The following is a 57,671-nucleotide window of genomic DNA, read 5'->3' as shown; positions in this document are numbered from 1 at the left end:
AGCTCCGAGCCCGAGTTCGAGGCGGCCATCGGAGACGACGTCGAGCGTGGCGGCCATCTTCGCGACGAGCGCGGGATTCCGATAATCGTTACAGAGGACGAGTGATCCTATACGGATATCGTCAGTCATCCCGGCGATGGCACTCAGGAGCGTCCAGCACTCGTACTCCGCGTGATCACGGCCGAGCATGAGGTGATCGGGCGCCCAAACCGCATCGAAACCCAACGCTTCGGCTTTCAGAATTCCCTTTTTCGTCGCCTTCCAGTCCAACTCTTCGTACATCGGCGTGTCGCGGTGGACCGGGTCGTCACCCTCGTCAGGTGCGCCCGCGAACACCGGAACGTTGTACTCGAAGGAGATGTCGGACATGATTACTCGATGCTGAAGTGTTCAAGCGCTTCGCGGTTCAATTCGGAACTGGTTCCGGTGCCGTCCGGGAGGGGTATCGTTCCGTTCTCGGCGTTCGGCGGGTTCGCGTAAATCGCATCAGCGTACGTCGAATCACGGTCTTCGGCTTCCCGTTGGCGTTCTTTGTACCACTCCGGAATCGGGAAATACTCCGCCATCGGAGCGTTCGTCGACGCCGCGATGAAGTGAAGGTGCGGGTTCGTCCCGCTGTGGGGAATCACTGGAACATCGTGAGCGCTCGCCATACTGTCTATCTTCAGGAGCTCGGTGAGGCCACCACAGCGGTGTACGTCAGGCTGGAGGATGTCGACGGCTCCCCGTTCGAGGAGCTCCTTGTGACCCCAGCGAGTGAACTCGTGTTCGCCGCCGGAAATCGGCATCGGTGCGGACTCCCGAACCTCGGCGTAGCCGTCGATATCGTCGGGAATGACCGGTTCCTCGACCCACTCCATATCGTACGGTTCGAGGCGGTCGAGCATCTTTTTCGCGTACCGGACGGTCCATCCCATGTACGCGTCGCCAGCGATCGCGATCTCGTCTCCGACGGCATCGCGAACGGTTTTGATGATCGCTTCGTTCTCCTTCATACCGGATCGACCGGCTTCGGGACCGTAGCGGAAACGGAGCTTCATCGCTTCGAAGCCCTCCTCGGCGTACTGAATCGCTTCTTCGGCGAGTTTCTCGTGATCGACAGGGTGGAGATTGCTCGCGTACGCGGGAATTTCGTCCTTCGTCGGTCCTCCGAGCAGTTCGTAGACCGGCTTTTCTACCTCTTTACCAGCGATGTCCCAGAGTGCGAGGTCGACGGCACTGATCGCTTCGATGGCGGCCCCTTTTCGCCCGAACGGGATCGTCGCCCGATACATCATGTCCCAAAGGCGCTCGCGCTCCGTCGGATCCTCGCCGACGATGAGCTTCGCAAGCGTCTCTTCGACGATGGTCGAGATGGCCCCCGTCGCCCAATTGCCTGCGCCGACCCCGGTGATCCCGGCATCCGTTTCGATTTCGACGACGACGTCACCGACCGGACCCATCCATTTGCGGCGGGCCTGCGGGTTGTCCCCATCGGCATTGTTGTACTCGTCGAATTTACTCATCACGGTGACGAGCGGGAATTCGACGAACTCGCCCCACGAATCCGTGCTTACGTTCGTCGACCTGACACTAGTGATCTCCATTGGATACCTCCGTCTGCGTTATCGCTTTCTGTGCCATACCATCTCTAGGATGGTACAACATTGTCTTAAAGGTACCTAGGTAATCGATGGTTGGAACTTTACCCGGAAGTATAAGTATTATGCGGAATTAGCAATAGACAACGCCGTCGGCTGTAGTTTGTCGACAAGGTACCCAAAAATGCAAGCAATTGTTCAAACAGGAGCGGAAACTGTCGAAGTACAGGATCGTGAAAAACCGAGTCCGAATGCAGATGAAGTGCTTATCCGCGTTCATACCGCCGGTATCTGTGGAAGCGACGCCCATGCGTACAAGTACGATGGAGGGTACGAGTGGATTCCCATTCCCCGGATTATGGGTCACGAATACTCGGGCACCGTTGAGGCGGTCGGTGCTGACGTTACCTCGTTCTCACAGGGCGATAAGATAGTCGAGGAACCGATCCACCACTGTGGGAAGTGTTTTCAGTGCAAGAACGGACAGACGAACGTCTGTCAGGATTTCTCGATCACCGGGATGCACCGCGATGGCGCGTATAGAAATTACGTGACCGTCGAGCCACAACACCTCCACCGCGTTCCGGATGGCGTTCCGCTCGATGAAGCTGCGCTCACGGAGCCGACTAGTATCGCCGCGCGGGCGGTCCTCACACAGTCGGATCTCCGACCGGGGGAGTCAGTTCTCGTCCAAGGTCCCGGCCCAATCGGCGTGTTGACGGCGGCGGTTGCCGACTCGATCGGCGCGGATGTCGTCGTCTCCGGTCTCGACAAGGACACCCAGTATCGGCTGCCGTTGGTCGAAGAGCTCGGAATCGATACGGTCAATGCGCAGAATACTGACGTAGAGTCCCTCGTCGATGAACGAACGATCGGCGGCGGATTCGACGTGATCTTTGATGCGACAGGTCATCATTCCGGCGTCGAGACCGGAGTCGAACTCGTTCGGAAAGGTGGTCAAATCGTGATGGTCGGAATCCCGAACGGGCCGAGTACCGTCGCGTTTACCGATTCGGTCCGCGGTGAAGTCGACGTCAACACATCCTACGGTTCGACGTGGCGCAACTTCGAACAGGCGCTCCGCCTCATTGAGAACGGATCGGTGGATGCATCGACGATCATGGACACGTCGTTTTCCACGTCCGACCCGTCCCGTGCCTTCGAAGCCTTCCTCCACTCGGAAACCTGCAAGCCCGTCTTCTCTTTCGCCAACTGACCGTTTTTCGTTCGCGTTTCCGACCTGAGTCGTGAGGATATTTTCGTGGAAGGTGCGAAAGAGAGGGACATCCCGTATCCAATACTTACTCGGTTTGCTTCGATGCTACTGATAAACACCGGTCAGTCTATTCTACTCCTCTTCGCGGCGCGTCGATCTACTCTCGCACTCTCAACGGACAGTTAGAAAGCATGGGGGAGTGGCAAAACGGAAATATTCATCGACAATTTGTCCTTTTTCGGCATCGCCGGAAATGATGTTGTATTGCCGTTACATCAATAGTCATGTAATGGTGTTCTGGGAGGGGGTGTACGCCGTCAGACCGATTCCGCTACCGATTGAAGGCTGATCGGTACGTTGTATTCCTGTTTTGGGTTTCTCATGAGAGGGAGGATTCGATCGTTGCTATTCCGTACGGCGAGTTCAAGAAACAGAGAATTGATGCATCGAATTATCGGATATCGGTCGATACCCCGCCCCATTGGAGCGATTTCCGCTTATTCCGAATACTTCAAGTTCACCTCGATGACGTTCGCCGCGCTTTTCACGCGCTGTGGGAGGTCGTTTTCCATTCGATCACCCTGCATTCGACTCATCGGTCCGGAAACGCTCACAGCTGCGATGACTTCTCCACCGTCTCCGATGATTGGAACTGCCACGCACCGCATCCTGTCTACCCGCTCCCCATTGTCGGTGGCGTACCCTCGATCTCTGATCGTTTCCAACTCCTCGAACAGGGTTTCACGGTCGGTTATCGTGTTTTCGTTCACCTGGACGAGTCCATGTTCGTCGATGATCCGCTCGATTTCCCTTCTCGGTCGGTTCGCCATGATCACCTTTCCCATCGCAGTCGTGTGAAGGGGAACTCTCATTCCGGGATGCGTATCGATGGTAACGGCGTTTTCACCTTTCGCCTTGTAGAGGAAGACGGCTAACCCGTGCTCTTCGATCCCCAAATTGGCGTGTTCGCCGGTCTCAGTGGCTAGATTTTCGACGACTGGACGTGCCACTCGGTATACTCGCATGCTCTTGCGAGCGTATCCTCCGTATTCCAAGAATCGAGCACCGAGGCGATATCCGTCCGGTGTATCCACGATGAGTTGTAGCTTCGTGAGCGTCGTCAGGTGATCGTGAGCCGTGCTCTTGGGGACGCCAACGTGTTCGGCAATCCCGGAAAGTGTTGGTTCGTCCAATTCTTTGATCGCATCGACGATCTGAATCATCGTTCCAGCGGATTTGACGCGGAGATCTCGTTGCACCATGTCAATTGTATACATACAAGAGCTCAGTATTAATCGTTCGGTATTACCCAACGCTTCGTCCGGGAGTTCGACCAGTACCCGTCTCATTCACTCCTTGAATCCGGCTTCGTGGATAAAAGATAACCACAATACTTTTGTAACGTTAGAAAATTAGGTGAGGTATGGGATCATCCCTCACGGATAGTGGTGAACTTACTCGTGAACATTGGCGTTGGGTAATCCTCGCATCGATGGCGGATTATATCGATGCAGGGTCGATCGTTGCCGGGGCAGCGGCACTTTCGATTTGGGCCAACGCGTTTCACATGAACGATTCACTCGTCGGATTGTTAGGCGCGTTTAGTTCGAATGCCATCTCGGCCGGTGTCGGAGCATTGATCGGTGGACGGCTTGGCGATAAAGTCGGCCGAAAGAAGTTGTATCAGTACGACTTACTGGTGTACATCGTCGGCGCGGCGATACTCATGCTCGCGAACTCACAATGGGTTCTGATCCTCGGATACTTGATCCTAGGACTCGCCGTCGGTGCGGACATCCCGACCTCGTGGGCCTTGGTTTCGGAAATCTCGCCGTCGGGCTCGCGAGCGAAACTAATGGGTCTCGGGAACATATTCTGGTACATCGGTCCGCTCGTTACACTCGGTCTCGCGTTGTTAGTTAGCGACATGGGCATGCTGGGAGTACGGATCCTCTTCGCCCATCTCATCGTTGTCGCAGCCGTCACCTGGTATCTTCGCCGTGGTCTCGTCGAGTCGGAACGATGGAAAAAAGCCCATTCGGAAGAAGAGTCCTCGGGTTCGGATCGCGACGGGACGACTATGGGAACGAGTTCGAAGATCCACCAACTGTTTTCCGATGCCAATCTCCGCTCCTTGGTGTTCGTCACCAGCGTGTACGGCCTCTGGAATCTGGTTGCGGGAACGTACGGGTTCTTCCTCCCGTATATCCTCCACTCGGTCGGTGGGTCGAGCCCTGCCGAGGGTGACGCGCTTCAGGCGCTCTGGTTCATCTCCGCGATCATCTCGGTCGCATTCGTCTTCATGCGATACGGTGATCGACCGAACCGTAAACCGCTGTACATCGTGAGTGCGGGAATGCAGACGCTCGCTTTCGTTCTGTTCATCTTCTTCCCGGTGTCGAACACGATGGTAGCCATTGCGAACGTCGTTCTCTTTGGCTTCGGACAGGGAATCGCGGCGTGGCCGCTCTATCGACTCTGGTCGGTCGAACTCTTTCCCACCCTATTACGGGGCACTGCTCAGGGAGTTATCACCGGGATTCTACGTATCGGCCTCGGGTTTTGGAGCTTGTTCCTTCCGATACTCACGAGGAATACCGGTTTCAAGACGGTCGCGACGATAATGACCGCGTTTCTGCTATTTACATTGATAGTCGGAACGCTCTTCCTGCCGAATACGGGCGGGAAATCCTTGGAGGAGATTCAGCGCGAGCTTCAGTCCACTACTACGGTCTCGACCTCGACCGAAGTGACTGAAGACTAACGGGAAGATACGATTCGACAGACGACTCGTCGGCTTCTTTTTTCTTCACTCGCTAGTGACGCCCAACGATTTTGAGAAAAATCTTTACTGACTCCCAACGTACGAACTGAATATGGAGCGAGTAGCGTTTCATTTAAAGATAGTGCAAGGAAAACGGGATGCGTATCGTGAAGCCCATCAGAACGTCTCCGATGCTCTGGAGGAAGCGTACCTCACTTCGGGCGCGGGGATCGAATCCTACAGCGTTTTCGAAGGAGACGGGCACGTATTCGGGTATCTGGAGGTCGAAAATCCGGATACCATACGCCGCGTGATGGAGACGAGCGAAGCCCAATCGGAGTGGGACGAGATAATGGAACCGATTCTCGAAGACGACGACGAAGAAATCTGGCTGGATGAAGTGTATCGAATGAAATAGATGCAGTGAATAGCGAGGGTCGAGACCAAATATTCCAAAACTATTTACCCAAAATTGTGGCTACCTCTAACAATGGCCAATTTGGATAATATATGGCGAATATTATTCAGGATATATTCAATGATATGGGAATTATTTGCCAATCTCGCAGACTGTGGTTGTAACAGCGTACAAGCAGGGTATTCTATACGCGGACTGGGATGGTCCTCCCTCAAGGGTGTCTACAATCGGCTTCAGTGATTCGAGGAAGAGTGATTTTTGATCAGATAGTGGTACACCCGTCTCGATCGACGTTCACAACCCTCGTACGAATATAACCGGGATGAACAACCACCTTGGACGATCACCGTAAAATTTCGGATTCAATACGGATGAATGGGCCACTTCGATTTTACGGCGTCGATACCAGAGAAGTTTGACGTCGAATACTCCTGTACGAGTGCCTACCGTGTTTCCAAACTTCGTGTGTAACTATTTTTGGATTTATGTACGCGTTCTTCGTTTCTCGAATCGTATCCGTGACCGAGCGATCGATCGACAAAGAAACGAGTATCTCGAAACTCTCACTTGCTATCGTCTTCGAACACTCCCTGCCCAAAATAAGTAGATCTACCGTTGACCGTTTTTGGGGTTGTTAGCGGTTTGAACTCCACCGACAGATCCAGATTGGTGACTCCTAACTCGATCGGGGTGGCCAGTACACTCTCCGGACCGGCTGTGGTCTGTACTGTTACTCCGCGATCAACCCTATTCACCTGTTCGTAGCGTTATTGGACCGAATCTTCGGGGCCGACGACGTCCATGTCCTCGTAGAGCTTGTTGTATCCTTTCGCTTCATAGAGGTACGTACCACCTTCCACGAGTTCGCGCGTGTCTCCCTCGGCGGCGAATTTCTCACGGGCGGCTTCGAGCACCTCCTCCGCGTTTTCACCGGGAACAACAGTCACACCGTCATCGTCACCGACCAGGATATCGCCCGGATCGACCGCGACTTCGCCACACGTCACAGTGACGTTGATCGATCCAGGGCTCTGCTTCAGCGGACCCTGTGGGTGGATCCCCCGAGCGTATACGGGGAACTCCATCTCCTCGATATCTGCACTATCGCGGATCGCACCGTCGATGATGATGCCGGCGAGGTCGTTCGCCTTACAGGAGGCACACATGAGTTCGCCGAGGTGGGCAGTTTCGACGTAGCCATTTGCATCGATGACGAGCACGTCGCCCGGTTCGGCCATCGTGATCGCTTTGTGGATGATGAGGTTATCACCTGGCTCGGCTTTCACAGTCACCGCAGTTCCCACGAGGGTCGCTCCGTCGTATACCGGCTTGATCCCGGAGTCCATCGCGAAGCGCACATTTCCCGTCACATCCGACGCAACGGAACTGGGGATCCCTTCGAATCCTTCAACGACTGTACTATCAGGTCGTTCTATCTCTGGCTCTACAGTATGCACACTTCTCAAAATGTAATTACCGTACCTTAAACTATCGGTCCCGTAATCCATCATTCGTATCTTACCCTGCGGGGAGCGTCTCCTCGAATGCCCAGAAAGCCTTCGAGGCGTTGCTGAATGGGAAGTTGTGCGATGTCGTTTTCGATATCGCAGAAATCGAAGAAGCGAAACAAAACGATCAGTGATCAGTACCGATTATCGGAACGAGAACATGGGCTTGCAGGTTTGTCCGGCGAGGAAGTCCTCAAACGCTGACGTAGGATCGTCGCTATCGTATCGGGTATCGATGATCGTATCCACGTTGACAGCGCCGACTTCGAGCACGTTCACCGCCTGCTTGTAGTTCTCCCGCGTTGCCCCGTAGGAGGTTTTGACGTCGCGCTCACCGCGGACGATCGGTGAGAAGAACAGTTCACTCGCCTCACCGGGTAGGCCAACGACGATTACCTCACCGCCTTTTCGTACATACTCGACGGCTGTCTCAACGCCGCTTTTGTGACCGGTCGTGTCGAATACCGTGTCGACACCGATCCCATCGGTAACCTCCTCTACGTACTCGTTGAGATTCGTCTCGCTGATGTCGACGGTTTCTATCCCGAGTTCCTCGGCGAGCGGCAGACGGTACTCCGTGTCTTTTCCGAGTCCAGAGACGATGACGTGTGCGCCAAGTGAGTCGAGCAATGCGGCGATCAGCATACCGATCGGTCCCGGTCCTTGAACGAGGGCTGTATCTCCGGGGGTCACGTCTGCCCGCTCGTAGGACGCTCGTGCTGCAATCGCGAGCGGCTCCGTGACCGCAGCGTGGCGTGTCTCGATCTTATCGGGAATCACGATTAGCTGGTTCGCGTCGACAGTCGTGTACTCCGAGTAAGCACCGTCGGTCTCCATTCCCACGAGCGTCGTATTTTGACAGACGTTCTCCTCGCCGATTTCGCACTGGTGACACTCTCCACAGGGATGGATCGGGATTTCGACCACCGTCTCACCGACCGAGACACGGGAGACGTTCTCGCCGATTTCAACGACTGTGCCTACGTATTCGTGACCCATCACGCGTGGCATCTTTACCCATTCGAACCCATCCATTTGCAAGTATGCGTGGACGTCGCTGCCACAGACGCCAGCGTACTCGACTCGAACCAGAACCTCGTCGGCGCTTGGACTCGGCTGACTCACTTCCTGCACTTCGACTTCTTCACGACCAGTTTGAACGATGGCTTTCATCGTCTTGCCTACCGGTTTGTTGGATTGGCGCGCCATTTAGTTGGGGGTCTGAAGTGTGTTCGGCGGGCTGTCCCATTCGGATGCATCGTCCTGTGGTTCGTAGCCGAGGACAGCCTTCGCATGTTCAGTGTCGAACCAGCGGGCGGCGTTGTCACTGACTGCGTAGAACGCGTCGTACGTCACTGTGTCGTCCTGTAGGCAGCATTCGAGTAGGTGTGCGAAATCACGCTGCGAGGTCCAAGTCGCTTTCAGTCGCTTCACCATCCGCTCGTACTCCTCGCTCCCGCGCTCCCAAGAGCCAGTCTGAGACTGGTCCCAGACCTCGCCTTCCTCGACTGTATCCTCGTCACCGCGTTCGACACCGCGTTCGGCGTCCCCGTATGGATGGTCGTAAGCTTCTGTACGGACACTGGAAATCCGGAGTGCGTATACCTGTTCAGGTGCGCCGTCCCGACGGGCGTGAACCTGACAGATATGTTCGCCGAAGACCTTCGATGCACCGTAGTAACCGTCCGGCTTTGGGAGGGTTTCGTGGGTGAGTCGAAGTGGATCGTACTCGCTTGGATACTCCTCTTCGTAGAGTTCGGGTTCGTGTTCCTCTTCGTAGAGACCCATCGCACGCTGTGAAGAGGCGAAGACGAGTTTCGGGACGCCCGCTTCTTTCATCGCTCGCAAGACGTTGTAGGTGCCGACGATATTCGGTTCGATGATTCCTTCAAAGTCGGCGCCGGCGTCTGACTGGGCCGCAAGATGGATTACGGCATCTTGACCGTCGAACGCGGGTCGGATTGCTTCGTAGTCAGAGATGTCTGCGACGTGCGTCTCGTACTCAGGGTGGTCGTTCCGGTCGAGGAAGGTGAACTCGTAGTCCCCCTTCTCAAGGAGATGGTTCATGATCGCCTCTCCGGCCTCACCGTACGGTCCGGTGACCAGAACTCTTTGCTTGCTCATCGATAGGGAAATGCGCAACTATCGTTATATATCTTTTTGTCGACCTTCTAGAGCTGCGTCTCACAACCCGGGTATACTCGACGCTAACAGCCGATCCGCGTCTATTCGACAGATCCGATTCCTGAGATGGATCGATCTGGAGCTTCAATATTATTGAACCACGCTGTCGAGAGATCCTTACCGTGACAGTGATATCAGTGTAAAGACAAGGTCGGGCATCCATTACACTACTATGCTTGTAATTCAGATGGGTGGTGAGCTAATACTGCTTGAGTTTTAGCTCGATAATGTTCTTCTTATCGAACAGTTCGGGGGCAATCTCGTCTTCAATTCGCTCGTCGCTCATGCGGCTAATCGGCCCACTGAGGCTGATTGCACCGAGCACCGAGTGATTCTTCGACATTATTGGAACAGCGGCAGCACAGACGCCGCCGAAGTGCTCACCGCGATTGATGGAGTATCCTCGTTCGCGAATCGTTTCAAGGTCGCTCATCAACTCCTCGTAGTCGTCGATAGTACCCTCCGTTGACCGCGGGAGTCCACGACGTTCGAGAATATCTTCACACTTCTCCTTCGGGAGATGAGCAAGCATCGACTTACCCGTCGCCGTCGTGTGCATGTAGAAGTGATCACCGAGCGGAGCGTTGTCGTCGATCGACTCTGCGTTCTCGGACTTGTACAGTTGCACCATATATCCGTTCTCGATCGTCGCGAGGTTGGCGATTTCGCCGAGTTGCTCCTGGAGATCGTCAACTTCGTTTTTCGCCGCCCGGAAGAGGGGCATCTCATCGCGGAGTTCCCCTCCGGTCCGGAGAAAGAGGAGACTACAGTGGTACTCACCATCCGATTTCACCACATAACCGCTATCCACGAGGGTTGCTAAGTGAATGTGAGTCGTGCTCATCGGCATATCCAGCGCCTGCGCCACGGCCGAGAGCGTCGCCGGCCCATCCGTCCGCAGGTATTCGATCATATCGAAGGCCTGCTTGACGCTTTTTAGCGTCCGACGCCCGTCTTCGTTCTCCTGTGTCATAGTTTCTCAAAGGAATAAGGGCGTGATAAGACCTCCGAAAACTTCGACTATGTTGAAATCCAGTCTCGGCATCGATTGGATAGTTTCGTGTGCGCACTCGACCGCCTGGATAGGCGTTGTACCCCGTTTTTCGGTAGATTTATCCAATACGCTGCTCGACTATTCCACCGGAATGACTGCCGAAGAGGTAACAGACGGTATCTACAAGGTACAGTTCGAACATGTCCGAGTGTACATCCTTGAGGACGTCCCCGAGGGTAAGACGACTCTCATCGACACTGGGTTCGACGAGAATGGCGAGGAACTCGTCGAGACGATTCGTGAGGAGTTTGGAACGATAGATCGAGTGATCCTCACTCACGGTGACCACGGGCACCACGGTGGCCTCCCGTTCGTCATGGAGGCGTTCGAACCGGAGTTCCTCGCGGCCGATGACGAAACCAAACTCTACGAAGCAATCGACTACGAACCGGACCATCGTTTCACGGATGGCGATGTCCTCGACGGAAATATCGAGGTCATTCAAATACCTGGCCACACGAAGGCGACGTCTGCACTGCTCCTCCGCGACCGCGACATCCTCATCTCGGGGGATGCGCTCGACGGCGCCGACCGCGCCGGATTACCTGCGGGCTATCTCCTCCCGCCGCCGGCCCTGTTCAACGATGACCACAAGGCCGCGGAAATCAATCTTTACGACCTGCTCCAGTACGACTTCGATACCGTCCTCGTCTTCCACGGGTCGAACGTCTTCGAGAACCCGAAGGGGAAACTTGACGATTTTCTCGTCGAGCGGGAGTGGGATCCGCGGCCGGATAACTGACCCGTTCGGCGCGTCGTTGTTAATTGTTCATCACAATCTTTATTATAGATGGGTCGGGTCGGATTAGTATGGTGCATGACCAGACAGCGCAGTCTCGGCGGAGCCTATTAAAAAAGAGCGGTGCGGCACTCAGTATCGGGATGGCCGGCCTCGCAGGTTGTTCCACTAACAGTGATTCGAACTCACAATCGGGCGGCGATACGCAGACGATTACGCTCGCGACGACTCAGCCGCCGAAGAATATCTCGGTGAAGGCCGCGAAGAAGCACTTCATCCAGCCTCTCGAAGAGAAATCCGACGGAGAGATTTCAGTCAACCTGAAAGCTGGATCACTCGGTGGAACGGAGGACAATCTCGATGCCCTCGAAAGCGGGACGGTCGACATCCTTCACGAGAGCCCGACCGCCCTCGCACAGCGGTGGGCGTCCAAGTACTCCTTCGCTGGTGACCCGTTCGTTATCAAAGACATGGACCACTATCAAGCGGTCACGGACAAGTACCTGAAGCCGGACGACGGTCTGAACGGGATTCTCAAGAAGAACGGTGTCCAACTGGGTGATGCGTTCTATGTCGGCAATCGTGGTTTCACTAGTAATTCCACAGTAAAGACCCCCAAAGACGTACAAGGCATGAAACTCCGTCTCCCACAGTACGATACGTGGACCAAAGTCTGGGGAGAAATCGGAGCGGATGTCACTCCGGTTGCGTATGACGAACTCTACTCGGCACTCCAAACAGGCGTCGTCGATGCCTCCGAAGGCCCCATCTCGCAGTTCCTTTCGGTCAGCCTCTACGAGGTTCAGTCACACTTCAGCGTCACAAATCATTTGCTTGGCACGAAGCACTTCCTCTACAATCAGAAGTTCATGAAGGGGCTCAGTGACGACAATCGTGACCTCATCACGTCGACCGCGAGTGATGCCGTGAAAAAGATGACCGACCAGATCAAGAACAACGAGTCGAGTCTCTACGAGGAAGCGAAACAGAAAGGAACAACCGTCGTTCCAGCGGATAAGGTGGACCGTAAGGCTTTCGTGAACGCCGGAATGCCAGCGCTCAAGCAGCTCTCGAAGAACAAGTGGGCAGTCAACATCAACGACATCCTCAACCTTGGATAGATTCCCAGCTCCCATAGATGATCAGCGGTAGGACACACCACGGTCGAGTCCGTATCGCACCACGTTGATCGAGGCATCTATCCTGATCATTCAACGAAGAACCAAAATGTTTTTAGTGAACGGGCGGGGTTTCCCACTATGGCGCAGAACTGGTTAGACCGGATCACCACCTCATTAGGGGTGGTCTTACTAAATGTAATGCTGGTAGTAGGACTCCTTCAGGTGGTCAGTCGCTACATTACTTTCCCCATCGACCTCAACTGGACCTACGTAGTCGCGAGAACTGTCTTGGCAATAATGACGATTATCGCACTTCCATATCTATTCCAGAACGAGGCGGACATCTCGTTCCTCCCCGTTCTAAAACGTGTCATCACCAGGACCGACCAGGTGTTGTTCGTCCGGAACATCCTTATGGCGTTCTTCTCCGCCACGCTCGTGTTGTCCGCGTATCGAGCGACCGGGGTCTCCGGGGACACCGCGCTTCCGATGATTGAGTGGTTCAAGGTCGGCTGGGCGTACGACCTAATCGCGCTGAGTGCCGCCTGTCTCCTCATCGTGGTACTTCTCGATACGCGTACGCGCGTTGCCGAATTCTTGGGGGAGGCCAATGCCTGAGATACTCCTGCTCGTCGCGTTCATCGCCATTCTCATGGCGCTATACGCCGTTGGCGTGCCAGCAGCCTACTCGCTCGGTCTGACTGTCCTCCTCATCATGTTGTTGCCGATTGGCCCGCCTCTGAATCTCGTCGTGATCACGCAACGGTTCTGGGCTGGGATGACTTCGTGGGTCCTCCTCGCCGTTCCGTTCTTCCTCATGGCCGGGCGAATCATGAACATTACCGGAATCACCGACGACATGTTTAATTTCGCCACCGAACTAGTCGGTCCCCTTCCCGGTGGTCTCGCGCAGGTCAACGTCTTCGTTAGTCTGATCTTCTCCGGAATGAGCGGCTCTGCCGTCGCAGACGCTGCAGGTATTGGGAGTGTCGAATACGAGGCGATGACGTCGAATGGCTACGACGGTGATGACGCCGTCGGCATCACCGGCGCATCCGCAATTATCGGACCGATCATCCCGCCAAGCATCCCCGTCGTCGTCTACGCCGTACTCGCGCAACGATCGATCGGGACGCTCTTCGTCGCCGGTATCGTCCCGGGTCTTCTCATGGCCCTCGCGATGGCAGTTACGGCATTCTACCTCGCAAAGCGCGACGGATGGCCGAAGGAAGACAGCCACGACCTCTCGAACCTATTCGAGTCCTTTCTTCGGGCCTTGCCCGGGCTTATCACGCCGCTCATAATCGTCGGCGGGATCCTCGGCGGCGTGTTCACTGCGACGGAAGCCGCGTTGATCGCCGTCGTGTATGCGATACTCCTCGGTGTGTTTTACTATCGCTCGATCGGGCTGACCGACCTGATAGAGGTCAGTAAGAACACGTTCGAGGACACCGCGAGCATCGTCGTCATCTTCGGCTTCGCGAACCTCTACGCGTATTGGTTAACGCTCGCTGGTATCCCTGACTTGATCGGACAGATTCTCGTTGGAATCTCTGCAAGTCCCCCCGTGACGATGCTAATCCTCACTTTCATTTTGTTGATCCTGGGGACGTTCATGGAGGGCACGGCAGTTCTCCTGATCATGGTTCCAATGCTGGTTCCACTCTATCCCACGCTGGGCATCAACGCAGTCCAGTTCGGAATCGTCATGGTAGTCGCCCTCATGTACGGACTTATCACGCCACCCTTCGGCCTGATTCTCTTCGTACTGGAGCGCGTTACTGACGAGTCCCTCGACGATGTCATGCGGTCGATGCTCCCCTACTATCTACCACTGGCGCTCGTCCTCCTCCTGATCATCCTCGTTCCGCCATTAACGCTGGCGGTTCCCCGGGCGTTCGGGCTTTTCTGAGGGACCCGGACTCACCCGTCTTCTCACTGTCCACTATTCGTAGCCTTATCTCGGCGATACTACCGTAACGGGTCAGACGACGATTTCTGTCTTTAGGATCGGGACAACGATCGAGAGGACGGGAATGGATACGAGCGTCGTCGTGACCCTGTTTACCGAGACGTGCTCAGGCAGGGCTACACCACGGACAGCCGTATCACTCGCGAACTCCACGGCGAAAATGACTGGTGGTACAGCAATCGGCATCGCGGTGAGCAAAATAAATACCCAAGCGACTGGTACGTTCCCCAACCCGAGCGCAAGCGCGACGGCGAGACCGATGGGGGAAGCCAACGGGACCGCAGGAACCCACCCGTAGTCACCAACAACTAATAGTGGTGGCTCCATATGGAATCTATGGTCATCGTTGCAGCCATCGACCGTACGGAACGAGCGACAGATGTACTCGCGCAAGCCACTATCCTGGCAGAGAAGTTCGAAGAGGAACTCCACGTCCTGCACGTGATGAAGCGCTCAGAGGCCATCGAAATCGAAGAGGACGGTGCAAATACTGACGAAGCAGTCAGCACGGCCGAGTTGCGAGAGCAAGCCGCACAGCCAGCAAAATCACTCGTGGATACGAACCCAACGGGGGTCGAAACGACGACTGTTGGCCGCATTGGTGATCCGGCGAACGAGATCGTTGAGTACGCGGACGACCTGCAGGCACGTTACGTGGTGATCAGTCCACGACAACGTTCACAGACGGGGAAGTTACTTTTCGGAAGCGTCGCACAAACCGTTCTGCTAAACGCCTCCTGCCCCGTCGTCTCGCTCGCCGACCGATCCTAATACCGCACCGTAGTATGACGAATGTCGGGAGAAATCTACCCTGAGATGGGACGTGGGCAGCCACGACTTTCAGTCGATAGAGCAAGTCGAGACGCAGTATTCGGCGGGAGTAATTACTGTCGTTGAGATCGATGATTAGCTTTTCTGAAACTGGCGTCTATCTCAGCTATTCACGTTAAAATATCTATAGAAACATCTATGGAAGATATTTCCTTCCGTTGGTATAGTAGTTTTGAAATCAGGCTGCGAAAGGAGAATGAGCAGTATGGGACTAGGCCGTCACTCCAAACGACGGATGTCGGCCATGATGGAGACTGCCGTTGCCGATCCGCCGGCACCGTGACCCGAGACACTCAGCAGTCCAGCGTTCTCGGTTGCGAGTTGGACGATGTTCTCGGTACCAGAAACGACGAGTGGGGATTGTTGTGGGATGATCCGTGGTCCGACGCGAATTTCGTCGTCCACGATTTCGCCAACGAGACGGACCGTCCGCCCGTCGGCATTTGCGAGCGACAGCGCACTGCCGGAAGTCCCGACGATTCCGTCAACGGACGCGTCATCGAGCGTGTATTCACGCTCCCCTTGCGCGAGTACGTTCGCGGCGATCACGCACTTGAGTGCGGTATCCGTTCCTTCGACATCGAAAGACGGGTCGGCCTCCGCAACGCCGAGGTCTTGTGCTTCTACGAGCACGTGCTCGTAATCGAGTCCCTCGGCCGCCATCCTCGAGAGGATGAAATTTGCAGTCCCGTTCAGGACACCGCGAAGGGCAGTCACGTGTTCGGGTCCGTAGTCCTCGATTGTTGAAATAACTGGCATCGCCCCTCCGACTGTCGCCTCGAAACGGAGTTCACCTTCGCTCTCCCGTTCAAGCGCCCGAACATCTGCGTATCGTTGTGCGACGGGTCCTTTGTTCGCAAGCACGACGTCCCGGTCTCGTTCAAATGCCGCCCGAATGTGGTCGTAGGCAGGTTGCGCGGTATCGAGCGTCGTGGGAGTCGCTTCAACGAGGACATCGTACTCGCTCGACAGCGCGTCTTCGACGGAATCTATTCCGATATCGTTCGTGTCTCGCTTTTGTGAGAGGGTAGCCTCGACATCGATCCCGTCCGGGTTGACCGACGCACTCGTCGAGTCAGTCAACGCGGTCACGGTGTGACCGTAGTTAGCGGCCATTTCCGCGACTGATGTACCCACGGTGCCTGCACCGATGATCGCGAGTTTCATGCAAATCCACCCGAAAGCGGTTCGATGACGCGGATGTCCTTTTCCGAGGCAATCTCTCGAACCCTTGAGAGGGTGTGCTCCGTCTTGCCCTCTTCGATACCGAGACGGAGTCGCCCACTCGAAATATCGTCGGACCCTTGCGGTGCGGACAACTCGAAATCGGCGATCGTTACGTTCGTGGTATCGCGAATTCGTGTTAGCGTATCAGAAAGTCCGGTGTCGACGAGGTCACCTGAGAGCAGTACGGTTAATGACTCGCTGTATCGCTCCGTTCCCGCCTGAATGACGTTGATTCCCTCTTCGCGGAGTTTGTCAACGATCGTCTCGTACCGCTTCGGCGTCGCTTCGAGGTCTATTTCCACGGGAATGTGGCCACGAGGTGTAATATGCCCTCGTTCGTGATATATCGACAGTAGGTTCCCACCGTTCGCACCGATTGGATGGAGTGCTCGAAGCAACTCTCCGGGTTCGTCGACCAATTCGAGGCGAATCGTGTAGGCGTTCGCCTCGCTTTGTGGTTCGTTCATGTGTAATTCATCCTCCGATAGAGGTTGGTGCACTCTCTCATTGTGAATCACTCACCAGATGCAGTCATATGAATCCCGGCGGTTTGCGTGTAACTGTTCGGGCCAGTGTTGCGGGAATTTGTCAAAGAAGCGAATTTAGGATGGAATTATGCGAACGTCTCTCGCTCAACGAGCTTCTCGCTCAACGATTCGAGTTCGTCGATGTCCTCGCTCGCCGTCTGGAGGATCTCAACGAGCACGGACAGTTTCTTCAGTGGGATCTGTCCTGGAGCGTACTCGTTGGTATCCGAAGCGAGGGGTGCATATCCAAGTTTCGAGCCATAGAGCGGTGCAACGGCGCGGCTGTGACTCCCAATACCGCCCATTGAGATCCCTGCTACGTTCATCCCGTCGTTCGTCGCCGTATTGATGGCCTTCAGAAGACGGAGTACGTCATCGTTGTTCTGCGGATAGGTTGCAACTTTGGCGACATCTCCGTATTGCGCACACTGTTCAAAGATTGCGTTGAGCACGTTTTGCTCCGGTGTCTCGTTGAAGTCGTGGTGAGAAATGATGAGATTGACGTTGTTCTCTCTGAATTCATTGAGAATCCATCCCATCGCACGGGCAGTCTCCAACTCGATATCCACGAGTTCGACTGCGTCGAAGCGAGACGCCGCCGCGAGACGATCGAGTCGTCCAGTGTCGTTCGCTTCGCCGCCGAACCATTTCGTGCGGTTCGTCGCAATTATCGGGAGTGAGCCGTCGTAATCACGAAGTTGACCAATCGGGTCTTGTGCGCTGTCCATCCGGAATTCGAGGACGTCCGCTGCCTCACGCGCCTCCGGTTCTCGTGTGAGGTCGTTTGTTGTTGCAGCCAGTGCGAAGCCATCCAGTTTCATGCGGTAGTGTCTCTCAATCCAAGGTATAAATCTTCGCCGGACAAAATCAATACTCCTTATACATACTAGAGGAGATCCTGGCCCGTCGATCGTACGCTCACTCGGAGACTGCTGGGAAGTTGTCCTTGAGAACGTCCATTAATTCTACGTCATCGCCACCGTGCGCTACCGACTCGATTAGGGAAGCTAATTCTTCCAGCACGATTTGACCCGGTTCGGCTATCTTCTCGTCAAGTGGGGCGTATCCGATCCGAGAGCCATAGAATGGCCCGATGATCCGGGTATGTAGACCTGCTTCACCCATTGCAACCCCGATGATATCAACACCATTCTCGTTAGCCCCGTGAATTACTTGGAGAATATCTAATGCGTCACTTCTAGATTCGGCGAAAACAGAGAATTTAGCGAAATCACCAATTGCACTGCACTCATCTATGATCTGATTGAGCTCCCCAATATTCGGTGTCTTATACTCGTTGTGATAGGAAACGATCGTTTGTGTCTCGATTCCTGAAGCCATCTGCTTGTTCTCTTTCGCGTCTGAAAGGTCAATGTCCACGATTTTGACTGGGTCAAGCTGTGACGCTTGAACTAACGCATCGATGCGATCGACACTATCAATCTCGGTATCTCTCGGTTTCGGATGGTTGGTAACAATGAGTGGCAACTCCCCCTCGTATTCCTGTAATGCGGTAAGTGGATCTTCAACTGAGGACATCGGAAACTCGACATAGTCACCGCACGAACGTGCTCGCGACTCCTGAGACAGAGTAGAGGTGATCGCCGCGAGTGTAAAGTCATCGATCGACATAGGAAAATATAGTTCTTAAAGGCACAAAAGTGTATTCGTGACCCTGGACGGGTTATACGGATACTGGCAATAACCAAGCCGGAGAATCGTTTCTGTTAGATTCCGAGATGGTTCAGAACTCCAGTGTGAAGATACCTTACGCAGATTCTCTGCGATAAGTCAGAACAGAGTATATGTAACCCAGATTGAACAAATCGTGTGATGGAAATCATCGAACAAGACTGTGGAAGACTAGTTATGCGATGTTCGTTTCTTCTGAGATAGAGATTGGTCTCCAATTGTTGACGCATTTGTAATCACTATCACTTTTCATTTCTATAATATTAATATGAATTTAAAATATGTGGTGTAGTTCTGTATGACATGATACGTGGAAGCGAGGCCCCCACGGTATCCTCGATACGATCTATGCGCTACCCTCCTCAACGACGTCCGCGAGGTTTCCAAGCGAATCATTCCATCCTTCGTTGGCGTCCTGGGGCGGGATGTTCTCGGGGATGCCTGCCTGGTGAGCAGTGACTTCGGTCCCACCGGCGATTTTCTTGAAGGTGACTGTGGTCGTCATCTCGCCGGCCATTCCCGGGTCGTTGGACTCGAATTCCTCGGTGTAGACGATCCGCTCGCCAGGGGACAGTTCCTCGTACGTCCCGTGGAACGTGTGGGCGTATGGCTCCAACTCCTCGATGTCAGCAGTGAACGACATGCGGAAGGTGCCGCCCTCCGTGGCGTTAAACTCGTGAACTTCGCAGGAGAAGCCCTCTGGCGGGAGCCACGCGGCGAGTTCGTCGGCATCGACGAAGGCTTCATAGACTCTCTCTGGTGTGGCCTCGATCACGCGGTTGACGGTAATACTTCGATCTTCATCTTTGGTGGCCTCTTCCCGTGATTCTCTTCCGTCATCAGTGTTGTCTCTCATTGGTCTTCTTGCTCCAGATGGTCGGCCAACGCGTCGAAGCGGTCCTCCCAGAGCACGCGGTACCGGGTTAGCCATCCAAAGGCTTCACTCAGCGGCGCGGCATCAAGGTGACATCGTCGAACCCGACCGTCCTTCTCGATATCAAGCAAGCCCGCATCTTCCAACACATGCAAGTGCTTGGAGACTGCCGCCAACGAGACGTCGTGTGGTTCGGCGAGATCGCCGACGCTTTCGGGGCCATCGGCGAGTTGTTCGAGGATCTCTCGGCGAATCGGATGGGCTAATGCCTTGAAAATCGCGTCGAGTTCCTGGTCGTTCAGCTGTTGTTCAACCATCCAGTTGAATGTTCGGCACACACGATATTAAACCTATAGGTTAAACAAATTTCCTTCGACGATTCGGGCGGAGAGAGCGTATCTCGACAACAATAAGAACAATTACGCTCTCTCTATACAGGATGGAGCGTATCTTCTACCAGCTAAATCCATAAGCGAAAGTGAACACACCCGGGGACCGCCAACGAAATCTGTGCGCAGTTCATAGGGAAGGGATCACGCCTGAGCAATGGCAAGTATATATCCCAAAAAATCAGCCGCCATCCGCTCACTACGAAGTGCACCAATAGTTTCCTTGATCGCATCACGATGTTCGTCAGAAATTCGTTAAAGTCATCACGTCGCTGTGAAATGATACTCTCTAGCCCGGTTCTGTCTCGATAGTAAGTTCCGTTTCTTTGGGCAGGTGTTCTAGTTCAGCAGCACGAAACATATGCATCGGTGGGCCTGTTGAATCTCTGTCGAACGCATTTAGTAACTCAGTATTGTAGTCACCGGTTCGGACAAGCCACGGAAGTAGCTCCGTTTCGTCCTCTTCTGTTGGTAACTGACAGGGTCCTGCTGGTCATTTGTGGTCTGCGTGGAGAAATAATCCGCATCGCCCATAGATATATTATCTGACATATGTCCGATTATGTTTCAATTCATCACATCAGAGAGCGAATTTATTTCGCATTTATCCGCTGCTGTTCTCTTCAGAAGGCTAAATCGAGTTAAGACCGCCAGTACGCCGGTGTCAGCAAAACCAACACTGGTAAAATCTCCAGCCGACCGATCCACATCAGGAAGACCATGAACAACTTCGTCGTCGCTGGAAACGGTAAGTAATTGTTCATCGGGCCGATGATGTCAAAGCCGGGTCCGACATTCCCAAGTGTGGAGGCGACTGCACTCATCGCTTCTGTTGTGTTCATCTGGAGTCCGACACGAGTGCTATCGAGGAACACAAGCAGGGTAGCGCCGAAGAAAAGGAGGAGATACAATAAGGTGAATGTATAGATGCCCCGGACAGCACGTTCGTCCAGTGCTTGACCATTGAGCCTAACAGGTCGGATCGCCTCAGGGTGAATGGTCGTGAACAGTTCTCGCTTGAGCAACTTCAGGACAACCAACCACCGTACGATCTTGATAGCTCCCCCAGTCGATCCAGCCGAACCACCGATGAACATCGCCGCAAGCAGGAGATACTGGGCGGAGCTTCCCCATGTATTGAAGTCCATACTCGCGTAACCTGTGGTCGTGACGATAGAGACCAGTTGAAATGTACTGTGACGGAGGGATGATTCGAAGTTCCCGATGATTGGGGCGACCAATGGATCATTTGAGAACCCGATTCCAGTAAATAGAAGAATAGTCAATAGTGCCGATAAGGCACCGAGAACACCGAGATAGAACCTGAACTCGTTGTCTTCGATAAAGATCTTAGGTTCGCCGTTCAGTGCATGCCAGTACAGAGCGAAGTTCGTCCCTGCCGCTATCATGAACGGAATGATAAGCCACTGCACTGCGGCGGAAAAGAACTCAATACTCCGGGCTGCAGGGGAGAATCCACCTGTTGCCATGGTTGTAAAACCATGCGCAACAGCCTGATAGAGAGTCATGTTCGGTGCGAGGCCTATGAGATGAAGGCCGTATAAAAGAAACACTTCCAATGCGGTGATACCCAAATACGCCTTCCAGAGTGCGCTGGCAGTCTCGGCGATACGAGGCGTGAGCTTCTGGATACCGGGTCCGGGGGCTTCGGCATCCATCAATTGCGCGCCACCAACCGAAAGCTCAGGTAGGATGGCGACTGCTAACACCACGATGCCCATCCCGCCGAGCCACTGAGTCAGTTGACGCCACATGAGCAATGCCCGCGAGTGACTCTCAAAGCCAATCGATCCCATTACGGTTGCTCCAGTTGTCGTGAACCCGCTCATCGATTCAAATAAGGCATTCACTGGGTGAGCAACTGTTCCTTCTCCAGCGATGACGTACGGAAGTGCACCGACGACAGAAACTGCGAGCCACGTCAATGCAACCATCAGAAATCCCTCGCGAGCACCCAAATCGGGATCGTCGTCCAGTTGTTCGAGGGCCCACCCAACCGCAATTGCAATCACAATCGTTGCGAGAAATGTCGTGGTACCTTCTCCGTAGAATATCGCGAGTGCCAGCGGGAACAGCAACGCTACTGCTAGCCATTTGACAACCGTTCCGACGAGGCTACAGCTTGATCGCCAGTCTACTCGAAGATTCATCGGTGGTTTTCTACGTAGCTCATAGTTGACTGCTGACGGCATTCAGTGCACTTCGTTCCACGAACGCGACTACATGGTCTCCTGGCTCGATTACGGTATCGCCTCGAGGAACCACGAATCGCCCGTCGCGCGTAATAGCTCCAATGACGAATCCATCCGGTAAATCCATGACCGCGTCACGGATTGGTCTGTCAGCGAGAACACTTTCATGGCTGACCTCGATTTCGAGCACTTCCGCCTTATCATCCTCAATGAGTGCCACGTTTTCAGTGTGGAGTTCGCGGGTGAATCGCGTGATTTCCTCGGCAGTCACTTCTCGGGGGTGAATCGCTACGTTCACTCCAACGGTTTCGAAAAGGCTGACGTATTCGGTGGTTTCGACGACTGCGACGGTTCGTCGCACGCCGAGTTGGTTAGCGAGAACGGATACTAGTAGATTTCTCTCGTCATTGTCCAACGTGGCGACTACGGCATCGGCCTCGTCAATGTGTTCGCGGGTGAGAAACTCGATATCAGTCGGATCACTCTCCATGACAACTGTGCCAGGTAATTGCTCGGCAAGCTCACGCGCCCGTTCGGGGTCTTGCTCGATAAGCCGCGGGTGAAGGCCTCGATTTTCGAGCAGTCGAGCGGTATGATAGCCGATTTCACTCCCACCGATTATCACGAGATCTTCATTTTTCGACGGTGTTTCGCTCGGCGCGATTTCTCGGGCAAATTCCTGTACACTTTCAGGAACACCGATGACAATCACCTTGTCGCCCGATTGGATGCGTGTTTCCCCGCGGGGTATCTCGACGTCACCATTTCGAAGGATGGCCGCAAATGTTAGCGAGTCAAACCGGTCAGCCTCACTAATGGTCTGATCAGTGATTGGGCTTCCTTTATCGATTGCAAACTCGGCCATTTGAACACTCCCATCGGCGAAGGGGTTCACGTCGCGGGCTGCTGGAAGGCTAACGACCCGGACGATGTCTTCGGCAGTGAGCAAGTTCGAACAAACCATGAAATCGACACCGAACGCCTGCTGTTCGACAGAATATTGCCATGTTTTGAGGTAATCAACATTCTTGACCCGTGCGATGGTGAATGCGTCATTGACGGTTTTTGCTGTGCCGCAGGTCACCAAATTCGTCTCATCGTCGTCAGTGCTGGCGATAATCATGTCTGCAGTATCGATGCCTGCATCTCGAAGTACCGAGAGCGATGCCCCATCGCCCTCAATGGCAAGAACGTCAAGAGAGTAGGTCAGTGCCTCTACCTGCTCGGAGTCGGTATCAACCACAACAATCTCGTGGGTGTCCGAGAGGCTCCTTGCAATGGATGATCCAACTTCACCTGCACCGACGATGATAATACGCATCCAGAACCTCCTTGATCATTCTTGGTGAGTCTTGCATTCCTGCCATTATGGTCATTTCCTTTCTTGGATGTAATATTCGGTTCCCCTTCTTTTTCTGCGAACCGCATGATCGTCGCTGCATAAGTAAACCTAGACCATGTCTGTGAAGTGCGCGCTCGAGAAGTCAAGACAAGGTTGAGTAGAATTGCGTGTTAGAAGTGATACGCGGTATTAAATCCATGAGCGGAAGTGAAACTCCCACGGGATGTCACCTCGATCGATGCGCGCCGATGTGGAATCGTTTCCAACCGCTTCTCGACTCGCTGGTCACGCTCGCCGAATTCGTAGTACCGTCACGCGTGAACGAATCAACCGTCATCGCGCTGTCGACAGCGGTCCATTCGTTCCCCCATTGCCAGATCGGATCGATCAGAGCGCTCGCTCCACTTCCTGTAAACCGAAGAGAAGAAACCGTTCGTGGGAAGGCATGGTTCGGACGGTCATCCGATGTGGCGTGACGAAACGCATCGCTTCCCCGTCGAAACTGCCAGATCGAACGTGGTTGCTCGACGTATCTTCGCCTCGTAGGTCTGATTCCAGACCGGATGATATGTTCGGAAATCTCGTCGTCGGCTGCCCGTGAAGACGAGGACGGACCCGCGAGAAGCGGTCAGACGGAACTAGTCGATTGCTGTTAGTTCGGCGCAGCTGACTGAAAATAGTCACATTTCAGGGTCACCGGCGTTCTACCGACTACCGTGACGGCTACGGTCGACCGATGGAGCCACGTAAACCGTTCTGTACCGAGAACGGCGATCGATTCGACCACTGAACGAATTAAAGAGAGAGCATTCACGAGTCGATACCGAGCCATCTGACCGGGAAACGGTGCGAAGTCAATATGATGATAATCCCCCTTATCCACCATCGGAGCCAGCCTCCACATAGGAGACGTGGTCTTATGACAGATCGAGCATCCCAGGACGACCAGACCCTCCCTCGTGTGAGTCGACGTTCCTTCGTCGGCGGATCGATGGCAGTGACCGGACTCGGCTTGCCCGTGTTTCGGTAGGGATCGGTGTTCGACCGATTGGACGAGTTCGTCGGTGGTCAGGCCGACCTAGGACAGATACAAAGGACAACTGCACAGCCATTCGCACAGGCGTTTCTTCTAGATACGAACGGGAATCGGAGATTCGAGAACAGAATGGAGTACGCCGCCGACCCCAGCGGAGGGGGTAGGGACGACGTATTCACATCACGTCGCGAGGCCGACCGACGAGCGATTACGTCTGTCAGACGATGGCCGCCAGAGGGGTCGACCTCGGTGCCGTCTCATCGACGATGAGGGTTCGGTTTGACTATTTCATCGGGTTTGCGGAACGGACCGCAAAGCCACACGAGGTATTGTTGCACCTTCAGCATACGGACGGAACGGCCCACATCGCACAATGGCCGTTCGCGCAGGACGTTTCCCCCGGACGATGGTTGGCGAACGACGTTTCGTCCACGCTCCGGCGTGGTGAGTGGCGAGAGACCGCCGTGCGACCCGTGTCTCCGGACCTGGATGTTTTCGAGGCGCCCATGGTTAGTGCGAACATCAGAGAAGTGGCCTCCGGGCTCGATGCACTGAGAGCCAGCGACCCATTTGAAGACTTGTTCGACCGGTTCGACTCCAAGACGAAACTCATGGGGGTCAGCATCGGCCACGGTCGAGCGAGCATCGCCGAAGTGGATCCGGGGGACGCCGACGGTGTGACGGCCCAGCGAGCGGCACTCGTCTACGGCGGTTTCACCGGCGAGCAGCAGCCCGCGCAGTTCGTCGCAAACCCGATTCGCGTTGGTTCGTGACACGAATGACCACCTCCACCGTCGTCTCACGGCGTTCCCGTCGCCGCGTCGTCGGTCTCCGATAGCGTCGGGCACTCGGTGACGCCGAGGTAGTCTCGGAATGTTCGCAGATCCGTGGGATTGCGGTCGACCGATACGTCATCATTTTCCGTCATCGGGTTGCCGAACTGCAGCGATCGATACTAGTCCGCTCCATCGGAGGGACCGAAAGCGGATCCGTGACCGTCTTCTACCGGATTAATTCAATGATATGAGCTTTCGCTACTCCATAACTGCTACTGACGCCGGTAAACTGGAGCTACTTGTAATTACTATTTGGGCTGAATTGAGCAGATCACATGCATTGAACGCACCACTCTTATCATCTACGACGCTCATTTTGTCCACCCATCGAATAGTCCCTGCCCGAACACGACCTCCTCGCCGAAACGGACGAGGGACGCAAGCCACAGTCCGGGCGACGCGAACCAAACGAGCTATGTCTCCCTCTTCTTGTCTGACTCATTGCGATCTTGGAGCTGGCGACTACGCACACAGTTCGATCACGGGAGGACGAGAATCTTTCCGAAAACGTCCCGGTTTTGCATGTCCGCGAACGCTCGGTCGGTTTCGGAGAGGTCGTACGTACTATCGATCACCGGTTCGAACGCACCATCAGCGAGCAACTGAACGAGCGTTTCCAGATCTCCCTGTGTTCCCAACGTGCACCCGATGATATGTTTGTGTCCCAAAAACAGCTCTGGGATATCTATCTCCGATCGGTTGCCGGTGTGGCGACCACAGATCACCATCCGCCCGCCGCGTTTGAGCGCATCCAAACCCATCTCGGTGTACTCACCGCCGAGGTGATTGAGCACCGCATCGGGGGCACCGATCTCGGCAATCGCGTCCCCGATGGTTTCCGGATCGTCAGCTTGGATGGTGTAATCGGCCCCGATTTCGGCGAGACGGTCGACTTTTCGCTGGGATGTCGAGGTGCCGATCGACCGCGCACCCATGACGTCGATGAGTTGGATTGCTGCGACACCGACGCCACCGGTCGCACCGGGGACGAGAACGAGGTCCCCCGGACCCACATCAGCGCGGCGGAGCATCTGTAGCGTCGTCATGTACGCAGTAGGGAGGGCAGCGGCGGCGGTCGTTCCGACGTTTTCCGGGAGAGGGATAAGTCGGTCCGCGTGCACGACAGCCCTCTCGGCGAGACCGCCGTGGAACAGGCTGAACTGCTCACACAGGATTTCGGGACCCTCCCGGCAGAATTGACACGAATCGCACGTTTGATTCGGACACAACACGACGCGGTCGCCGGGCGAAACCGACTCAACGCCAGACCCGACCTCATCGACGACGCCAGCGACGTCGAGTCCTGAAACAAACGGCATGGCCTCCGAGTCCACTACCACGGATCCGCCCTCGAGTATCCAGAGATCGTGGTAGTTGATCGCGCACGCGTCTACCTCGATTACTGCCTCCCCATCCCCGGATTCGGGATTGCTCCTCTCTTGTATCGCCACGTCTTCCGGTCCGCCGGATCCAGTGAACACCGCGACATTCATGTTAACACATAGCATTCAATACAGCTTAAGAATTCTCCTCGCATTAGTATGATACAACCCACGTCCGCGTACACGCGGAGATTGTGGATTGACGGAATCGATGGCTTCATTTCATCTACCCGGAATTGAACTCCTTGGTTCTCGATGAAGGGGACCTACTTGACCAGCCCTTGATTCCATTCAGTGGGTTGGCCCCTTCGGTACGCGGATGACGTCGTACTCTGCGTTCTCCGGGTCTGAAATTCCGTATCGGCCGTTCACCGCGTAGAGAGCACTCTCAAACTCCGCGATCGTCGTCGGCACATCGAAATCCGGATCGGTGATCCGAACCGGAACCGGCCAACGTGGCTCTCTCGGTGCACTCTGTCGATATCCGCGCACTGATTGTCGTCTCGTTCGCCGTCGGTACCGTCGCAATCGTATACATGTCATCGATGGAGGCGACGCACGGATTGGCTTCGGAACGTTCGTGATCTCAGTAGTGCCGTCGATGAGTCCGAACCACGTGGCCTCAGAGTCTGTCGGTCCACCCGTAAGAGCTGTGTCCCGCGTGGCCGCTATCGCAAAGAGTACAGAGAGACTCTGGCGTCGGCTGGTTGGTGGGTCCAAATCAACCTGTTATTTAAACTATAACCGAGGTAGAACTATCCCGGTTCTCCTCTCACAATCTATGTGCGGTTCGTGGTGCGCACTGCGCGTACCGAGAATTTGTGGGTTCGTGACTGATTCACTGAGCATCTTTCGCGCCGCCAGTCTTATTGTCTTAGCGTGTCTGTTGTACATCGGATCGAGAGATTGCACACTGTGCGTCCACTGCCCAATGCGGTAGTGGTATTCCAGCAGTGGCCTATCATTCGTGTAGGCAATTGTCTTCACACGGGGCGCATCACAGAGTCTATACTTGCTCCGCGCCACACTATGACCGACCACTACACCGACAAACAACGCGACTTGTTCAGCGATCCCGAGACAGGGCCACAAACGAGAGCAGAACTTAACGATGCACTGGGTGTCCTTCTCACGAAGGCTTATACCAACGGCGTTGACCCTGGTGATGATGCGTACGAAATCCGTCACACTCAACCTGAAATCTCAGACTGGGAAGTCCATATCACACGGACGACGAAGAAGAAGCTGTGAATCGGTAGATAGATACTCAATATTCAGCACGGTATTTTTGATAGCCGCTGGGGAGACACTGAGTCGATCAGCCCAGTAATGGCGTGACATCCACAAGGTACGAGCAGTGAAATTCATATTCCGGATGTTAATTCGTTGAGTAATAATGCCATCGCTGGGAAATAGGCGATTCCTCTGCTTACGGGCAGTGAAACCAATAGATCTACGCTCAGTAGATAGTAATACAAATCACCCGATAACTGTGCTTCACTCGAGATTGAGTGTCCACGTCTGCTTGGTGCAAAATGTGGGTGTATGGGTCACCGTATCATTGTAAGCAAGGTTGGCTGATATTTAGTGCATATGCGCCAGTGCAACCACCCCGGGATCCTCCACTTGTTCTATGCAAAGGTCGTAGTCCATGTTGAGCACCTACTGTCAATGGAATCCGAAGTTCTACTTGCGGATGCGATGGCTTATATGGTCTTCTGGAGACCTGTCGAAGACTCCTGGATTAGGGTATCTTAAATAACAAAACAGACGATCGAATATTCGTCGGTCACTGATCTGCTCCGGCCGTCTCTGTACGTGACGAATTGGCTCCGAGCGATTCGAGATGACGAAGCAGCGACCTCAATGATGACTGGTCATTGCCGAATGTAGCTATGATCGGAAGGAGGAACGTTCAATTCGTCATATATGAATTCGAGATTGCAACTAGCTCTCTAACCCGTACCGACCTTTTTCGACCCATTCGTTCTTTTTCCACCCGCAGTGAGGACACTCTGTCTGCTGCGAATCAAACTCCTGATCGCAGTTCTGACAGAGAGTCGTGTCGGGTGATGTGCTCTCCGAGAGACGCGGTTGAGAATTTTCCGTCCCTGTCGGTCGACGGGATTGAATAGGGCATCTCAATGTGTGCCCAACATCAGGTTGAAGCAACGATAAGTGACCATCAATTATTTGCTATAGACAAATTCTTCATAAATTCCGAGATATGCCGTCGCAAATCGCTGACATCCAACGCTCTGTGCTAGTGAAACGGACCATGGTCATTCATCTAAGGTTTGGTATTGAGCAAGAAAACTGGATGAGAGTGCATGTTCAGTTGCTCGTTAAGCAACTGGCTGGCCATACCCTTCACCCAATTAGTTTGGTTGTTTCAGTGGAGAACGCAATTCCCGCCACAACGGCATTTGTCGCACGTCGTAATCGCTGGGACACTGCCTGCTCACTCACTTTGAAATATTCTGCGAGTTCGGTCAGAGTACACTCACGTGGAACGTCATAGTAGCCTAACTCGTACGCCAAGACCAGTGTTTCCCATTGAGTCGATGTCAGTTGGTCCTGGATCGACGGGACATGCGGGTTATAGATACTCTTGATATCGACTGTTATCCCCTCTTCAACGCAGTACTGGTTGAATTGGCTCAATTGTTCGTGACTCGGAAACCGCAACCGGAACTCCCACTGGTTCCCAACACTCTGGCCTTCCAGAATCACACCCTGGGTGCCTAGCAATGCGTCGATGACGCCATCGACTTCACTGGTCCAGGTGACTTGATACAGGTACCGATCCTCCACAGTCGTGAGTAGTTCGACCGATTCGACGATTCGCTGGGCTTCGAGCACGGATTCGATGTGTGCTGCCGATCCGTCGGTCACCCAGAAGAACGGGAGAATCCGATCATCAAGCGGCACTAAGCGCTCGAGTTCGATATGCATATCGGGGTGTTCTGTGAGTAGACGTCCTAGTGGGAACGAATCACCCGGTAGCGTAACATCTGCAACAGTGGTCATGGATGTGGAACCTCCGTACTGTAACGCGCGAGCATCGTGTAAACCGGATCTAACTCCAGTTGGTCAACTCCGTTTTCTCTGGCCATTGCACTCATCGTCTCGCTGCTCCCCTCCTGACGACTGGCGTTTCCGGGGGCAGATCTCGATTTCATACTTAAAAAAAGGGGATAGCAGGGGATAGGTCCTGTTTCAACACCCGTTGACCAATGAAGCCTTTATCACCACAGTTGTTGTCTCGGCTACACTGACGAAGGGAGATTCTCGGTGAAGATCCTTGAAAGCAACTTGCGTTCTGCTTGGCGGAGGTGATTGTTGAACGTCGATTGCGTGATGTTGAGGGATTTTGCGACTTCCTCGCCAGTCCGGTCCCGTGGCCACTCGAAGTAGCCGTTCAGATAGGCCGTCTGTAGAACTTCACGCTGTCGGTCAGTAAGGTCCTCTGTTAATATGATTTCGTCCGTCTGAGCAGATTGGTCGCCCCGTTGTGTGTCCCGTCGCGCCCTCAGTTCGATGTTGGGATAGGCATGCTCCAACCGATCGATAAACGTTCCGACAGTCGTTGACCGGGAGAGTTCAATAACGATCGAGATGTCGGCATCCGTCATCTGTATCGTTTTGATGGCTGCACCAAGTTTCGTGAGCGTCGACGGAACCGTCTTGCCGGCCACAAGCAATTCAAATCGGCTCTCCTTGTTTTCCTCGTCGGGATCGTCGAGACAGGAAACGTGTTCGATTTGAGCGAGTTTCCCAGCAGCAGCTTCGAACATCGCGGCGGTAACGCCGTCTACCGTGATGAAGATACGTGTTCTGCCGTCTTGTTGCGGTACAGCGCCCCAGACAGTAAAGTCGCCTCCCGTTTGCGTAGCGAGACGGGCAAGTGGACTATCCGCATCGTGGATGGTCAACTCGAGTTCGACGACGCTGTCGGTGAGCAATGCCTGTCTGGTCTCGACTGCGTTGATCGCGTTTGCAATTGTGTTACCAAGTTCTGCCATGACGTCTCGAGAGAGTGGGTCGAACGCCTCCGATTCGGAAGCATATACTGTTAGGATCCCGTACTGTATCCCGTCGTACTGGATTGGGATACTGATCACCGACTGGAAACCATGGGCGAGAGCAGCTTTGCGCCATGGTTCATCCCGGAAACCCTCAGCGACGTTTTGGACAAGTGTGACAGTCCTTGTGACAGCAGTCGCAATGGCCGGATCTCCGTTCTCGACATCAGTACTCAACGTTATATCGTCGAGATATCCCGGTTCGGTACCGACCCAGGTTTGGGGAGCGAGTACCTCGCCACCGACGTGGCCGATCCAAGCAAAGGTGAAGCGGTCATCACGGGTCAAACGGTTACAGACAGCCTGTTCAATCTCCTCGGTCGTTCGCGCCTGAACAAGCACTTGGTCGATGCCGCGAATGATGTCGTTCACCCGACTGAGGTCTTCGAGGCGGCGGTTTTGCGTGGTTAAGATATTCTTCTGCTCGCGGATGGACTTTTCACGCTCAATTCGATCAAGTGTGGCCTCTCCAGTCGCCACTAGTTGGTCCAGAACTGTCTGTGTCGGTTCCGCCAGCTCATCGGTTTTCTCTGAAATGATAGCAATCACACCGTGGTCACCGAGTGGAATCCAGGCCCCGGTTTGAAAGGACGAGTCAGTATGGTTCACGTTGAGGGAGTTGACCACTCCCTCGTGAGCGATCGTCTCATTGTTGACGAACGTCTGCCATGCCATCGATGATTCATCTGGCCTGAATGTTGGCAACTCATCAAGTATCTCTTCTAACTGTTCAGTGGCTGCCACTGGCTGGAGCGTGTTGTCGGTGTCGTCGAACAAGTAGATAACAGCGCTATCGATGTCGAGGACATTAGTTATCGCATCGATGATTCGGTGACTCGCCTCGAGTTTCGATGTTGCCTGGGTGAGGTCGCGGCTCGTGTCATGCAGAAGCGTTAGTGACCGCTCTAACTGCTTGCCCTTGGTGATATTCAGTGCAGCACAGGTTATCCCCACTACCTCTCCAGAGTCATCGCGGATAGGCTCAACCGTGAGGTCGTAGGTTACCAACCCACTCGGTAACTCGTAGGTACATTCCTCACGGACACTTTTACCGGTCTCCAGGGCGGTCCGTTTCGGTTTCAGGATTATCTCTGCCGCCTCTGGTGGTAATAGTTCGTCGTCACGTAACCCGATCACGGCCTCTGCATCGAAGTCCGGATGAGGGTTGCCGACCCACGTGTACCGAAGGTCTGTGTCCAAGCGAAATGCAGTAAACGGTGAGTTCTCTAGAGCCACTTGAAAGAGTTCTTTTTCGGCCCGGAGCTCTTGTTCCAGACGCTTGCGCTCGATCGAGTCACTGGACGTGGATGTGGTCTCAGCTGTGGCGTCACGCTCGCGTTCACGAAGCGGAACCCACCACACCCGTGCACGAGCACCCGTTTTCTTCGTTTTCAGTTCACCGTATTCGACGAGTTTCTCCAGTCGTTTGTAGACCGTTCGTCTCGCACAGTCAAGTGAGTCGGCAACTTCCGGTGTCGTGAGCGGTTCAGCTGGATCATCACGTTGTTCGAAGATGGCCAACGTTTCAATGTAGACTTCCCCCAATGGCCCCGACGATGGCATACCCTCTATACGAGGGTGGCAGGTATAGCGGTTCCGTCAATGGCACTTCCGCTGTTTCGCAAAAAGAGAATCACACCGTTCACAACGACAGTATTCACATCCTCAGCTAGGCGAGCCAGAAGCAGACGTAATGACGATTGCACTGATAGTGGCCGAGTCCCGAGAGACACCAAAAAGAATGTCTTGAGAAAACTCGGCTTCTTTGTGAACCCAGAAACCTCCAATTCATGAAGTAGCAGCGGAAGGGATTAGCGAATTCGTCTACAATCACTCCGAGCGTCATAGAGTGATATTTCCACTCTCGTCTTCGAGGATGCAGGACTTCGGTGGACTAGTGAAGCCCACCTTCACATATCAACACCGTAACTTTGGCGATACAGATGTGAACAAGAGATATGGCGACTACTGTCCAACAAACCGATGAGCTCTTCGACGTGCTCTCTCACCCGTACCGTCGAGCTATTCTCCAGGTGTTATTGGCTTCAGGGCCACCGTTGACGGTCACAGACCTCGCCAAAAAAATCCAAACGAACAGTCCTTCCGAGCAGACGACTGGTGCCGAACAACTGGACCAACTGCGAATAAAATTGCATCACGTTCATCTTCCTCGAATGGCTGATGCAGGTGTCCTCACCTATAATCCCAACCAAAACCGGATCCCCGCATGCGATTTGGAGTGGACACTCTCCGAAGCAAATAGAGACCTGATTCACTCACTACTTCAAAACTCACCATCTGTTTCACAGGATACTTCTCATCTTGATTAATCAATAATTGTGGAATATATCTCTGAACAGTCAATTTATGAACGAATCCTTCGGCAGTAAAGGCACCTTGATTGATGAAGGTCACCGTTATCCCTTATTCCTGCATATTTTCCCCCAAGAGATTTGATCATGTCGACGATTGCTGATATCACATTGCCCGGCAACTCATTTCCACTCGGACAATTACTGACAGATAACCCAAAAATTCATATCGAAATCGAACGGCTCGTCCCGCTTGGTGACCGGGTCCTGCCTTTCTTCTGGGTGAATGATAGTTCGCCGGAGATCCGGTCAACTCTCGAGAATCAATCTATCGTCGAATCAGTCGAGCACCTCAGTACCGTTGACGATCGAGATCTCTACCAAGTAACGTGGTCGGATGTCGTTAACGGGGTCATCGACGCCCTGATCGACACCAATGCTGCGATTCTCGAAGGCCAAGGACTGGCAGGGCAATGGGAACTCCGACTTCGCTTTCCGGATCACGACCACCTGCAACAATTCTCGCGGATTTGTGAGGAGAACGATATTGAAGTCACTCTTAATAGTATTTACAATCCACACGTTCCCAATGTTGAGGAACAACTCACACAGACTCAACGGCAGACACTTGCAATGGCGTACGAACTTGGATACTTTACTGTTCCCCGCGAGAGTACACTCACTGAACTCGCTGACCACTTCGATATCAGCGAGCAGGCAGCCTCACAACGAATTCGACGAGCAATCAACGTCGTTATCCGGCATCTCGTGTTCGATGAATCATAACTCGACTCTGACTGAGTCAGAGTCGAACCTGGAGTATCTGTCATGAGCGCAGCATCAATCGAGGATTCAAGCCCCACTAGTCAACCATAGTATCGAAGATAAGCGAATTGAGCCCCCGACGCAATCGTTGTGAATAGGCACTATCACTAATCCCGAACTCCGATGATAGCTTCGCCAATGAAGTTGAGCGCGGCACGTCGAAATAGCCGTGTTCGTACGCCGTGATAATTGCCTCGTGCTGTTCAGAGGACATCGGAGTTCCTTTCTCCGGATAATGCGGGTTGTAGAGCCGCCGGAGCATCACCGGAATGCCGCGTTCTTCACAGCGCTCGCGAAAGTCAGACAGTGCTTCATGGCTCGGGAACTGCAGTCGGAAGTCCCATCCTTCCCCGATGCTTTCTCCCTCGAGCATCCGGGCTTGAGTCTCGATCAGAAGTTGGATGATTCCATCGACTTCCGAACTCCAGTGGACTTCATACAAATCGCGCTTCCCATCGGTCGTAAGATATCGTACTTCTTCGGTGAGTGATGATTGCTCGAGTGTGTAAATTATCTCGTCTTGATTGCCGTCAGATACCCAGAAAAGTGGGATAATCTCATCGCGCAGTGGAATGAGTTGTTCCAGTTCAATGTGGATGCTAGGAAGCTCTTCGAGTAACTGGCCAAGTTCGAACGAATTCGCGGGGACTGTGATATCGACAATTGGAATCATTAAGCGTCACCAATGGTTTAATCAGGATCGGCTGAGATGGCTGCATGCGCTGTCGCGGGCATCATCGTCTTCTAATACTTCCTATGTTCTCACACCGTATAGATATACCCTTCATATCTAAACCCCCATGAACCAGCTAAGATGATTTCTCCCCTTTTTGTGATCTATGTGTAGTTGTTTCGTAACGAAATTTCGAATCCTTCGCTAACGAAGGCAGAACATATATCTCTATGACCCGTACCTTTAGATACGAAGTCCACCATGGCAACTGTCGTCGATCTCACGCTGCCCGGAGAATCTTTTCCGTTAGGTCGCCTCCTCAAAGAGCACCCTGACATACAAATCGAGTTGGAACGGTTAGTGCCACTCGATAATCGGATTCTCCCGTTCTTCTGGGTGACTAACGGATCGGCAGCACACATCGAATCCGTGCTCGAAGCCCAGCGAATCGTCGAATCGGTCGAACTACTCACGACTGTGGAGGATCGGTACCTGTATCAAGTCACCTGGACCAGTGAAGTCGACGGCGTCATCGACGCACTACTGGCCACTCAAGGCGTTATCCTCGAAGGCCAGAGTGTTGGTAGGCTGTGGGAGATCCGGTTGCGGTTTCCGAGTCACGAACAGTTGCGGAAGTTCAACCAGTGCTGCGTTGGAGCGGGGATCACGGTCGATGTCAAGAGTGTGTATAATCCCCACGTCCCGTCGATCCAGGATCAACTGACGACGACTCAATGGGAAACACTGGTCTTGGCGTACGAATGGGGATATTTCGCCGTTCCTCGTGAATGCACTCTGACCGAACTCGCGGAGTATTTCGAGGTGAGTAAACAGGCGGTGTCCCAACGATTACGCCGTGCCACCAATACTGTTATCAAAAGCATCGCGTTCTCCTCTTCTCCCGATTGACGATGTAACCAAAGTATAAAAGATAGCATCTACTTACCTTCATCACCGAAGGCTAGTATTAATTAGGACCTATACGTAGGTCAATTGGGACCAATGTCATCTGACGAGCGACCAGACGACGAAGGGAGATCAGATCTTTCAGAAGATTTCCAAACTCAAGCGGGGGAAACTGACATTGTCAAAACCATTGTTCAGTCAGTTTCTACTGCAAAGAACACCGACCCCGACGAACTCCCACCGCTCTATCATTCGTTGGATGCTGAAGCACTCACCGACCTTTGGCGCTCCAGATCCCGATCCGAGGAGGACAATTCACTATCGATATCATTCGTCTATTCTGGATGTCAAGTAATCTTATCGAACGACATAATAACGGTCAAGAAGTAGCTATCCAATCATTTTGGTAACATACTAACGTTCAGCAAGTACGTATGACCAATCGAACAAGCCGTCTTCGATAGTATCTTCTCTCGAGTTCGACTGTCTGACCTCGAAACGCCACTCAAACACTGTGCCAATATATGACTCGGTTAGCGAGCGGATACTACGGCCACCCCTCGGGCAACTCATCCGGATGATCTAGCATCAACGTGAGTAGAGGCGCAATTTCATCGAAGTTCGGCCCTCGACGAATCGTTTCCGTCTCGGGATCCCAATCGATATACCCTGCGTCTGCCAGTTTGGGCAGGTGTCTGTGTTGCAACTCCATTTTTAACCGTTCGACCTCATCAGTCGTCTCATCTGGCGCGAACGAGTTGGATGCAAACTCATCTTCCTCGCGTGGATTATGATCTAAGACTTCTAGGAGGATGCGGCGGCGGTACGACGAACGTAATGCATCGAACAACGTATCGATCGGTGGGCCAGTGGATGCGTTCATGATGTGTCTTCCGTGTTGTGAAACCTGTCTCCTATATTGCGTTCCACGTGCCAACCACGCGAAGAGAACGGGGAACAGCTGCACGACCGGTAGAACCCGATTCAAGCGGCCCCTTCATCATCAGGGAACAAACGCATTTGAGTATGACTTGGCAGTAACAGATTCGCTCTATAACCAGAAGAGAGTGTGGTTGATATGTGAAGGCCGGAAGTCGTCGAAATTGATCAACGCACCTGCACGAGAGCCACAAAGACCCCGAAAATCCATACCACAGGTTCGACGAGCCGGTCGTAGAGCACCATACACCCACCAAACAGACACTCTCGGCATCTCACGGTACTGTGAACGGTTCATATCGCCGAACTAGCGGACTGCGATTGTAACGGCCTCGGTGGCTTCCCCTTGCTGGTCATGCGTGCGAACGGGACGAAAAGAACTGCTGAACTACCCACTGCTTCAGTCTGTTTCACTATGTAATCCTGATGACATTCTCGGAGATCACCGACCAGCGACCGCTGACGGGAAGTGCGAAAGCTGTGACCGACGATACACCTGAGAGAAATACACAACAGCACGCGGCCGCTATCGCTGCCGAGTACTTTTTGGAACGCTTGGGATTTTCACCTTGGAGGCTGAAGAATGACGAACCAAAGGAGTGCGACTATGTGGGTTTCAGCGGTATCTCGGAACCGGTGAGCCGACTTCATTAACAATATTCGACACAGTAATAATGGAGAGTATTATGGTATCTTGGCGATAAAATCTTTGTGTGTAGAGCAAGTGTCTATGCAGTGCCATGGAACTACTACATCGGTTACGCGGTGCCTTTAGTTCAGAAACCCCGTCTCAGCAGACCGAACAGCAGGTACGGGCGACCGGTGATATCTTCGAATGCGAAGAATGCGGAACCACCTTTATCTCGAAACCATCCTGTTGTTCAAAGTGTAACCAGAGCGACTTCCAGAATCTCGGCAGTTGTTAATCTGATCTCTCTCATCGTTCTCTTTGTACTAATCTCGTTTCTAACTATTGGCGTCATTTACAACGCCAGATCTCACTTTTGCACGTGCTGGCAATCCACGGTGGAGTGCTTCCACTGCCCATGAAACAGATGTTCGTTGGCAACGAGGACTGACCTGATCATATTCCAAGAGCCGACGGAGTAGTCGACGATACCATCGAAGGAAATGGGGTTATAATGAGCGCACATCGAGTCCGTCGCGTCATCGGTGGTCGCTGCTAGAAGCGGATGAAAGCGATCGCGAGTGTTGTGTGGATTTTCGTGCCGGTCCCATCGACACTCTTTCCGTTCGTTCTCCCACTCTTTTACGTAATGGATGTAGAAATTGCCATCGAGCTGTAACTCGATATCGACAGTCTTCAGCGCAGTACGCCGTCGTATATAGATGAGGCGCAAAAACCGTTGATTCGAGCGGTGTGAACGTGATATCGGCCGTCACGTCGGCTACTTCTCGTGTCCGGTCAACCTTGCGATGAGCGCATCGAGATGATCCGCGACCGCGAGCGCGTCGGCTGGTGTGTCGAGTGACAAAGGTGGGACGGTGTGGATCGGCCGATCAGTCATTCCGCTCAGGGTCGTTGGATTTGTCCGCTCGGCGATTGTCTTTCCAGCGTACTCGTTGAGTACCACACCGAGTACTTCGACGTCGCGCCGATCCAGCGCTTCGATGGACAGCGCAGTGTGGTTGAGCGTCCCTAACCCCGACTGTGCGACAAGTACCACCGGGAGATCGAGGGCTGCGACAAGGTCGATGACTTCCTTATCTCCGGCGAGCGGGACGCGCAGGCCGCCGATACCTTCGAGGACGCCCACCTCGGCATCGGCCAGCGCGCGTTCACAGCTTACTTCTACATCATCGTAGGTGAGGTCGACTCCCTCACGATCGGCGGCGACAGCCGGTGCGAGTGGTGGTTCGAGTCGTTCGAGGCAGGTCGCCGCCCGACTCTCGTCGCAGGCTGCACGGACGTATGCTGCGTCGTCGTCAGGGGGATAGCCGGTCTGGACAGGTTTTATCGCACGAGCGTCGGCGCCGTGCTCACGGAGCCCGCCGACGAGCCCGGCGGTGATGACGGTCTTTCCGACACCTGTGCCGGTGCCGACAACCGCAAAAACATCGATGGCGTCGGTCACGACTGCACCCCCTGTCCCGAGGGGTCCGTCGCCGTCCGTTGTGAATCCGGTTCCAGATTCAGGTCTGCATGGGCGGCATCGAACGCCGCCAGACAGCGGTCGATTTCCTCGTCGGTGTGGGTCGCCTGTGGAGCGACGCGCACCCGGCTGGTCCCTTCGCGGACCGTGGGTGGACGGATGGCCGGCGCGATGACTCCACGTTCCTCCAGGTAGTCGGCCAGCGCCAGCGCGTCCGTACCATCGCCGATGAGTACGGGAAGAATCTGTGTCTCCCCGAGAACGCGGTACCCCCGAGTTTCCAGCCCGTCACGGAGTCGGTCGACATGGCTCCACAGCCGTTCGCGCCGGTCGCCGGCCCGTGCGAGTGAGAGTGCCTCGCGAGCTGCTCCGACCGCCGGTGGCGCAAGCCCGGTCGAGAAAACGAACGACCGAGCAGTATTGAGCAGGTGTTCGACGAGTCTCTCACTTCCGGCGATGAATCCACCCTGTGCAGCAAGCGTCTTCGACAGAGTGCCCAATTGAACGTGGACTCGGTCGCCCAATCCTTCGCGCTGGACGATTCCGCCGGCACGTTCGTAGAGCCCTGTCGCATGGGCTTCGTCGACCATCACCCACGCACCGTGGCGCTCCGCGACATCACAAATTCGCCGGAGGGGAGCGATATCCCCGTCCATCGAGAACACGGAGTCGGTAACGACCAACCACCGCTCGTCTGGTGCGGCCTCCCGGGCCCGATGGTCCATCGCCGCGCCGAACGCGTCGGCGTCGCAGTGGTCGTAGACGACCGTCTCGGCGTCTGCGAGCCGACAGCCGTCGACGATACTCGCGTGGTTTAGTTCGTCCGAGAAGATGACGTCGGGGGCGAGCGCGGCGACCGTCCCAACATTCGCCGCGTATCCCGAGGAGAAGACGAGCGCGCGCTCGGTTCCCTTGCTCTCGGCGATGTCGCGTTCGAGTCGGTGGTGGAGACCGGTGTCGCCCGTGATGAGGCGGCTCGCACCCGCACCGGTACCCACCTCGTCGGCGGCACGGGCGGCCGCCCGCTGCACCCGGTCGTCGCTCGCTAACCCGAGGTAGTCGTTTGCGGCGAACACGAGATGCTCTTCACCGTCGAACGCCGGGATGTCGCCGCCTGGGTCTCCTGTGACCCTCGTTCGGGCGGCGACTCGCTCGATAGGTTGTAGGTCGCGGCGCAGTCCCCGTCGCTTGCGGTCGGCTAGCCGCGCCGCCAGGTCGAAGCCGTGGCCGTCGACCATTAGAACCCTGGCATGATTTCGGCCGGGCCGTAGACGCCGTAATCACCGGTCCGGTTACGCCGGACTGCCGCCCTTAGATACCCAAGGGCGGGCCCGTTGACGTTCGCTGCCATGCTCGTCTCGTCGCCGAGTTCGAACGTGTTCGTCCCCCGCTCGCCGTCGAAGGTACGTCCAGTGACGCTGACGGTCGTCTCGTCGGCTTCTCGTCGCTGCGTACGTCGAGTTTGCCGCCGACAGTGACGTCCTCGGCATCACAGATCCCTGCACGTTCGAGTAGAACGTCGTCGGCGTGCTCCATGTCGTGGAATTCGAGGATGCCGTCGTGTTCTTCGATGATCGCCTCGATCTCCTCGTCGGTGAGATCGCGGGCTGTCTCGATGTCATAACCGTCGAGGTGGGCGATGTCCTCGCGGACCGTTCCTCGATTGTCCTGATATCCAGACTTTAGACCGACGCCCCACCAGATATCGACGGATTCGACCTCGACGAACGACTGGGCAGCGAGCGCCGCCGCCCCGGTCAAGAAGCCGGGAGTTGCCCCTGCACCGCAGACGAAGGTGATACCCGCTTCCCGAAGCGTCCCCTCGCGGTCATCGAGCATGCCGATAACCCGCGAGCGCTTGAGTACGTCCACGAGGACACCCTCGTAGCCCGACTCTGCGAAGCGTTCGGCGACGCGTGGGATGAAATCATGTTCGAGGTTTGGCAGCGCGATCAAGACGGCATCGAGTGAATCGCCCTCCGCGATGATGTCGTCGATAGGCGTCTCCGTTGGTCGAGCCTGCGCGGAGGCGGCGACGCCCCGCTGTTCACCGTGTTGTTTGACTACTGCTCCCCCGTCGCTAGCGACGTTTCCTTCCGTCGCCGCGAGCAGTTCATCGACATCGAGTCCGTCGTGGTCGACGGCGACGCCGTGGCGGTCGCAGGCTGCCACGGGGGTGAGCCCCTCTTTTTCGGTCGATACGTCGAGTGTTCGTCGGCCAATTCCTCCAGTTCCCAATACTGCGAATCTAATCTCGTTCATCTGTTGTCGGTATGTCGTGTTCGTGTCCAGCTTCTCGTCTCGGTTGTCAGTCGTTGCGGGCGTTGCTCGTTGCACTCCCTACTGCTGTTGTGTCGGTGCTCGGAGGGACGCCAGTGCCGACCGCCTCTGGGTCGAAGTCGTTGACCGCTGTGTTCGGCTTGAGACCAGCGCGTTCCATGATCTCGATGTCGTCGGCCGGGGACTGGCCCTCGGTAGTGAGGTAGTCTCCCGTGAGAATGCCGTCGGCGCCCGCCTCGAAAGGAAGATGCTGTTCGTCGGTCGAGAGGTTGACCTCGCGGCCGCCGGTCAGCCGCACTCGCGCATGGGGGTGGAGCAGCCGGTAGACGGCAATAGTCTTGATGATCTCTTCGGTGGAGATATCCGCCGACTCCTGGTCTCCGAGGGCAGTCCCTGCGACGGGATTGAGTATGTTGACCGGCAACGAGGAAACCCCGATATCTTGGAGCGCGATAGCGGCCTCAACCCGATCAGTCGGTGTCTCACCCATCCCGAGGATAACACCAGCACAGAGATCCATCCCAGCATCCTTGGCAACCTCCAAGGTTGCCACCCGATCCTCGAAGGAGTGGGTGCCGACGATTTCCGGGAAATACCGGGGAGAGGTCTCTATATTGTGGTTGTAGTGGTTGATACCCTCTTCAGCGAGGATTCGTGCCTCCTCTTCGGTAAGGATACCGAGGCTCGCATCCACCTCTACGCTGGTCTCGTCACGCACTAGTCGGATCGCCCGGAGTACCTCTGCCCACTCGTCGGGACGGCGCTCCTTCGAGACGCCTTTCTCGGCGACGACGATACCGAACCGCTGGGCACCGTCGCGTTCTGCGCGCTTCGCCGCCGCGAGGATTTCCTCGGGGTCGAGAAAGCTGTACGTGTCGATACCGGTGTCGAAGTGGACCGATTGGGCACAGAATCCACAGTCCTCGGCACAGCTCCCTGCTTTGGCGTTGACGATACTACAGGCGTCGACCGTCCCGTCACCGAGGGTCGCACGGACTAAATCGGCGCCAGCCGCGAGCACTTCTACCGGTTGGGCTAACAGCGCCAGCCCGTCGGTTCGGTCGAGGCGCTCACCGTCGAGTACTCGCCCGACCGCGTCGTCTATCGTCCGATTGCCAGTTTCGTGAACCACGATTCTAGACCGGGTTGACGAGGTGATAAAACCATGCCTTTACTGTTGTTGAAATTGATTGATTTCACGCAGAACATACTGGTCGGGCATCGCAACGCCGGTGTCACTTCTCCTCGTTGGACGTCACACCGTAACGAATCGCTACCGGTGAGTGGAAGCGTCAGTGCCACACGAATCGCGTACTAGGTGAATGAGATGGCGATAAGTCCGTTTACTAGTACCACGCCCTCATCCCACGAACGATACCTCCGGCAGAGAGATGCCACAGAAGAAGCATCGGTGTAACGGCAGCGACAATTGCCACAATGCCTGCCCTTCCCGACGACGGGAGGAATTCGCGGGCGAGAAGGAAGTTTCCAGGCTTCTCTGAAGAGAGTCGTAGCGAGAATTCGTACTTTTTCGAAGAGTTATCCTATACTTTCCGTAGATTCGTCATCGTCATTTCCGATATGGCTCATTGATGAGAAGGGTTAGTGTATCGGGAAGGGGTAGTAGACAGTATTGGAATATGGTCGCTGGACTACAGAATCGACCATAGAACGAATCGATACTACTCATTAAAGCGAAGTAATGAATAAAGATTGCAGCTAATCAGAGCAGAAGAGTAACTGAATCCATACGAGAGGGGTTACATTCAATCGCTTAATGATTACTCTGGAAGATATTAATAGGAATTCCACCACTTATTAATTCTATAATTATAATGAATAGGTAGAATTCGCATTATTTTTATCGAGTTTCAGATTATCAATACTTTCTGCCCATACGTTTACAACTCATGCTGTCGTCTTCTAACAACAACTATCGATGGATGTTACACGACGACAATTCATTTGTGCGAGCAGCACCGTAGGAATTGGGCTCACATCGTCTGTTAACGCTGTAGGCACAACTACGAAGACGAACACAGAGGACGAAGCGACTGTCGATATCCGGGGTACCCTTTATCTCCCGAGTCGCGATTTTAATTTCTATCAAATGTGGGATAATTACTCGCCCGAAATTATCGAACGCGACCTAACATATGCTGCTCGTCTCAATTTAAACGCGATTCGAACCTGGGTAAGCTACGAATACTGGCTGAAAAATCCAATAGCACATCGAAAAGCGATCGATCATTTTCTGACGACCGCTTCAAAGAGGAATATCCGTGTACTATTCAGCTTGTTCGAAAATGTTGGTTCGGCACCAAGTCACAAGAATTTAACGAATACAGACCCGAAAACCGCAACAGCAGTTCGCTCACCTTCGCTAAAAGTCATCCAAAACCAGAACCGATGGGCAAAACCACGTGAATTTGTACGGTGGTTCATGGATCTGTATCGAGATGACGAGCGACTGCTAGCCATTGAAGCGATGAACGAACCAGGATGGCGCAACGACGTCAAGCGGTTTGCGAAGAATATGTTCCAGATACTCCTTCAGAATCGTGGGACAATCCCATTAACAGTAGGCGCAACCAGTTTAATCAATAGCATAGATTATCTCGATTGGGGAAGCGATATTTTACAGTTCCATTATAATTACCCATCAAGTAAGAAAGTATTTGAAGATTTGCTGCAAGATTATCGGGAGATATCATCAAAGATAGACGAGCCGGTTTGGTTAACTGAGTGGCAGAAAGTCGCATCATTCGGATGGAGTAATTCAACTAAAGTGATTAAGGATTGGTATCCAAACTATGGCTCACTCGCTCCACTGATGCGAGAATACAACGTCGATAACTTCTTTTGGTCACTTATGCTACAACCAGCATACACAGTACCGATGCGTCAAAAGGGTGTTCTTAACGGGATTTTTCATGAGGATGGTTCTGTCTGGAGCCAAACGGATGCAAGAGCAATCAAAGCGATGTCAGGCGATGGTACGTTCATCGGTGAGGAACGCAAAACATGGCCGAACTGGGCCAGTTCGGCGCAACATCCACTCAGATAACGAGAGTGATATCCTCGCCCAATTGGTATCGGTTGGGGATCGGATTAGATGCGATCCTTACACCTTGTCGACTTTATTATTGGAAAACTCGTTTCCTATCAAATGGATGGCAATCGTGTCATCACCAACCTTCATTCCAATCAAATTATTCTCTACCGTATTATCACGGGTCACTACGAGTTGAGATTTCTCAATAGAGATGCCGTACACGTTCGACGAAGCCTGTATATTTCGAATTTGACCGATCTCACCTTGCCGAAACGCGACACCTTTGTGCCAGTTGGTGACCTTCACATTTTTAACCTCCACACTTTCATCATTTTTGGGAGAGTTAACCTCGATTGCAACGGTGTGACTATTGCCACGGCCATCAATAGAGTGGCCCTTCCCGTCGAAAATGACATCACCGGTCCGTATCTTGATGCAACTTTTGGAGATTTGTGTCCCCCCACCGTTCGTGATATTTTTCGTTAGTTCGTACGTACCTGGCTTGTCGATTGTCGTACAAGAATTGATCTGACGTGTGTTCTCAGTATTTGGAGAGAAGACTGTAGTAGGAAATGCAACGCAGGCAGATAACATTATGACTACTATTACTAAGACGGATGCCCGTCTCGGGTCCATTTCCATAGGGGGACTAACGAAGTTGTTACAGTTGAAGGTTATTGGCACCTGTGTATATTCTAATCAAATTTTTGCTTTGAGTCGTGTTTTTTGATATTTCTAGTAGTATTTACTATATTTCACCGCCTATTTTAAGTGATTGGTCAAGAGAGAACCATTACCGTTGTATTTCGAGAAGGGAGGCCTGAAGGAAGTAATAGGAATAGAGGATGATCAAATTATTCGACCTGGCTTCTTCCATCTATTTCTATCCAATGAAAGGAACAGTGAGAAAAATTCGCGGTGTTCTTTCTCTATTCGTTTGCGCACGTGGCCAGCGCGGGAAGCCACCGAGGCAGTCGTCAGTCGCAGTTCCGAGATGAGATGTTATAAGATGGAGGAAGGGTTACCTCAGTATGTCTACTATGCAATCGCGTCGTTTCTATCTCAAATCGATTTTTACAGGTTTGGGAGCAAGTAGTTGTCTTGCGGGTTGTTCTAGTCTTCGAGAAAACAATCGGACATCAACATCTACAGAAAAAAGACAAACTCAACCGACATCACTTGACATTCTGCATTCGTGGTCAACCTCTCTCGAAAAGGATGCTGCTCACGCTCTTTTTGATGGCTTTCAGCAGCGTCATCCGGATCTGAAGGTGGATGATCTGACCATTGGTGGACGGGTAGGTGGCGATTTGCAAACGACGGTTAAAAAGCGGATCATAGAGGAGAAATCACCCAGTTCGTGGCAGACATGGGGTGGTGAAAATCTCCAGACGTATGGTGATGCAGGGGCGCTTACAGAGATTCGTGATGATTTTTGGTCTGGCAAGACGGGATGGGAGTCGTTTTCACCGATCGTAAGGCGACTGTCGAAAGTAAATCGATCGTATGTTGCGATTCCATTCAATATACACCGGCTCAACGATCTGTTTTATAATATCAACATTTTGGAAGACGTTGGTATCGACCCAGAATCGATCGATGACCCGCAAAGTTTGTTGGACGCCGTGAAAATTGTCAAAGAGGATAGCGAGGCAGACGGGGTCGTGCATGCGACGAACACCTTCTGGTCAACCCTGGAATTGTGGGAATCGATGCTGTTAGGCGAGTTCGGATTCCAAACCCATCGATCCATCGTGGATGGAAACGTTCGATCCAATGAGGATGCGATACGGAGTTCGCTGGAATCGGTCAAACAGTATTGTAACCAGTCCCCCGAGACTGTTATTTCACCCAGCAGGGATCAAACAGTAAAACGGTTTCAAAACGGAAACTCTGCATTTTTCTATCAGGGTGATTGGGTCGCCAAGGAACTCATGACCGACGACGAGTTCCGCTACGGGACAGATTGGGGCCATATGGCGTTTCCCGGTACCGAAGACGATTTCCTCCTCAGTCTGACTCTGTTCCCATTCCCGGAGAACAGTCCATCACACGAGAGTACAGCCAAATTTTTACGGTATATCGGGTCCCGCAACACGCAAAAAAGGTTCACACTGTCGAGGGGTGCTATTCCGGCGAGAAACGACGTGTCACAGGAAGCGTTCGGTCCATTCTTCCGTCAGCAAATCGCTCGGTTTCGAGGCCCCGAAACGAATGTACCGTCGATGAGCCATGGGTTAGTGATCGCTCCAGAAGCGTGGACAAAACTAACGGGTGCAATGAAAAGTTTCACCTCCACATGGGATGTCGATCGGACGACCCAGCATCTCATGGGGATGTTCGAATAGGAGAAATCCGCCACCATCTAACTGGATGAGTTCGTCGTCCGTTCGAAGATGACGACTCCGCGATTTCGGTATATACGTCGATATTCGTCCGAACGATATAATTCCGTCATGAGGGACTGCCGTTGATGATACTCCCGTCCATATACGGTGTATGTCCCCCTTGGAACATAGATATAGTCCGGAGCAGTGGACGTCAAGGCTATTTTCTGATTTAAATCCGTAATTGATCGTGTCGTCGAAAGTCGTTGATAGGCTGTATACTGCCATTGATACGCTACTGGACTTCGTTCCCACTCTACCCCCCATGGTCCGACAACATTTGTACGGTTTGCCAGATACGGGAACCATTCTGCCGCATCCCCAATGACGAGAAATTCCGACGACTGATCGACATTCTGTCGTGTCCATTGCATCGCTGTGTAGTCCTGTTTATCGATGAACGACGGCATCGAATTACTACCTCCATAGTCCGTAACTGCGCTGGAGGCATACAGTGTCATGATGTTTCCGCCGAGAACAGCGAGTATCAATAATACCGCGGTAAGCGCATGTTGACGCGACAGAGACGGTTGTATTTGCCGTGTGATCCACGGAATGAGCCCATCGAGTATAAATACGGTTGTCACTAGCGCCCCGATCGTGAAAATAAATCGGAGCTCCCCAGTGAGTATACCGACGAGAAGGAGCCATCCCGGGAGAAAAAGACGACGGGACCTGATGAGATAAATAATACCCACGACCGGAATAGCGTACCATAGGGAGGTCAATACGATGCCGTACAGATGTGGTTGTGCTGAGGCTGTTGTAGAGGGATAAGAAGGGGTAAGAATGATACCTGATAGAATATTAACCCCTCCTCCAAGACCACCATGAGTACTCGATGCTGAGATTATATTGTCGATACTATAGATCGAAATGATTCTTCCCCACCAAGGAGCGGTCAGGAAGAATCCACAAATCGCAATGAGAGCACTGTATGTAAAACCGCGAATCGTCCGAGAATACACGCTAGTAAAGACAATAATGCTCACACTAAGAAAGAGGGTATATTCTGGATGGGTAAGGGCGGTTAATGTGAAAAATAAGACTGTTGGTGTGATCCACCGCCACGACGTCGTTTTACACAGACGCAATGCTGTGTACAACCCAGCAAGCGAAAACAGGAAGGCAGGTGCTCGAACCACACCGCCAGCGGAAAAGTGCCACCGTACAAACACTGGTGTGGCTGCAAGGACGAAACTTGCCATTCCCGCCCGTTGAGTAGATTGGAGCAGTTCTTTGCTAAATAGGTAAAACGGGAGTAAGCTTGCGATAGTAATCACTCCTGGGAGATAGCGAGTGAGTGTGAAGAGGTCCACATGGAATATGCCATGAAGAACGGCAAGACAGTAGAACATCAACGGTGGATACGCAAACGGGACTCCGTTTGCTGTATACTGAGGTACTATTTGAGGGAACTGGTATCCGTGCTTTGCAATCAGCTCTGCCATCGAAAGGAATAAGCCGCCACCAAATGCCGGATATCGGTGCGTAGCTAGATAACTACAATACGTTAGAATTGCAATGAAGAGAGCGGGAGCTAACCATAAATACTCATAGAACCATTCCCTTAGAACATCTGTTTTAAAGTTAGAGGGCAACAATTGTGTGTACATTTTAGGACTACGAATGACCTAACTAGCAGTCTCTAATGGACTCGCCTTCTATGTTTTGGGTCCTACGATTGTAGTATGTTTTTTCAAACCATTCCGATGGGTATGGTGTGGGAACGTGTAGGCCATCAGTTCGTCAGTCACATCGTCGATGGACACGGTATACCCTGGATTATGGGCGTCTCGTGGGACTTGTTGGTGACTTCTACGAGTCCGCGGCTTCGAAGACGAAGGAGAGTTATTCGGCCAGCATACCAATCTCCTCCCAACCATGGACTTCGAATAAGGTTGGGCGTCGATGACCCCAACAATGATGCCATGGCCGAGCGTTAGTCTAGAAGTTATGCTCAAAGATTCGCTTGAGGAGGCATTGAACGAACAGATCAACGCTGAACTCTACTCCGAGTACTTGTACCTCTCGATGGCGGCCTACTACGAGGATGAAGGTCTGCCCGGGTTCGCGTCGTGGATGCGGGCCCAGGCCGACGAGGAGAGTGCTCACGCGATGCGAATTTATGACTTCGTCATTGAGCGCGACGGACGGGTTACTCTGGATACTATTGACAGTCCCCCAAAGGAGTGGTCCGGTCCGTCTGATGCCTTCGAGGCAGCCTACGAACACGAGGTCGAAATAACCGAGATGATCAACGACCTCGTCGCACTCGCCCGTGAAGAGAACGACAACGCTACCGAGAACATGCTCCAGTGGTTCGTTGCGGAGCAGGTCGAGGAGGAGGCGACAGCACAGGCCGTTCTGGATAAACTCAAGCACGTCGGTGACGACGGTCCCGGCCTCCTGATGGTTGATCAGGACCTCGGCCAGCGCGGTGGTGCCGGAGGGGACTCGGGTGGAAACGGAGATTCCACACCTGAGTCAATGGGTGAGTAGCCAAAGACAGTGGCGTCGAATTTCCTATCGTCAGATAATGAATAAGCACTCTCAATTCAGTACGAAGCTGATCTTACTCTTCCAACTGATAATTACTCAACTTGCTCGGATCGACGGTATGGCTATCTGGGTCGTAGTCCACCAAGCCTGCATCGTCGAGGCGGGGCAAATGGTTGTGGTGAAGCCCGATTGTTACGCGGTCTATGACGTCCTCATCGGTGGTGTCAATCCCGTCTTCTCGCTCCACAACTTCCACGACTAATTCCTTGAGTTCGACAGTGGTGACGCCCTCTGTAAGGATATCGAGAATCAGACGGCGTCGCTCCACCGCAAGCAAGCTGTGAAGATCGCTTGCAGTCAATTCGTCTGTACTCGATTTTTCATCAATCATGTTGTTTGAGTTGTGGAACATTGGGGTCACTCCGATTCGGTCGATATCAGTGAGCGTATCTTTGATGAATGAACTTGATCCCTGTAAGGAGACGCTAGAAGTGATTAGGTTCTTCTCACTGGCCTGGTTGAACTGGTTCTGATCCAATAATATAAATTTTATTGATGGATCTGTTTGGGGATGTACATCCGACCATATTGATACTGTCTCGCCAGAATGGCTCCATCGACGGAAGCTTGATGGACCGGCAATCCAGTATACAGGATGATGAAATCGGGATCGCTAACCAACAGTCTTCGAGAAACACTCGCCATCTTCGACGAGTCTGAGGAACCGTGGACGACGCCTGAAGTGGCTGAGTCCCTTGACCTCGGTCGACGGAGCACCTACGCCCGGCTGGAGCGGCTTGTCGAGCACAACAAGATCAAAACGAAAAAGGTTGGCGCGAATGCCCGTGTATGGTGGCGTTCGCCAACAAACGCTGACAAAGCTACTCCTGACTGGTCGGCTGCTGCGGAGTCCCTTATCGACGACGTCCTCGGGGACGTCGAAGTCGGCATCTTCGTCCTCGACGAGAACTTTGACATCGCCTGGATCAACGGCGCGACGGAACGATACTTTGGGCTTGATCGCGAGCAGGTCATTGGCAGAGACAAACGCGAACTGATCGACGAGCACATCGTATGGGCCATCGAGAATTCGGAGGTGTTTGCGGAGACGGTTCTGGCGACGTACGACGACAACACATATACTGAACATTTCGAATGCCACGTGATGGCGGGTGACGAGCACGAAGAGCGCTGGCTCGAACACCGAAGTAAACCCATTCAGTCTGGAGAGTACGCAGGTGGCCGGGTCGAACTCTACTACGACGTTACCGACCTCAAACAAAAGGAGCAGCAGCTCGAAAACCAGCGGACCAAGTTGCGATCTGAACTTAACGAGGTGTTCGACCGCATTAATGACGCTGTTTGCGGACTAGATGCGGACTGGAGGTTCACGTACCTCAACGACCACGCCGAGGAGCTTATCGGGAGGACGGAAGAAGAACTTCTGGGCAAAAATGTCTGGGACGCTTTCTCCGGCGACCTCCATCATTCATTCAGGGATTACTACGAACGGGCAATGGAAACCCAGAACCCTGTCACCTTCGAGGAGTACTCGGATACAGCTGAGGCGTGGCTCGAGGTTACGGCTTATCCTTCCGAGAGTGGCCTCTCGGTCTACTTCCGTGACATCACTGAACGCAAAGAGGCCGAGGAAGCGCTGCGCGAAAGCGAAGAGCGATTGCGACTTGCGCTTGAAGCCGCAGACCTGGGAACGTGGGAACTCGATCTCCGGACCAGCGAGTCACCCGTCCACTCTCCAATTCACGACCGCATTTTCGGTTACGAGGAACCTGTTGAAGATTGGTGTCTCGAACGGTTCATTGATCACGTCCACCCGGATGATCGTGATACTGTAGAGCAGCGATTCGAAGATGCGTTCGAGACGGGCGATTGGACCTTCGAGTGTCGAATCATCGCGCGGACAATACACAAGGCTGGATCATCGTTCACGGCGAACTACACACTAATGACGAAGGTGAGTTCAGTCGGGCGATCGGCGTCGTTCAAGACATCACTGAACGCAAAGAACGTGAACGGGCACTCGAAGAATCTGAGCAGCGCTACCGAACGCTTGTAGAGAACTTCCCAAACGGAGCAGTCGCTCTCCTAAACGACGATCTACAACATACGGTTGTCGGAGGACAGGGCTTTGAAAAACTGGATTTCAGCGCTAATGACCTCCAAGACAAACGGATGCAAGAGGTGTATTCTGAGGACGTCTTGGAACTCATCGAACCAAACTACCGTGCTGCACTCAATGGTACGGCGAACTCGTTCGATCTGGAGGTCCAGGGACGAACGTTCGAATTTCGAACGGTCCCATTGACTACCGACGATGATGACGTGTTCGCTGCTATGGTAATGTCACAGGACGTAACCGAACGTAAACAATACGAAGAGCGACTCCAAGCGCTCTACACATCGTCACGCGGATTCCTCACAGCGGACACGACACCAGAAATCAGCCAAATACTCATCGAGACAGCGAGCGATGTCCTCGACCTTCCTGGTGTCGTCTTCTATGACTACGACGCCGAACGTGACCGCCTCGTCCCCGAGAAAACGTCTCGCGAGGCTGACTTCATGCGTAAGGAGTTTCCAGAAGTCCCGTCCGACGATAGTAGCATCACAGGCAGCGTGTTCAGTGGTGGCGACCCCCAGTACTACGAGAACGTACTTGAGGCACCAAACCTCCAGATGTCCCCAGATGCGACCGAAATGCGTGCCGGTCTGTTCGTCCCACTGAGTACCAAAGGAATTCTCGTTGCTGGGTCACGTGATGTCGATGGATTTGATGCGAGTACCCGTCAATTGCTGAGGTTGTTGGCGACGAACGCCGAAATTGCGTACAAACGCTTGGCTAGCAAACAGGAACTCGTCCACCGGAACGAGCAACTCGCGGCGCTGAACAGTCTCAACGAAGTAATCAGAAAGATGATAGATTCTGTCATCAACCAATCCACGCGCGAGGAGATTGAGGCGACCGTCTGTAAGCACCTTGCCGACTCCGATTCGTACCTATTTGCCTGGGTTGGCGATGTCGATGCCGCTACTCAAACAGTGAACATGCGGGCTAAAGCTGGCATTGAGGGTGATCTCGACGGGATCACGATCTCTGTCGATCCCGACGATGATCGGAGCAAGGGTCCGATCGGCAGAGCGTTCCGAACAGGCGAGATACAAACGACACAGGATTTCGACTCTGACCCCCGGTATGACCCCTGGCGGGACGAAATCGAATCGTATGGCTTCCGATCGTCTGTAGCAATCCCGATCGTCCATGAGGATACTGTTTATGGTGTATTGAGTGTCTATGCGGAGCGGCTACTCGCGTTTGAGGGGCACGAAGGCGAGCTGGTCGCGCAACTCGGTGAGATCATCGGCCACACCATCGCTGCTGCTGAGCGAAAACAGGCGCTGATGAGCGACGAACTCGTCGAACTGAAGTTCCAGTCTCAGGACATCTTTGCGGACCTTGACGTTCCAGTCGAGATGGAGGGGACAATCACACTCGATAACGCTGTCCCTGTCGGTGATGACGAGTTCCTCGTGTATGGCACCGCAACTCCGGTCGCTATCGACGCCTTGACCGGCCTCGTCGAGACGCTCCCTCACTGGGAAACGGTTACTTTACACTCGGAAGGGAATCCCACCAGCTTCGAACTCAGGCTAACTGAGCCGCCCGTACTCTCGGTTATCGCCTCGATCGGTGGCCATGTCAAGCAAACCGTCATCGAAGATGGTCAGTACCAGATGACGATCCACCTCGCACCGAGCGTCGATATTCACCGAGTCATCGACGCCGTTGAAGAGGCATATCCACAGACCGAGATGATTCGCCGCCAGCAGATTACGCGGTCACACGACGATTCCCAGCGCATTTTGCGGCATCTTGTATCGGATCTCACCGATCGACAACACGCCACCCTGGATGCTGCCTACCATGCGGGTTTTTTTGAGTGGCCTCGTGAGACATCTGGTGAGAATGTTGCCGAATCAATGGGTGTGGCCCCACCGACTTTCCATCAGCATCTCCGGAAGGCTGAACGGAAAGTGTTTGACGTAGTATTTTCATCTTTGACACAAGGTACCGGATAAGATTCTCGATGAATCGGAAAGCGTTCACGAAGGTGACCGCATCGCCGTACCCGTGCGATGCAAGTACTGTTTCGGCACCCTCCCCTGCAGCAATGTCGGTTGTGGAAACGTATGCCTGTGTAGTCGGTCCTGTGCTGAGATGTTGTGCTGCGAGTGCGGCAAGCGCAGCATCTGCACGTTCGATGTCATCAGCGGGTCGGTCATCAGCATTCGCGATGTATCGCTAGGGAGGCACTATTCGCGCTGTCTGGCCTCGAAATATGCCTCTGAGATGCGGTCACGTTGGTTGTCGGTAAGTGTGCAGGTAACGGCCTGTAGGTTTTCTTCGATCTGCTCACGAGTTCGTGCACCAAGGATGGGGGTAGTGACTCTGTTGTGATCTGCAAGCCAGCGGAGTGCCACGACGGCAGGATCAGTATCACACTCCTCGGCTACTGCTTTCACCGTGTCAAGTACAGCCCATTGACGCTTCTCGAACCCGTCCCACTCAGAGATTGCACCGCGTGATCCTTCCGGTGCGTCTTGATCGCGGTCATATTTCCCGGTGAGGAACCCCCCTTCGAGGGGTGAGTATGGAACCACTGCGAGGTTTTGGTCGACCGTTACGTCAAGATAGCTTTGGACGTCCTCTCGATACGCTGCGTTGAACTTCGGTTGTGTCACCTCGAAGCGCTCAAGCCCTTCAACGTCGCTCGTCCAGAGGGCTTTCGTGAGTTTCCACGCCGCCGCAGTCGAGATACCGAGATAGTTGACTTTCCCTTCGTGTACGAAGTCATCCAGTGTCGAGAGGGTTTCTGCAATAGGCGTGTCGTCGTCCCAGCGATGGATGTAATAGATATCGAGATACGACGTATCGAGTCGGTCGAGCGTCCCCTCAAGTTCAGTTCGGAGTGCGGGTCGGGAGAGATTCTCGTTCAGTGGGCTGATCTGGTTCCAGTATGCTTTCGATGCTATGACGAACTCTTCGCGGTCTCGTTCGTTGAGCCATTCACCAATGATCTCCTCACTTCGCCCATCTGCATACGTATTCGCCGTATCGATGAAATTCCCGCCAGCATTGGCGAATGCATCCAGAATCGTATGTGATTCCTCGGGTGTCGCAGCGAGATGATCGCCCATCTCCCGGCCGAACATCGCGGTTCCCAAGCAAAACTCAGACACACGGAGCCCTGTGGATCCCAATCGGACGCTGTCCATCTCCATAGTGTATTCATATGCTCTGCGTGTAAAATATTCACGGGCACTTAGGGAACTTCTGCTCAATCGATGGAGACTCTGATGGCCATCAACGCCCATTGCGTCGTCGATCGTGTTCGGATCGAAGATAGACTCAATAAACACTACTCGTTCGGAACATCGGAACTACCCTGCACAAGCAGTACTTTTCGATCAGTCTATCGAACCCGATTCTGGCTGCCAGTAGTTTGATGCCATTCACTGGGCTAGCAGGCAGTATGCCACGACAATTCAGTTGTGTGGTCGAGGGATGTGACTTCACCGCGGAAGGAGTCACTGAAGAAGAGGTGCTTGAGCAAGTCCAAGAACATGCGAATGCTGAACATCCGGACGTCGACGTGGAAGAAAGCATGGTTCGAGAAAACATAGAGTAGTCATAGAACCGTCGTCCGCTAAACAATACCTGTTGTACTGCTTCGGGCCAAAATTCCGACCCTGGAAGTCTACTCCGTGAGTACGGTGACGGCACAAACGATTGGGGCGGAATTCGAGATGATGCGGGTTAAATGCCAAGCGGGTAGCCGATGGTGAACTGATTTCACCGTTTAGGGTCCTGTCGAGTCGTGCCTCTGACTTCACTTAGACAGGCGTGGTGGCCGAGTTTCCCCGAGCCAACTCAACCAACGAGCGTATCGGAAAAAGAAATTCTGACCAGTTTCTCAAAACCAAATCACAACGGCAATTCACTACGATACCAATCGATTCGCTCATCCCCCATCTCCGACAGCATATGGGTCACTAACAAATGTAGTTACGTTCTGTTTGTTCTTTCTCTACCGTCAGGCACCCTCGGGTACCGATTGCTCCGTCCGAAGTGGATGAGTGATTCTACGGTCGGTTCTCGATTGACTGGTTGTTAGAACTTTCCTGCCGGAAAATTGAGTAACAGACCCTCACATTAGAATTTAATAAACTGAAAGAAAACAACATTAGATATTAATTTACTGAATATCACGTACTCCTTAGTTAAATAATATAATAAAATCAGACTATGTCTGCCGAACTTATTTCCTCGTTCGGATCATTAGTGGAGATACGCTCTTACAACCCGGTACGACGCCATCGTTTGGCGCCATCAGCTGACAATGTCGCCGTGTCTGGTTGTGAGAGCACTTTCTTTCTCTCTCCATAGACAGGGACTAGAACGTGGCGTACAACATCCTCGTTCGCAGTCTAAAGAAAGTAAGAGCGGGATGCTCCGAATCAACGTCACCAGAAATCAAAGAATTCTGGTTGGCGAACGAGACGCTTTGCGTCTCGTCAACGTCCTCAGAAACACGTTGTGTTTCTGATGTGCGGACGAGAGCTTTGCTCTCGTCAACGTCTGTGGAGGCTGCGCTCCCTACGGGAAGCACGTCGGTTCCTGCAAAGAGCGTAGGGCGAAGTAGTTCACATTTCCCATTGTGGTTCAGCTTCATCCACCCACCCCGGTTGGGTGAATCGCTTCATCATGCATCACGTATCATCGAAACATGGCTTTCATAAATTATGTTTTTCTTATATTCTGTTCAAATGTCCCTGTGAGATTATTTTTCACTTTAAAAACCCAATGACGAAATACTGTTTATACCGTTCATGAAGTTTTAAACAGTGGAAAAACGAGGGAAATAGAACTAAGCACCAGATAATTAATAAGGGGTGGTGAGACTGGACTTTTGATGGTGTCAGACAGGCAAAATCAAAATATCGCAAACCGTAGAACATATCTCAAACTAACTGGAGCAGTCATAGCATCGTCTGCAATCATGGGAACCGCCTCTTCATCCCAATCAGACTACAGTGATCAGTACGACAACGTCATTGATGTGACTGAGGCCGGAGCGGACAACGATGGAAACGAATCCATCACACCGGTACTCCAAGACAACGCGGGCGACGATACGCTCCTTTACTTCCCTGAAGGAGAGTATTATATGGATTCGCAGTTCCGCTTTACTGGCTTCACAAACTTCGGGATGGTTGGCCAGAACGCGACGCTCATCCCGGCGAACTACAGCGACTTCGACGGTGGCGGTGACAATAACTACCGACTCTTCCGACTCGGCGTCGTGGATCAGCCCGGGAAAGACCTACGAGTCGAGAATTTCACCGTCGATCAAACCGCAGAAAACACTGGTATTCGTGTCATCGAGGCCGAGGTAACAGACGGGTTGACCATCCGCGATATCGAGGTCAAAGGCACACACGACAGTGGAACGTGGGGGCCGCTCCGAGCCGTCGTGCACAACTCGGACGGTAGCGGTCTCGTCGAACGATTCGAGGCACCTGACGGAGCCGTAGTGGAACAACACGCGCCGAGCGATTCCCTGTGGCGTGGACCGACCGGTATCCTCTGCAACGAAGCGAACAAGGGGAAGATGACATTCCGCAACTGTGTGCTCGGAAGCTACCCGGACAACGGACTGTACGCCTCCAACGGGACCGGCGCCATCCAGGTCGAAGGTGGTCACTTCGAGAACAGTCTGAGTTCGAACGTCCGTATCGGTGGCAAGAACAGTTACGTCGAGGACGCCACTATCATCGTCGACAAAGAAAGCAACAACGACATCGCCCAGCGTGGTCTCCGCATGGAGAAAGGCGCCAGTATCGTCGCACGGAACGTCGATATACGGACGAACATCGATAATAGTCCCGCAATTTGGGTTACGAGCGATGCGGACGACGTAACGGTTGTCGACTCCACTATCACGGTTCGAACCGATGGCCCAACGAATGCAATTTATATTCAGGAATCCTCGGGCCGGACGAGTATCAAGCGAACGACCGTCGACCACGAGACTGGCGGTTCGGAGGCTATCAAAATCAAGGAGGGTGAACAGCCAGTTTCCCTCGAAAACGTCACCGTTACCGGGAACGCAGCGACCAATGGCAGTCGGAGCGCCATCCAGAACAACCGCGACGGTAGCGAGTTCCGCAATCTGAAAGTCCACCACGGCGGGGAAGAGGGTCGACGGGCACTGACGAACACGGGGAATAACGTCGTAATCTACGAAGGCGACTACGTCTCCGAAGAAAACGCGCTCGTGGAGAGCGGTACCGGAACGATGATAGAAAGCGTCTCGGCACTCGCACATAGCGGGAACGAGGCACTTCGCATCACGAGCGACGCCGAAGGAGTCACCGTCATGGATTCCCACATCGAGAACGGCATCGACGACAACAGCCCGGACGGATACGAGGGCAGCAATAATAGCTGGGAGTATGACGGCGGCGACAAGGACGACGGCGACTCCGGTGGCGATTCTGGCGGAGACTCCGGCGGAGACTCAGGAGGCAGTTCCGGTGGAGACTCCGGTGGTGACTCAGGAGGCAGTTCCGGTGGAGACTCCGGTGGTGACTCAGGAGGCAGTTCCG

General features: G+C 53.6%; 46 protein-coding genes and 3 pseudogenes (1 of these 49 running past the window's edge). 19 read left to right on the top strand and 30 right to left on the bottom strand.

Annotated elements, in window-relative coordinates:
- On the bottom strand, positions 1-369 hold the 5' portion of the coding sequence (locus NKF26_RS17345; RefSeq protein ID WP_253234664.1) for an LLM class flavin-dependent oxidoreductase. 660 nt of this gene lie to the left of the window's left edge; the window shows 369 of its 1,029 coding nt (coding positions 1-369); its start codon is at positions 367-369; its stop codon lies off the left edge, out of view.
- 2 nt (positions 370-371) lie between these two features.
- Complete coding sequence (locus NKF26_RS17340; RefSeq protein ID WP_253234663.1) at positions 372-1,586, bottom strand: enolase C-terminal domain-like protein; 1,215 nt, start codon at positions 1,584-1,586, stop codon at positions 372-374.
- A 178-nt stretch (positions 1,587-1,764) separates the two neighbouring features.
- Between NKF26_RS17340 and NKF26_RS17335 the strand changes: the two genes are divergently transcribed.
- Positions 1,765-2,796 carry a zinc-binding dehydrogenase gene (locus tag NKF26_RS17335; protein ID WP_253227034.1) on the top strand — a complete coding sequence of 344 codons (1,032 nt, stop codon included), beginning with the start codon at positions 1,765-1,767 and terminating at the stop codon, positions 2,794-2,796.
- Between the two features lie 497 nt (positions 2,797-3,293).
- Here NKF26_RS17335 and NKF26_RS17330 read toward each other — a convergent pair whose 3' ends face one another.
- A complete protein-coding gene (locus NKF26_RS17330; RefSeq protein ID WP_253227035.1) occupies positions 3,294-4,058 on the bottom strand; it encodes an IclR family transcriptional regulator in 765 nt (254 codons plus the stop codon).
- 161 nt (positions 4,059-4,219) lie between these two features.
- Between NKF26_RS17330 and NKF26_RS17325 the strand changes: the two genes are divergently transcribed.
- Both NKF26_RS17325 and NKF26_RS17320 read left to right on the top strand, forming a co-directional pair.
- Complete coding sequence (locus tag NKF26_RS17325) at positions 4,220-5,560, top strand: MFS transporter (RefSeq protein WP_253227036.1); 1,341 nt, start codon at positions 4,220-4,222, stop codon at positions 5,558-5,560.
- A 112-nt stretch (positions 5,561-5,672) separates the two neighbouring features.
- Positions 5,673-5,978, top strand: a complete 306-nt coding sequence (locus NKF26_RS17320; protein WP_253227037.1) for an L-rhamnose mutarotase — start codon at positions 5,673-5,675, stop codon at positions 5,976-5,978.
- A 767-nt stretch (positions 5,979-6,745) separates the two neighbouring features.
- On the opposite strand, the gene NKF26_RS17315 is transcribed toward NKF26_RS17320, so the two are convergent.
- From NKF26_RS17315 to NKF26_RS17300, 4 genes are all read right to left on the bottom strand, one after another.
- Complete coding sequence (locus NKF26_RS17315) at positions 6,746-7,435, bottom strand: 4-carboxy-4-hydroxy-2-oxoadipate aldolase/oxaloacetate decarboxylase (protein WP_369682167.1); 690 nt, start codon at positions 7,433-7,435, stop codon at positions 6,746-6,748.
- Between the two features lie 195 nt (positions 7,436-7,630).
- Positions 7,631-8,659, bottom strand: a complete 1,029-nt coding sequence (locus NKF26_RS17310; protein WP_253227076.1) for a zinc-binding dehydrogenase — start codon at positions 8,657-8,659, stop codon at positions 7,631-7,633.
- A 36-nt stretch (positions 8,660-8,695) separates the two neighbouring features.
- Entirely contained in the window at positions 8,696-9,610 is a 915-nt protein-coding gene (locus tag NKF26_RS17305) for an NAD(P)-dependent oxidoreductase (protein WP_253234662.1), read from the bottom strand.
- Between the two features lie 259 nt (positions 9,611-9,869).
- Positions 9,870-10,643, bottom strand: coding sequence for an IclR family transcriptional regulator (locus tag NKF26_RS17300; RefSeq protein WP_253227039.1), 774 nt, complete (start codon positions 10,641-10,643; stop codon positions 9,870-9,872).
- A gap of 172 nt (positions 10,644-10,815) precedes the next feature.
- Between NKF26_RS17300 and NKF26_RS17295 the strand changes: the two genes are divergently transcribed.
- The 4 genes from NKF26_RS17295 to NKF26_RS17280 all read left to right on the top strand — a co-directional run bounded on the left by NKF26_RS17295 (position 10,816) and on the right by NKF26_RS17280 (position 14,496).
- Positions 10,816-11,466, top strand: coding sequence for an MBL fold metallo-hydrolase (locus NKF26_RS17295; RefSeq protein WP_253227040.1), 651 nt, complete (start codon positions 10,816-10,818; stop codon positions 11,464-11,466).
- Between the two features lie 140 nt (positions 11,467-11,606).
- Positions 11,607-12,584, top strand: coding sequence for a TRAP transporter substrate-binding protein (locus NKF26_RS17290; protein WP_253227041.1), 978 nt, complete (start codon positions 11,607-11,609; stop codon positions 12,582-12,584).
- A gap of 138 nt (positions 12,585-12,722) precedes the next feature.
- On the top strand, positions 12,723-13,202 hold the full coding sequence (locus NKF26_RS17285; RefSeq protein WP_253227042.1) for a TRAP transporter small permease subunit: 480 nt from the start codon (positions 12,723-12,725) through the stop codon (positions 13,200-13,202).
- On the top strand, positions 13,195-14,496 hold the full coding sequence (locus NKF26_RS17280) for a TRAP transporter large permease (RefSeq protein ID WP_253227043.1): 1,302 nt from the start codon (positions 13,195-13,197) through the stop codon (positions 14,494-14,496). The genes NKF26_RS17285 and NKF26_RS17280 overlap by 8 nt, the downstream gene beginning before the upstream one ends.
- A gap of 72 nt (positions 14,497-14,568) precedes the next feature.
- Here NKF26_RS17280 and NKF26_RS17275 read toward each other — a convergent pair whose 3' ends face one another.
- Entirely contained in the window at positions 14,569-14,883 is a 315-nt protein-coding gene (locus NKF26_RS17275; RefSeq protein WP_253227044.1) for a hypothetical protein, read from the bottom strand.
- A gap of 9 nt (positions 14,884-14,892) precedes the next feature.
- On the opposite strand from NKF26_RS17275, the gene NKF26_RS17270 reads away from it, so the two are divergent.
- A complete protein-coding gene (locus tag NKF26_RS17270) occupies positions 14,893-15,327 on the top strand; it encodes a universal stress protein (protein ID WP_253227045.1) in 435 nt (144 codons plus the stop codon).
- A 279-nt stretch (positions 15,328-15,606) separates the two neighbouring features.
- Here the strand turns inward: NKF26_RS17270 and NKF26_RS17265 are convergent, their stop codons facing one another.
- The 8 genes from NKF26_RS17265 to trkA all read right to left on the bottom strand — a co-directional run bounded on the left by NKF26_RS17265 (position 15,607) and on the right by trkA (position 23,630).
- Positions 15,607-16,554 carry a 3-hydroxyacyl-CoA dehydrogenase NAD-binding domain-containing protein gene (locus tag NKF26_RS17265; RefSeq protein WP_253227046.1) on the bottom strand — a complete coding sequence of 316 codons (948 nt, stop codon included), beginning with the start codon at positions 16,552-16,554 and terminating at the stop codon, positions 15,607-15,609.
- The gene (locus NKF26_RS17260; RefSeq protein WP_253227047.1) at positions 16,551-17,081 is read right to left on the bottom strand and encodes an amino acid-binding protein; all 531 of its coding nucleotides are present in this window, start codon (positions 17,079-17,081) and stop codon (positions 16,551-16,553) included. The genes NKF26_RS17265 and NKF26_RS17260 overlap by 4 nt, the downstream gene beginning before the upstream one ends.
- A gap of 146 nt (positions 17,082-17,227) precedes the next feature.
- Positions 17,228-17,962, bottom strand: coding sequence for a type I 3-dehydroquinate dehydratase (locus NKF26_RS17255; RefSeq protein ID WP_253227048.1), 735 nt, complete (start codon positions 17,960-17,962; stop codon positions 17,228-17,230).
- Between the two features lie 97 nt (positions 17,963-18,059).
- Positions 18,060-18,773 (bottom strand): type I 3-dehydroquinate dehydratase, encoded by a 714-nt coding sequence (locus NKF26_RS17250; protein ID WP_256487712.1) that lies wholly within the window; start codon positions 18,771-18,773, stop codon positions 18,060-18,062.
- A 406-nt stretch (positions 18,774-19,179) separates the two neighbouring features.
- Entirely contained in the window at positions 19,180-19,689 is a 510-nt protein-coding gene (locus NKF26_RS17245) for an SRPBCC domain-containing protein (protein ID WP_253234660.1), read from the bottom strand.
- Entirely contained in the window at positions 19,686-20,024 is a 339-nt protein-coding gene (locus tag NKF26_RS17240; protein WP_253227051.1) for a helix-turn-helix transcriptional regulator, read from the bottom strand. The genes NKF26_RS17245 and NKF26_RS17240 overlap by 4 nt, the downstream gene beginning before the upstream one ends.
- 713 nt (positions 20,025-20,737) lie before the next feature.
- Positions 20,738-22,267, bottom strand: coding sequence for a TrkH family potassium uptake protein (locus tag NKF26_RS17235; protein WP_253227052.1), 1,530 nt, complete (start codon positions 22,265-22,267; stop codon positions 20,738-20,740).
- Positions 22,268-22,286: 19 nt separating this feature from the next.
- Positions 22,287-23,630 (bottom strand): Trk system potassium transporter TrkA, encoded by a 1,344-nt coding sequence (trkA, locus tag NKF26_RS17230; protein WP_253227053.1) that lies wholly within the window; start codon positions 23,628-23,630, stop codon positions 22,287-22,289.
- A 1,323-nt stretch (positions 23,631-24,953) separates the two neighbouring features.
- On the opposite strand from trkA, the gene NKF26_RS17225 reads away from it, so the two are divergent.
- Positions 24,954-25,460, top strand: a complete 507-nt coding sequence (locus tag NKF26_RS17225) for a hypothetical protein (protein ID WP_253234659.1) — start codon at positions 24,954-24,956, stop codon at positions 25,458-25,460.
- A 26-nt stretch (positions 25,461-25,486) separates the two neighbouring features.
- On the opposite strand, the gene NKF26_RS24185 is transcribed toward NKF26_RS17225, so the two are convergent.
- The 4 genes from NKF26_RS24185 to NKF26_RS17210 all read right to left on the bottom strand — a co-directional run bounded on the left by NKF26_RS24185 (position 25,487) and on the right by NKF26_RS17210 (position 32,553).
- Entirely contained in the window at positions 25,487-25,615 is a 129-nt protein-coding gene (locus NKF26_RS24185) for a hypothetical protein (RefSeq protein WP_256487703.1), read from the bottom strand.
- Positions 25,616-26,002: 387 nt separating this feature from the next.
- A complete protein-coding gene (locus NKF26_RS17220; RefSeq protein WP_253234658.1) occupies positions 26,003-27,016 on the bottom strand; it encodes a zinc-binding dehydrogenase in 1,014 nt (337 codons plus the stop codon).
- A 2,259-nt stretch (positions 27,017-29,275) separates the two neighbouring features.
- Entirely contained in the window at positions 29,276-29,935 is a 660-nt protein-coding gene (locus tag NKF26_RS17215) for a helix-turn-helix domain-containing protein (RefSeq protein WP_253227056.1), read from the bottom strand.
- Positions 29,936-30,174: 239 nt separating this feature from the next.
- Positions 30,175-32,553 carry a bacterio-opsin activator domain-containing protein gene (locus NKF26_RS17210; RefSeq protein ID WP_253227057.1) on the bottom strand — a complete coding sequence of 793 codons (2,379 nt, stop codon included), beginning with the start codon at positions 32,551-32,553 and terminating at the stop codon, positions 30,175-30,177.
- Between the two features lie 896 nt (positions 32,554-33,449).
- Between NKF26_RS17210 and NKF26_RS17205 the strand changes: the two genes are divergently transcribed.
- The gene (locus NKF26_RS17205) at positions 33,450-34,088 is read left to right on the top strand and encodes a helix-turn-helix domain-containing protein (RefSeq protein WP_253227058.1); all 639 of its coding nucleotides are present in this window, start codon (positions 33,450-33,452) and stop codon (positions 34,086-34,088) included.
- 76 nt (positions 34,089-34,164) lie between these two features.
- On the opposite strand, the gene NKF26_RS17200 is transcribed toward NKF26_RS17205, so the two are convergent.
- Positions 34,165-34,800: a helix-turn-helix domain-containing protein gene (locus NKF26_RS17200; RefSeq protein WP_253227059.1), complete on the bottom strand. Its 636-nt coding sequence runs from the start codon at positions 34,798-34,800 to the stop codon at positions 34,165-34,167.
- Positions 34,801-35,061: 261 nt separating this feature from the next.
- Here NKF26_RS17200 and NKF26_RS17195 point away from each other — a divergent pair, with 261 nt between their 5' ends.
- Both NKF26_RS17195 and NKF26_RS24440 read left to right on the top strand, forming a co-directional pair.
- Entirely contained in the window at positions 35,062-35,709 is a 648-nt protein-coding gene (locus tag NKF26_RS17195; RefSeq protein ID WP_253234657.1) for a helix-turn-helix domain-containing protein, read from the top strand.
- A 93-nt stretch (positions 35,710-35,802) separates the two neighbouring features.
- A complete protein-coding gene (locus tag NKF26_RS24440; protein WP_369682163.1) occupies positions 35,803-36,096 on the top strand; it encodes a HalOD1 output domain-containing protein in 294 nt (97 codons plus the stop codon).
- 157 nt (positions 36,097-36,253) lie between these two features.
- On the opposite strand, the gene NKF26_RS17190 is transcribed toward NKF26_RS24440, so the two are convergent.
- From NKF26_RS17190 to bioB, 5 genes and pseudogenes are all read right to left on the bottom strand, one after another.
- Positions 36,254-36,589 (bottom strand): transcriptional regulator, encoded by a 336-nt coding sequence (locus tag NKF26_RS17190; RefSeq protein ID WP_253227061.1) that lies wholly within the window; start codon positions 36,587-36,589, stop codon positions 36,254-36,256.
- A 1,465-nt stretch (positions 36,590-38,054) separates the two neighbouring features.
- Positions 38,055-38,741, bottom strand: coding sequence for a dethiobiotin synthase (gene bioD, locus NKF26_RS17185; RefSeq protein WP_253234656.1), 687 nt, complete (start codon positions 38,739-38,741; stop codon positions 38,055-38,057).
- Complete coding sequence (locus tag NKF26_RS17180; RefSeq protein ID WP_253234655.1) at positions 38,738-39,997, bottom strand: 8-amino-7-oxononanoate synthase; 1,260 nt, start codon at positions 39,995-39,997, stop codon at positions 38,738-38,740. Before NKF26_RS17180 ends, bioD begins: the two co-directional genes overlap by 4 nt.
- Positions 39,997-41,021: pseudogene (locus tag NKF26_RS17175) on the bottom strand (transcriptional regulator). The gene NKF26_RS17180 and the pseudogene NKF26_RS17175 overlap by 1 nt, the downstream one beginning before the upstream one ends.
- A gap of 46 nt (positions 41,022-41,067) precedes the next feature.
- On the bottom strand, positions 41,068-42,171 hold the full coding sequence (gene bioB / locus NKF26_RS17170; protein WP_253227064.1) for a biotin synthase BioB: 1,104 nt from the start codon (positions 42,169-42,171) through the stop codon (positions 41,068-41,070).
- A 978-nt stretch (positions 42,172-43,149) separates the two neighbouring features.
- On the opposite strand from bioB, the gene NKF26_RS17165 reads away from it, so the two are divergent.
- Positions 43,150-44,106, top strand: coding sequence for a glycoside hydrolase family 5 protein (locus tag NKF26_RS17165; protein ID WP_253227065.1), 957 nt, complete (start codon positions 43,150-43,152; stop codon positions 44,104-44,106).
- Positions 44,107-44,163: 57 nt separating this feature from the next.
- On the opposite strand, the gene NKF26_RS17160 is transcribed toward NKF26_RS17165, so the two are convergent.
- Complete coding sequence (locus NKF26_RS17160; protein WP_253227066.1) at positions 44,164-44,736, bottom strand: hypothetical protein; 573 nt, start codon at positions 44,734-44,736, stop codon at positions 44,164-44,166.
- 389 nt (positions 44,737-45,125) lie between these two features.
- On the opposite strand from NKF26_RS17160, the gene NKF26_RS17155 reads away from it, so the two are divergent.
- Positions 45,126-46,442 carry an ABC transporter substrate-binding protein gene (locus tag NKF26_RS17155; protein WP_253227067.1) on the top strand — a complete coding sequence of 439 codons (1,317 nt, stop codon included), beginning with the start codon at positions 45,126-45,128 and terminating at the stop codon, positions 46,440-46,442.
- A gap of 1,995 nt (positions 46,443-48,437) precedes the next feature.
- Positions 48,438-48,983: a ferritin gene (locus tag NKF26_RS17150; RefSeq protein ID WP_253234654.1), complete on the top strand. Its 546-nt coding sequence runs from the start codon at positions 48,438-48,440 to the stop codon at positions 48,981-48,983.
- A gap of 73 nt (positions 48,984-49,056) precedes the next feature.
- Here NKF26_RS17150 and NKF26_RS17145 read toward each other — a convergent pair whose 3' ends face one another.
- On the bottom strand, positions 49,057-49,521 hold the full coding sequence (locus NKF26_RS17145) for a hypothetical protein (RefSeq protein WP_253227069.1): 465 nt from the start codon (positions 49,519-49,521) through the stop codon (positions 49,057-49,059).
- 117 nt (positions 49,522-49,638) lie between these two features.
- Here NKF26_RS17145 and NKF26_RS17140 point away from each other — a divergent pair.
- Positions 49,639-50,841, top strand: a pseudogene (locus NKF26_RS17140) (PAS domain S-box protein); the annotation flags it as partial.
- Between the two features lie 44 nt (positions 50,842-50,885).
- A complete protein-coding gene (locus tag NKF26_RS17135; RefSeq protein WP_369682162.1) occupies positions 50,886-53,081 on the top strand; it encodes a bacterio-opsin activator domain-containing protein in 2,196 nt (731 codons plus the stop codon).
- Here the strand turns inward: NKF26_RS17135 and NKF26_RS17130 are convergent.
- Both NKF26_RS17130 and NKF26_RS17125 read right to left on the bottom strand, forming a co-directional pair.
- A pseudogene (locus NKF26_RS17130) lies at positions 53,077-53,304 on the bottom strand (hypothetical protein); the annotation flags it as partial. The gene NKF26_RS17135 and the pseudogene NKF26_RS17130 sit on opposite strands and share 5 nt — an antisense overlap.
- A gap of 11 nt (positions 53,305-53,315) precedes the next feature.
- A complete protein-coding gene (locus tag NKF26_RS17125; protein ID WP_253227078.1) occupies positions 53,316-54,278 on the bottom strand; it encodes an aldo/keto reductase in 963 nt (320 codons plus the stop codon).
- Positions 54,279-54,535: 257 nt separating this feature from the next.
- On the opposite strand from NKF26_RS17125, the gene NKF26_RS17120 reads away from it, so the two are divergent.
- Together NKF26_RS17120 and NKF26_RS17115 are read left to right on the top strand one after the other, a co-directional pair.
- Positions 54,536-54,691, top strand: coding sequence for a DUF1059 domain-containing protein (locus NKF26_RS17120; protein ID WP_190303831.1), 156 nt, complete (start codon positions 54,536-54,538; stop codon positions 54,689-54,691).
- A 1,431-nt stretch (positions 54,692-56,122) separates the two neighbouring features.
- The coding region (locus NKF26_RS17115) for a hypothetical protein (RefSeq protein WP_253234652.1) at positions 56,123-57,671 on the top strand (1,549 nt) is incomplete at its 3' end.

The sequence above is a fragment of the Haladaptatus sp. AB618 genome, assembly GCF_024136965.1.
Taxonomy (GTDB): domain Archaea; phylum Halobacteriota; class Halobacteria; order Halobacteriales; family Haladaptataceae; genus Haladaptatus.
This window is presented reverse-complemented; position numbering and strand designations above follow the sequence as displayed.

Coding starts and splice junctions, on each gene's coding strand:
- NKF26_RS17300 (WP_253227039.1), bottom strand. CDS start 10,643: ATGACACAGGAGAACGAAGACGGGCGTCGGACGCTAAAAAGCGTCAAG.
- NKF26_RS17190 (WP_253227061.1), bottom strand. CDS start 36,589: ATGAACGCATCCACTGGCCCACCGATCGATACGTTGTTCGATGCATTA.
- NKF26_RS24185 (WP_256487703.1), bottom strand. CDS start 25,615: ATGACGGAAAATGATGACGTATCGGTCGACCGCAATCCCACGGATCTG.
- NKF26_RS17150 (WP_253234654.1), top strand. CDS start 48,438: ATGCTCAAAGATTCGCTTGAGGAGGCATTGAACGAACAGATCAACGCT.
- NKF26_RS17265 (WP_253227046.1), bottom strand. CDS start 16,554: ATGAAACTCGCGATCATCGGTGCAGGCACCGTGGGTACATCAGTCGCG.
- trkA (WP_253227053.1), bottom strand. CDS start 23,630: ATGCGTATTATCATCGTCGGTGCAGGTGAAGTTGGATCATCCATTGCA.
- NKF26_RS17225 (WP_253234659.1), top strand. CDS start 24,954: ATGAGGGTTCGGTTTGACTATTTCATCGGGTTTGCGGAACGGACCGCA.
- NKF26_RS17285 (WP_253227042.1), top strand. CDS start 12,723: ATGGCGCAGAACTGGTTAGACCGGATCACCACCTCATTAGGGGTGGTC.
- NKF26_RS17210 (WP_253227057.1), bottom strand. CDS start 32,553: ATGCCATCGTCGGGGCCATTGGGGGAAGTCTACATTGAAACGTTGGCC.
- NKF26_RS17155 (WP_253227067.1), top strand. CDS start 45,126: ATGTCTACTATGCAATCGCGTCGTTTCTATCTCAAATCGATTTTTACA.
- NKF26_RS17255 (WP_253227048.1), bottom strand. CDS start 17,962: ATGAAACTGGATGGCTTCGCACTGGCTGCAACAACAAACGACCTCACA.
- NKF26_RS17220 (WP_253234658.1), bottom strand. CDS start 27,016: ATGAATGTCGCGGTGTTCACTGGATCCGGCGGACCGGAAGACGTGGCG.
- NKF26_RS17125 (WP_253227078.1), bottom strand. CDS start 54,278: ATGGACAGCGTCCGATTGGGATCCACAGGGCTCCGTGTGTCTGAGTTT.
- NKF26_RS17295 (WP_253227040.1), top strand. CDS start 10,816: ATGACTGCCGAAGAGGTAACAGACGGTATCTACAAGGTACAGTTCGAA.
- NKF26_RS17320 (WP_253227037.1), top strand. CDS start 5,673: ATGGAGCGAGTAGCGTTTCATTTAAAGATAGTGCAAGGAAAACGGGAT.
- NKF26_RS17340 (WP_253234663.1), bottom strand. CDS start 1,586: ATGGAGATCACTAGTGTCAGGTCGACGAACGTAAGCACGGATTCGTGG.
- NKF26_RS17250 (WP_256487712.1), bottom strand. CDS start 18,773: ATGTCGATCGATGACTTTACACTCGCGGCGATCACCTCTACTCTGTCT.
- NKF26_RS17120 (WP_190303831.1), top strand. CDS start 54,536: ATGCCACGACAATTCAGTTGTGTGGTCGAGGGATGTGACTTCACCGCG.
- NKF26_RS17215 (WP_253227056.1), bottom strand. CDS start 29,935: ATGACCACTGTTGCAGATGTTACGCTACCGGGTGATTCGTTCCCACTA.
- NKF26_RS17325 (WP_253227036.1), top strand. CDS start 4,220: ATGGGATCATCCCTCACGGATAGTGGTGAACTTACTCGTGAACATTGG.
- NKF26_RS17195 (WP_253234657.1), top strand. CDS start 35,062: ATGGCAACTGTCGTCGATCTCACGCTGCCCGGAGAATCTTTTCCGTTA.
- NKF26_RS17240 (WP_253227051.1), bottom strand. CDS start 20,024: ATGGTTGAACAACAGCTGAACGACCAGGAACTCGACGCGATTTTCAAG.
- NKF26_RS17275 (WP_253227044.1), bottom strand. CDS start 14,883: ATGGAGCCACCACTATTAGTTGTTGGTGACTACGGGTGGGTTCCTGCG.
- NKF26_RS17165 (WP_253227065.1), top strand. CDS start 43,150: ATGTGGGATAATTACTCGCCCGAAATTATCGAACGCGACCTAACATAT.
- NKF26_RS17200 (WP_253227059.1), bottom strand. CDS start 34,800: ATGATTCCAATTGTCGATATCACAGTCCCCGCGAATTCGTTCGAACTT.
- NKF26_RS17310 (WP_253227076.1), bottom strand. CDS start 8,659: ATGAAAGCCATCGTTCAAACTGGTCGTGAAGAAGTCGAAGTGCAGGAA.
- NKF26_RS17335 (WP_253227034.1), top strand. CDS start 1,765: ATGCAAGCAATTGTTCAAACAGGAGCGGAAACTGTCGAAGTACAGGAT.
- NKF26_RS17205 (WP_253227058.1), top strand. CDS start 33,450: ATGTCGACGATTGCTGATATCACATTGCCCGGCAACTCATTTCCACTC.
- NKF26_RS17260 (WP_253227047.1), bottom strand. CDS start 17,081: ATGAACGAACCACAAAGCGAGGCGAACGCCTACACGATTCGCCTCGAA.
- NKF26_RS17235 (WP_253227052.1), bottom strand. CDS start 22,267: ATGAATCTTCGAGTAGACTGGCGATCAAGCTGTAGCCTCGTCGGAACG.
- NKF26_RS17160 (WP_253227066.1), bottom strand. CDS start 44,736: ATGGAAATGGACCCGAGACGGGCATCCGTCTTAGTAATAGTAGTCATA.
- NKF26_RS17305 (WP_253234662.1), bottom strand. CDS start 9,610: ATGAGCAAGCAAAGAGTTCTGGTCACCGGACCGTACGGTGAGGCCGGA.
- NKF26_RS17245 (WP_253234660.1), bottom strand. CDS start 19,689: ATGAGAGACAACACTGATGACGGAAGAGAATCACGGGAAGAGGCCACC.
- NKF26_RS24440 (WP_369682163.1), top strand. CDS start 35,803: ATGTCATCTGACGAGCGACCAGACGACGAAGGGAGATCAGATCTTTCA.
- NKF26_RS17180 (WP_253234655.1), bottom strand. CDS start 39,997: ATGGTCGACGGCCACGGCTTCGACCTGGCGGCGCGGCTAGCCGACCGC.
- NKF26_RS17330 (WP_253227035.1), bottom strand. CDS start 4,058: ATGGTGCAACGAGATCTCCGCGTCAAATCCGCTGGAACGATGATTCAG.
- NKF26_RS17270 (WP_253227045.1), top strand. CDS start 14,893: ATGGTCATCGTTGCAGCCATCGACCGTACGGAACGAGCGACAGATGTA.
- NKF26_RS17280 (WP_253227043.1), top strand. CDS start 13,195: ATGCCTGAGATACTCCTGCTCGTCGCGTTCATCGCCATTCTCATGGCG.
- NKF26_RS17290 (WP_253227041.1), top strand. CDS start 11,607: ATGGCCGGCCTCGCAGGTTGTTCCACTAACAGTGATTCGAACTCACAA.